Genomic DNA, 47,336 nt, shown 5'->3' with positions numbered 1-47,336 from the left:
GGCCTCCGCCCGCGCGTCGCTCCCGGGCTCGGCCCCGGCCGCGCCCACCGCGCCGCCGGCCCCGGTGGCGGCCAGCGCCGCCGCCGTCATGGCCAGCCCGGCCGCCGTCGCCCGACGCCTTCGCAGCAGCGCCCGGCGCAGCCGCTGCCCGGACTTGCGCACCCGCAGCGGATCGAACGGCGGCACCCCGCGCGGCTCCGGCGCGGGCACGGGAAGAGGAGTGGGAGGAGGGAGGAAGGGCGGGTCGTGCGGGAAAGGACGGGCCATGCGGACCACCACCTGACGTGAGGAATCGCTGCTTTCGCTCCTCACGATCCACGGTCCGCGACGATCCCGCCGGGGCCTGTGGATCAACTCCCGATTGTGGACAACTCCCTCACCCGCGCGAGTGGTTCAGGCCGGTGCCGGGGAAATTCCGCGGCCCCGGCGCATGGCTCGCCGGGGCCGGGGGCAACTCGAGATCAGGGCAGTTCGAGCCCGGTATCGATCCCGTCCAGCGCATGCGAGCACAGACAGTCCCGTGCCTCGCTCGGCTGCAACCCGCCCACCGCGTCGAACAGCACGGTGCGCAGCCGGTCGACATTGGAGGCGAAGACCTTGAGGACCTCCTCGTGGGAGACCCCCTCCCCGGTCTCCGCGCCCGCGTCCAGATCCGTCACGAGTGCCATGGAGGTGTAGCAGAGACCCAGTTCACGAGCGAGTACGGCCTCGGGGTGACCGGTCATCCCGACCACCGACCAGCCCATCGCCGCATGCCACCGGGACTCCGCCCGGGTGGAGAAGCGCGGCCCCTCGATCACCACCAGCGTTCCGCCGTCCACCGGCTCCCAGCCGTGCCCGCGTGCCGCGGCGAGGGTCGTGCTCCGCCCCTCGGGGCAGTACGGATCGGCGAGCGAGATGTGCACGACCTCGGAGGCGCTGCCGTCGGGCAGCGGCAGTCCGTCGTAGAAGGTCTGCGCCCGTGCTTTCGTGCGGTCCACCAGTTGATCGGGTACGAGCAGCGTGCCCGGCCCGTACTCGGGCCGCAGACCGCCCACGGCGCACGGTCCCAGGACCTGCTTCACGCCGACGGAGCGCAGTGCCCACAGATTGGCCCGGTAGTTGATGCGGTGCGGCGGAAGGCCGTGCGCGCGTCCATGCCGGGGCAGGAACGCCACACGACGACCGGCGATCTCGCCGAGGAAGAGGGAGTCACTGGGCGGCCCGTAGGGGGTCTCCACCCGGACCTCGGTCACCTCGTCGAGGAAGGAGTAGAAGCCCGAGCCACCGATCACACCGATCTCTGCGTTCGCCATCCGATCACAGTAGCCGCAGCCGCACGGGTCGCACGCGAAGGACCCCGACCGTGAAAACGGCGGGGTCCCGGCGGAGGCACAACTGGGATGCCAGAAGGATCAGGCGGCGGAAGAGCCGCCACTGGAGCCGCTCGACGATCCGGCGCTCGCGCTGGATCCGGAGCCCGACCCGGTGCTCGAACCACCCGAGGAGGAACTGGAGCCGGAGGACGAGGACGCGGCGGACGCGCCGGCCTTGGCCTCGGACGACGAGGACGGCTTGGTGGCCGAGGAGCTCGCCGTGGCGGGGGCGCTGCTCGACGACGAGCCGCGGCTGTCGTTGCGATAGAACCCGGAGCCCTTGAAGACAACACCGACCGCGGAGAACACCTTCTTCAGGCGTCCCTCGCAACTCGGGCACACGGTGAGGGCGTCATCGGTGAACTTCTGCACCGCTTCTAGGCCCTCGCCGCACTCGGTGCACTTGTACTGGTAGGTCGGCACTTGCTCCTCCTGGCACTCTCACTCAATGAGTGCTAACGACGCTCCATAGTGACGTATTCCGCGCGATCAGTCCACTGTCACCGGCACGCGGTGACTCATCCCACGTGCGGCGACCAGCCCCGAAGCCTTCGGGGAGAGCCGCGAACGCAGCGCCAGCAGGACGACCAGAGCCAGTGCGGTGCCCGCCAGCGGCACCACGAATCCGGCGCTCGCGCCGAAGGTGTCGGCCAGCTGCCCGGCGGCGGTGACCGCCGCGGCCTGGCCGAGCGCCACGGCGCCCGTCAGCCAGGTGAACGCCTCGGTACGGGCCGACGCGGGCACCAGCGAGTCGACCAGCGTGTAGCCCGTGATCAGCGCGGGCGCGATGCAGAGCCCCACCAGCAGGCCGAGGCCGGCGAGCAGGGGCACCGAGTGCACGGCCCAGAGAACGGAGGTGGCCAGGGTCAGCGCGACATAGCCGAACAGCAGCCTTTGCCGGGGCCCGATCTTCCAGGCGAGGGTGCCGCACACGATACCGGCGAGCATGTTGCCCGCCGCGAAGATCCCGTACAGCAGACCGTTCACGCCGGGGTTGCCCATCTCCTCGGCGAAGGCAGTGAGGGAGACCTGCATGCCACCGAAGACCGAACCGATTCCCAGGAAGGCCACCACGAGCACCTTCACCCCGGGCACGGACAGCGCGGACCCGCGCCGCTCGGCGGGGACGTCCGTACCGCCCTGGTGGCGGGGGCGGGGCAGGCCGCTCCGTTGCGCGGCGAAGAGGAGACCGCCGACCAGCGTCAGCGCGGCCTCGGCGAGCAGCCCCGCCGCCGGGTGCACCCCGGCACACAGCGCCGTCGCGAGCACCGGCCCGATGACGAAGGTGAACTCGTCCGTCACGGATTCGAAGGCCGCCGCCGTGGGGAGCAGTGATGACCGGTGGCCGGATCCGTCGCCCAGCACCGTCGCCCAGCGCGACCGGACCATGGGGCCGATCTGCGGGACGGAGGCACCCGTCGGTACGGCGGCGGCGAACAGCGCCCACAGCGGGGCACCGCCCAGCGCGAGCGCGACCAGGGTGCCCACGGACACCGTGTGCAGCAGCACGCCCGGTACCAGCACGGCGCGCTGCCCGAACCGGTCGGCGAGCCGGCCGCCCTGCGGGGCGCACAGCGCCATGGAGACGCCGGTGACCGCCGCGACCGCGCCCGCGCTGCCGTACGAGCCGGTGGTGTGCTGGACGAGGAGCACGATGCCGATCGTCAGCATCGCGAAGGGCTGTCTGGCGGCGAACCCGGGGAGCAGGAACGACCGGACGCCGGGGGTGCGCAGCAGCCGTCCGTATCCGGGGCGGGGCGCTTCCCGGGTGGGGTTCTGGTTGACGTCGGCCTTATCGGCCTTGCTGACCGTGTTGCGGGACACGGCCTTGCCTTTCCGCCGCCTGGTAGCGCGTCCCGGGGTTCCGGGCAGGGCCGAGAGCTGTCCTCTTGCGCGGAACTGCGGTAGATGCCGGGGTCCACTGAAGGGAGCGCCACGGCCGCCATACGGGTCGCGCCAGCACTGCGTCAGGCAGAGTTGGTTCGATCAAGTGCGCCTTTATCGTACAGGCACAGAAGCGCATCCGGCCTGGGAAAGAGCGAGCGTGGTGGACCCCCGCCTCCGATCAGGAGAGCTTTCCGCCGACGCCCACGCTCCGGCCCCTCCCTCTGCCCGTGCCGAGCCAGTCGGCCAGCTTGCCGCCCTGCGCCACCGCGCGCAGCCGCCGCTCGGCCGCGTCCCGTACCGGATCCGTCGCCACCACCAGCAGTTCGTCCCCGCGGCGCAGCACGGTCGCGGGCAGGGGGACGAAGCTCTTGTCGTCCCGTACGACCAGGGTCACGGCGGACCCCGCGGGAAGCCGCAGTTCCGCGACCTCCACGCCGTGCATCTTGGACCCTTCGGGGATGGCCACGGAGAGGAGATGCCCGCGCAGTCGTTCCAGCGGCGCCGACTCGATGCCCAGATCGGCGGCGTCGGAGGAGGAGCCGAGTTTCAGGGCCTTCGCCAGCCAGGGCAGGGTCGGCCCCTGGATCAGGGTGTAGACCACGACCAGGAGGAAGACGATATTGAAGATCCGCAGGCTGCCCTCGACCCCGGAGACCATCGGGATGGTCGCCAGGATGATGGGCACCGCGCCGCGCAGCCCGGCCCAGGACATCAGCGCCTGTTCCTGCCACGGGATACGGAACGGCAGCAGGCTGACCAGGACCGCCAGCGGCCTGGCCACCACGGTCAGGACGAGTCCGACGATCAGCGCGGGCAGGAAGTCGTCGCCCAGCTGATGCGGGGTCACCAGCAGTCCGAGCAGGACGAACATGCCGATCTGCGCGATCCAGCCCAGCCCTTCCGCGAACCCGCGGTTGGCCGGGGCGTGCGGCAGTTTGGAGTTCCCGAGGATCATCGAGGCGAGATAGACGGCGAGGAAGCCACTGCCGTGGGCGGTGGCGCCGATCGCGTACGCGGCGACGGCGATGGCCATCACCGCGATCGGATAGAGCCCGGAGGCGGGCAGGGCGACCCGGCGCAGTCCGAAGGCGCCCGCCCAGCCGACGGCGAGCCCGACGCAGGCGCCGATCGCCAGCTCCAGCGCGATCTCGCCGAGCAGCAGGTACCAGTGCTCGACCGGGCCGGACGCGGAGAGCGCGACCACCATGATCACCACGGGGGCGTCATTGAACCCGGACTCGGCCTCCAGCGCGCCGGTGACCCGGGACGGCAGCGGCACCTTGCGCAGAACGGAGAAGACCGCGGCGGCGTCCGTCGAGGAGACGACCGCACCGATGATCAGCGCCTGCCGCCAGTCCAGACCGATCAGATAGTGCGCGGCGGTGGCCGTCACGCCCACGCTCACCGCGACGCCGACCGTCGACAGCACGGCCGCCGCGGGCAGCGTCGGCCGCACTTCCTTCCACTTGGTGCCCAGACCGCCCTCGGCCAGGATCACCACCAGTGCGGCATAGCCGATGACCTGGGTGAGTTCGACGTTGTCGAACTTGACGTGGAAGAGACCGTCCTGCCCTATGACGACCCCGATACCGAGGTAGAGCAGCAGGCTGGGGAGGCCGCTGCGCGACGAGATCCGGACAGCGGCGACCGCGATCAGCAGGACGAGGGAGCTGATCAGCAGAAGTTCATTGAGATGGTGGACAGTCAGCGGCCGATCCTTCCCCTCGCGCGCGTCCCGGATCGCTTCTCCGGTAGCCGGTACTTCATTACCTTACCTAATCTTTAACGCTTCCTTGACGCTTTCGAGTGCCAGTACGAGACGAACTTCCGGCTGAACTGCGGCCCGAGCCACGACTTATGGGCGCTCTCCGGTGCGGAGGCGATGTGATTTCCGTCGCGATCAAGGTGCGAATCGGCCCATAAAGCCCGGTGTGATTCGCGATGTGATCGTCTGGTGAGTCGTACTGCATGACTCCGCGTCCGGCGCGGTGAAGTGCTGCGCCTATGGTTGCTCCAGCATTCCAGGACCACCCTGCCCCTCGAAGGACAGCGATGCCCGCCAATACAGCCCCCCCTTCCGGCAAAAAGAAGGGGCGACGCGCCCGTCTGATCGTGATCGTCCTGGTGCTGGCGCTCGTCGCGGGTGTCGGATACGGCGCGTACTGGGGCGTCAGCACCGTCCGCGCCTCCTTCCCCCAGACCACGGGGACGATCAAACTCGCGGGCCTGTCGGGCTCCGTGGAGGTCCGGCGCGACAGTTACGGAATCCCGCAGATCTACGCGGACACCGACCAGGACCTGTTCCGCGCCCAGGGCTTCGTCCAGGCGCAGGACCGCTTCTGGGAGATGGACGTCCGCCGCCATCTCACCGCCGGGCGTCTCTCCGAGATGTTCGGGAAGGGACAGGTCAAGACCGACACCTTCCTGCGCACCCTGGACTGGCGCGGAGTCGCGCAGAAGGAGTACGACACCCAGCTCTCGGCGGAGACCAAGAAGAACCTCCAGGCGTACGCGGACGGGGTGAACGCCTACCTCGACGGCCGTGACGGCAAGGACATCTCCGTCGAGTACGCCGCGCTGAAGCTCACGAACGACTACAAGCCCGAGAAGTGGAGCCCGGTCGACTCCGTGGCCTGGCTCAAGGCGATGGCCTGGGACCTGCGCGGCAACATGCAGGACGAGATCGACCGTTCGCTGATGACCAGCCGGCTCAGCCAGAAGCAGATCGACGAGCTGTATCCGTCGTATTCGTACAGCCGTAACCAGCCCATCGTCAGCGCGGGCGGGATAGACCCGGCCTCCGGCAAGTACGACCCGGCCGCGGAGCCCACCAGCGAGTTCCCGGGCGACACGAGCGGCGACACCGGCACGGGCGACACGACGGAGCAGGGCCAGGGCACGAACCCGAGCACGGACGTGGGCACAGGCGACGGAACAGGCACAGGCACAGGCACCGGTACGGGCCTCGGCACCGGAACGGGTACCGGCACCGGCACAGGCACCAACGTCGGTTACACGGCCTCCGAAGCCACCGAGGGGCTGGCCTCCCAGCTCACCGCTCTCACCAGCACCCTGGACGAGATGCCCGCCCTGCTCGGTCCGAGCGGCAGCGGCATCGGCTCCAACTCCTGGGTCGTAGCCGGCCGGTACACGACCACGGACAAGCCCCTCCTCGCCAACGACCCGCACCTCGCGCCCCAGCTGCCCTCGCTCTGGTACCAGATGGGCCTGCACTGCCGGACGGTCTCGGCGGCCTGCAAGTACGACGTCGCCGGCTACACCTTCTCCGGGATGCCCGGCGTGATCATCGGTCACAACCAGAACATCTCCTGGGGCTTCACCAACCTCGGCGCCGACGTGACCGACCTCTACCTGGAGAAGGTCAGCGGCGACACCTACCTGTACGGCGACAAGGAAGTGAAGTTCAAGACCCGCGAAGAGACCATCAAGGTCGCGGGCGGCGCCAGCCGGAAGATCACCGTCCGCTCCACCGGGCACGGCCCGGTGGTCTCCGACCGCGACAGCGAGCTGAAGAAGGTCGGCGAGAAGGCCCCGGTCGGCGATGTCGCCCCGGACCGCGGCGACGGTTACGCCGTATCGCTCCAGTGGACCGCGCTCGAACCCGGCAAGTCCATGGACGCCGTCTTCGAGATCAACAGGGCCGCGGACTTCGACCAGTTCCGCAAGGGCGCCGAGCACTTCGAGGTCCCCTCGCAGAACCTCATCTACGCCGACACCAAGGGCAACATCGGCTACCAGGCGCCCGGGAAGATCCCGGTCCGCTCCAAGGGCTTCGACGGCCGGACCCCGGCCCCCGGCTGGGACCCCGCGTACAAGTGGGACCGGTACATCCCCTTCGACGAGCTGCCGTACGAGTACAACCCGAAGCGCGGCTACATCGTCACCGCCAACCAGGCGGTCATCGACGCCAAGAAGTACCCGTACACGCTGACCGAGGACTGGGGCTACGGCGCCCGCAGCCAGCGGATCGTCGACCTGATCGATTCGAAGATCAAGGACGGCGGGAAGATCTCGACCGAGGACATGGGGTCCATGCAGATGGACAACAGCAGCCAGATCGCCAAGCTGCTGATGCCCTATCTGCTGAAGGCGGACATCACCGAGCCGTCCGTCCGCGAGGCCCAGAAGCTCCTCGAAGGCTGGGACTACACCCAGGAAGCCGATTCGGGCGCCGCCGCCTACTTCAACGCGGTCTGGCGCAACATCCTCATGCTGGCCTTCGGCGACAAGCTCCCCAAGGAGCTGCGGGTCAAGGGCGAGTGCCTCAACGTCCGGCCGGCCAACGGCTCAGGACCGGTGGACGACAACCAGAGGCTGGTGCGCGAATGCGGCCAGCGCGCCCCCGACCAGGCCCAGCCGGACGGCGGGGACCGCTGGATCCAGGTCGTGCAGAACATCATCAAGGACGAGAACAGCCCCTGGTGGAGCTCCCCGGCCACCCGCAAGGACGAAGCCACCAAGACCCGTGACCAGCTCTTCGCGCGCGCCATGCAGGACGCGCGCTGGGAGCTGACCGCCAAGCTCGGCAAGGACGTCTCCAGCTGGAGCTGGGGCCGCCTCCACCAGCTCCAGCTGGAGAACCAGACCCTCGGCACCAGCGGCCCCGGCATCCTCAAGCAGATGCTCAACCGCGGCCCGTGGAACCTGGGCGGCGGCGAGGCCACGGTCAACGCGACGGGCTGGAACGCGGCGGGCGGCTACCACGTCGTCTGGGTGCCGTCGATGCGGATGGTCGTCAACGTCGGCGACTGGGACAAGTCCCGCTGGATCAACCTCACCGGCGCCTCCGGACACGCCTACAGCGCGCACTACACCGACCAGACGGACAAGTGGGCCAATGGTGAGCTGCTCGACTGGTCCTTCGGCGACGCCGCGGTGAAACGCTCCACGACGGACACGCTGACGCTGACGAAGTAGCCCGCGGCAAGACCGCGGCAGACCGAAGCAAGCGCTACACGAAGCGCGTGACGCCCTCGGGTGTCACCACCGCCCGCACGGGGTGGTCGTGCGGTTCCTCCGGGACCCGCGCGACCACCTCGTTCGCGTACAGCAGCACCACCAGCGCCGGCGTCGCGCCCGCCGCCGACAGCCGCGCCAGGACGCGGTCGTACGAGCCGCCGCCGCGCCCCAGCCGCATCCCCCGCGCGTCGACCGCGAGACCGGGCAGCAGGACCGTACGCGCCGTCAGGACGGCGTCCGGGCCCTGCCGCGCCCCGGCGGGCTCCAGCAGGCCGCGTGCGGCGCGTACGAGCCGTTCGGCGCCCTCGTACTCCGCCCAGTCCAGGTCGTTGTCCGCGAGCAGCACCGGCAGCAGCACCCGCGTCCCCCGCGCGCGCAGCGCGTCGAGCAGCGCGCGCGTGCCCGGCTCCCGCCCGACCGACACATAGGCGGCGACCGTGGCGGCGCCGGCGAGCTCCGGCAGTTCCAGTGCCCGCCGGGTGAGAACCGATCCGGCGTTTCGCGCGTCTTCATCGGACAGCAGGGCTCTCGCCGCGAGGAGTTCACGGCGTATGGCAGCCTTGGCGGACGTGTCCTGGCTCACTTCACGGCCCACTTTCTGACTGGTCCTGGCTCAATTCAGGCTGACAGAGTGTCGCAAACCTCACACATGAGAGTTTATGAGCCGAAAGTTAACCGGAGTATCATCTTCCGCCCATTCCTGATGGATAGGGTTCGTCGTATGACTCACTCGCCCTCCAGGATCACCAAGGCTGTCATCCCCGCCGCAGGCCTCGGCACCCGGTTCCTGCCCGCCACCAAGGCCACTCCCAAAGAGATGCTGCCGGTCGTCGACAAGCCGGCGATCCAGTACGTGGTCGAGGAGGCGGTGGCCGCCGGTCTCTCCGACGTCCTCATGGTCACCGGCCGCAACAAGCGCCCTCTTGAGGACCACTTCGACCGGAACTACGAGCTGGAGCAGGCGCTCACGCTCAAGGGCGACACCGAACGGCTCGCCAAGGTCCAGGAGTCCAGTGACCTCGCCACCATGCACTACGTGCGTCAGGGCGACCCCCGGGGCCTCGGCCACGCCGTGCTGTGCGCCGCCCCGCACGTCGGACAGGAGCCCTTCGCGGTCCTGCTCGGTGACGACCTGATCGACCCGCGCGACCCGCTGCTGGCCCGTATGGTCGAGATCCAGGAGCGCGAGGGCGGCAGCGTCATCGCCCTCATGGAGGTCGACCCGGCGCAGATCCACCTCTACGGATGCGCCGCCGTCGAGCCCACCGCCGACGCGGACGTCGTCAAGGTCCACGACCTCGTCGAGAAGCCCGATCCCGCCGACGCGCCCAGCAACTACGCCATCATCGGCCGCTACGTGCTGGACCCCGCCGTCTTCGAGATACTGCGCAGGACCGAGCCCGGCCGCGGTGGCGAGATCCAGCTGACCGACGCGCTCCAGCAGCTCTCGGCGGACGAGAAGGTCGGCGGGCCCGTCCACGGCGTCATTTTCAAGGGCCGCCGCTATGACACCGGGGACCGCGGCGACTATCTGCGTGCCATTGTCAGACTCGCATGCGAACGTGAAGACCTGGGCCCGGACTTCCGGACCTGGCTCCGCGGTTACGTCAGCGAGGAGATGTAGCACTTGAGCAGCACGGCAGAACCGGCACCGGACCCGGCGGCAGCGGCACCGGCGGCGACAGTGGCAGCGGCGGCAGGGCCCGGCCGGCTCTGGACGGTGGACGAGCACCTGGCGGACATCCTCGCGGCCGTCCGCCCGCTCGACCCCATCGAGCTGCAACTGCCCGACGCCCAGGGCTGCGTCCTCGTCGAGGACGTCACGGTGCCGGTCGCCCTGCCGCCGTTCGACAACAGCTCCATGGACGGCTACGCGGTCAGGACGGCCGATCTCGCGGGCGCCACCGAGGAGTTCCCGGCCGTGCTGACCGTCATCGGCGATGTCGCGGCCGGCAGCGGCGCCCTGCCGGAGGTCGGCCCCGGGCAGGCGGCCCGCATCATGACCGGCGCGCCGCTCCCGCCCGGCGCCGAGGCCGTCGTCCCGGTGGAGTGGACCGACGGCGGCGCGGGCGGTGGCGCGGTCACCTCGATGCGCCCCGCGGGCCCCGGCCGGGACGGCTCCGACGGCGAGGTGCGGGTGTACCGCTCGGCGGAGCCCCGCGCCCATGTCCGCGCGAGCGGCAGCGACGTACGCGCCGGCGACCTGGCCCTGGCGGCCGGTACGGTCCTGGGCCCGCCCCAGATCGGTCTGCTGGCCGCCATCGGCCGCGACAGGGTGCGGGTCCACCCGCGCCCGCGCGTGGTCGTGCTCTCCACCGGCAGCGAGCTGGTCCAGCCCGGCGAGCCGCTGGGCGCCGGCCAGATCTACGACTCCAACAGCTTCGCCCTCACCGCCGCCGCCCGGGACGCCGGCGCCATCGCCTACCGCGTCGGCGCCGTCACCGACGACGCGGACACCCTCCGCGCCACCATCGAGGACCAGCTGATCCGCGCCGACATGGTCGTCACCACGGGCGGCGTCAGCGTCGGGGCGTACGACGTCGTCAAGGAGGCGCTCTCGTCCGTCGGGGACGAGGACGAGGCGGGCAGCGGCATCGACTTCCGTACGCTCGCGATGCAGCCCGGCAAGCCGCAGGGCTTTGGCTCGATCGGCCCCGAACACACCCCGCTGCTCGCGCTCCCGGGCAACCCGGTGTCGTCGTACGTCTCCTTCGAACTGTTCGTACGGCCCGCGATCCGGGCGCTGATGGGCCTGGAGGACGTGCACAGGCCCGTCGTCCGGGCCACCCTCGCGGCCGGCGGCCCGCTGTCGTCCCCGGCGGGCCGGCGGCAGTTCCTGCGCGGCGCGTACGACGCGGAGGCGGGCGCGATCACACCGGTCGGCGGCGCCGGCTCCCACCTGGTGGCCGCCCTCGCCCAGGCCGACGCGCTGATCGTCGTCCCGGAGGAGACCGTCTCCGTGGCGCCCGGCACGGAGGTCGACGTGGTCCTGATCGGCTGAGTACGGCCCGGTGGCGGTACCGTGTCTGCCCACACAGGCCCTGTCGGGCCCGGACCGGGAGCGCCAGCAGCGAATGACCGTGTTTTCCCGGGGGGAGACCCCCGGACCCCAGCAGCCCCCTGAGCCACCCGACGGGCGGGGCGGCGACCGTCTGACGCACCTCGACGGGTCGGGCGCGGCCCGTATGGTCGATGTCTCGGCCAAGGAGATCACCGCGCGCGTGGCGCGCGCGAGCGGCCGGGTGCTTGTCTCGGCCGCCGTCGTGGAGCTGCTCAGGGGCGGGGGAGTGCCCAAGGGGGACGCCCTCGCCACGGCCCGGATCGCGGGCATCATGGGCGCCAAGCGGACCCCCGAACTGATCCCGCTCTGCCACCCGCTGGCGGTATCCGGCGTGACGGTCGACCTCCGGGTCGCGGACGACGCCGTCGAGATCCTGGCGACGGTGAAGACCACCGACCGTACGGGCGTCGAGATGGAGGCGCTGACCGCCGTGTCGGTCGCCGCGCTGACGGTCGTCGACATGGTGAAGGCGGTCGACAAGGGCGCGGTCATCACGGACGTACGGGTCGAGGAGAAGACCGGCGGCAAGTCCGGCACGTGGACGCGCCCGGAGACGGCGGGGGACACGGCGGGGGGCGCGGCATGAGCACGCCACCCGCGAGGGACGGCGCCGGCCACAGACCGCCGGCCACCGGTACGAGCGCCGGGCCCGGCGCGGGCGCCGCGCCGGCTCCGCACCGCCGCGCCCTGGTGATCACCGCGTCCCAGCGCGCCGCGGCCGGCGTCTACGCCGACACCGGCGGCCCGATCCTCGCCGCCGGCCTGGCCGCGCTCGGCTTCGCGGTCGACGGGCCGACGGTCGTCCCCGACGGCGATCCGGTCGAACGGGCGCTGCGCGAGGGCGTGGCAGCCGCGTACGACGTGATCCTGACCACCGGCGGCACCGGCCTCTCGCCCACGGACCGCACCCCCGAGGCCACCCGGCGCGTGCTCGACCAGGAGATCCCGGGCATCCCCGAGGCGATCCGCGCGCAGGGCACCGCCAAGGTCCCCACCGCCGCGCTCTCCCGGGGCCTGGCCGGCGTGGCAGGACGGACGCTGATCGTGAACCTGCCGGGCTCGGCCGGCGGCGTACGCGACGGCCTCGCCGTCCTCGGCCGGCTGCTCGTGCACGCCGTGGACCAGATCCACGGCGGCGATCACCCGCGTACCGACGGATGACCCCCGCCTGGCCCGCGACCCTGACGTACGGCGATGTCGTCCTGCGCCCGATAAAACTGCGCGACCAGCGCGTCTGGCGCGAGGTGAACCGGCGCAACCGCGACTGGCTGCGCCCGTGGGAAGCGACGATTCCGCCCCCGCCGCCGGGCTCACCGGGCGCGCAGCGCCCCACGTACCGTCAGATGGTCCGGCATCTGCGCGCCGAGGCGCACGCGGGCCGGATGCTGCCGTTCGTCATCGAGTACCAGGGGCGGCTGGTCGGCCAGTTGACGGTCGCAGGGATCACCTGGGGCTCGATGTGCTCGGGGCATGTCGGGTACTGGGTGGACCGCGAGGTGGCGGGGCGCGGGGTCGTGCCGACGGCCGTCGCGCTCGCCGTCGACCACTGCTTCCGGATGGTGGGGCTGCACCGTATCGAGGTCTGCATCCGGCCGGAGAACGGGCCCAGCCGCCGGGTCGTCGACAAGCTCGGCTTCCGTGAGGAGGGGCTGCGCCCGCGCTATCTCCATATCGACGGGGCCTGGCGGGACCATCTCGTCTATGTGCTCACGGCCGAGGAGGTCCCGGAGGGACTGCTCCACCGCTGGCAGCGGACGCGGCCCGGGAACAACCAGAAAATGAAATAAGTGTTCGATATTGGATTCGATATGGTCATAAACTGATCCGAAAGATCATAAAAAAAGTCCGTGATATCAGCTAGATCGTGCGACACACCGGCCCAATTGGCGTATGCCGTCGTGCGAACCCCTCTACGGTGTGAACCGTGAGCAGCAGCGGCCTCATCTACGCAGTCATCGTCGGGGCTTGGGCCGCCTACTTGGTGCCGATGTGGCTCCGCAGGCAGGACGAGCTGAATGAGGCGCGTCCGACGGAACGCTTCAGCACCGCCATCCGGCTGCTGTCCGGAAGGGCGGCCATGGAGCGCCGTTACGCCAGGGAGCTTCAGGGGCGCGCCGAGGAGGCGGGGACCGACGCGGAGCCGGACCGTCACGCGGAGTCGATCAGCTCCGTCGACGTCCGGGCCTTCTCCGCGCCTCGGGAGCACACAGAGGTACGGATGGAGATCCCCGTGGCCCCGGCCCCGCGCCCCGCGGCGCCCCGCGCCGAACCCAAACCCGAACCCGAGCGGCGTGAGACGCGCGAGGCGCGTCAGCGTAGTGAGCGGCGCGACCGGCGTGACCGGCGCGAGCGCCGTGAGCGCCCCACCGGCGCATCGGCGGAACGCGCCCGGCGCGCGCAGCGCTCGCAGGTCCTGGCGCGCCGCCGCCGTACCACCGTGGTCCTCTTCCTCGCCTTCACGCTCGGCGCCGTCGTCGCCGCGGTCGGCGGCCTCGGCTTCCTCTGGGCGCCCGCGGTGCCGGCCGTCCTGCTGAGCACGTACATCGTGCATCTGCGCGGCCAGGAGCGGCGCCGCTTCGCGTTCACCATGGACCGGCGCAGGGCCGAGGCCGCGGCCCAGCGCCTGCGCGAGAACCGCCCCCGCCGCCACCAGCCCGCCGCGTCGGCGGCGGCCGGCGAGCCCGCAGAGGAACCCGACCCCGTCCCGGGCCCCGCGCCCGAGCCCGTCGCCACGGTCTCCCCGCAGGAGGCCGGCCGCCGGGCCCTGGTCGAGCAGACCGACCACGCGGAGTGGGTCGACCAGCAGCGCGAACGCGGCCCGGCCCGCGGCGACAGCTGGGAACCCGTCCCGGTCCCCCTCCCCACCTACGTCACGGCCCCGGTCGCCCCCCGCGCCACCGGCGGCGTGGACGTCACCGACCCGGAGACCTGGAGCGCGGCCCGCTCCTCCACGGCGGAACCCGCCCCGGAACCGGCTCCCCCGGCCGCGGCCCCCCCGCCCCCGCGCCGCCACCGCGACCGCGGCCGTACCCCCCTCTTCGACCAGTACGACGACACCACCCGCCCCCGCGCCGCCAACGAATGACCCCGCCCCCGCCCGGAGGCCCCACCCCGCCCGTGACCAGCGCCCAACGGATTTCCGAGCACGGCCCCGAGGGTGCTAAAGTTTCACTCGTTGCAAGGGCCTGTGGCGCAGACTGGTAGCGCACCTCGTTCGCATCGAGGGGGTCAGGGGTTCAAATCCCCTCAGGTCCACAACAGCAACAAAACAAAGTCCCGCCCGGTCATTTGATCGGGCGGGACTTTGTCGTTTCCGGCTCACGGCTCACCGGATGCCGCGGGCGCGTCGGAAGGCGCGGCTGACGGCGACGGCCGGGCCGTGTGCGGTGCCCGGTGTCCTTGCTGGTCGGCGGCGTGTCGCCATACGTGTTGACGGTGCGGGGCGCGCCGAATCCGAACAGAGCCCCCCGGGGATAGTCAGATGTCGGGGCTGGTCAAGTCGACTGAGGTGCAGGGGGAGTTGAGGGCGGTACGCAGTTCCCTCAGGGCCGTCACCGGCAGGCCCCGCGCCGTGCCCTCGGTGATCCACGCGTCGAGCATGTCCCGGGTCTGCCCGCCCACCTTGGTGAAGTGCGTCCGCAGGTAGCGGGGCAGGTCGAACGGGGCCAGTACGGGCAGGACCCGCAGGACCAGTCCCGCGGCCAGGGCCGGGACGTGCGGGCGCGGGCGTGGGCGGTGGAGGAGCGCGGCGGTCACGGTGACCGCCTCGCGGGTGGCCGCGGCCGGTGTGGTCAGGTGGGCGCGGAGCGCGGGCAGGGACCAGTCCGCGGCTTCCAGGGCGGCGATGTACGGGATCATCCGCGCGGCGCCCAGTTCGGCCGCGCCGGGGCGCCGGGCGCGCCGTACCCGTACGCCCGCCGCTCGCAGCGCCGTGATGACGGGGCGGACGCGGTCGTCCGTGCCGTGGACCGTGTGCGCGGTGCCGGGCGGCAGCCAGTACGCGATGCCCGCCGGTGTCCGGTGGGCGAGGACGGACGGGACCAGCTGGACGATCCGCTCGGCCGGCCAGATCTCGGTGAGGGCGGGCAGATCGCGCGGGTCCTGGCCGATGGTGACGATGGTCGCGGTGCCGGTGCCGGTGCCGGTGCTTGCGCCTGTGTCGATGCGGTCGCGGAGGGCGCGTACCCACGGCTCGTGCAGGGCGGGGGAGGGCACGCACAGCCACACCGCGTCCCAGGCGCCGTCCGCCGGTCCGTCCGCCGGGCCGGCCGGACGCAGTTGTCCGGGCACCGGGCGGCCGAACCTCCGCAGCCGGAACAGCGTCCTGGCGTCCCCGCTGTCCCTGCCCTGTCTCCCCTCGTACGTCACGGACGCGCCGCCCTCGGTGAGCCAGAGGCCGAAGACCTGCCCCAGGGCTCCGGCGCCGACCATCAGAATTCTCATGTGAGCATCTTATATTCATTACGGAAAAGGGGGTTGGATTCATAAAGGGGCGAAGTCGCCTTGGTGGTAACCCGGTCGGGTGAACGGGGCTCACGGATATACGGCGCGGGCCAGTACTGTGCCGAAGTATGACCACTACCAACACCGCGTCGAACAGCGCCCAGTACATCTCTCAATTGGGCACTCTCTCGGTGATTCCCTGGACCAGTGACCCCACCGACAGCGAACGCAACTCGCCTTATCTGCTCGCCTATTCGCTCGGTGACGGCCGCGGCGGCCCCGGGATCGTCGAGGAGACCATGCGCGCGGTCCTCGGCGAGGTCGGACTGCGGCCCGGCGAGGTGGTCGATCTCACGGAGTCGCCCGGCGGTGTCTCGGTCAAGCTGCTCGTGGAGGCGGGCCGGGCCGTGCTGACCATGCCGTATCTGAACGCGCAGTGCGCCGTACCCCCGGAGTGGGAGCAGGACGCCCGCGAGACCGGGAAGGTCTACTTCGTGGTCGCCACCCGGCCGTGGGCCGAGGGGGTCCCGGGCCGCCCGGTCGACGAGGAGCGGCTGCGGGCCTTCGCCGGTGACCCGGAGATGCTCGCCGCCGCCGCGCACTGCCTGGTGCCCGTACGCAGCCTCCGCGGCTGAGGCGGGCGCGGGCGCGGTAGCAGGACCGGGACGGACGACGGGACGGGACGGGAACAGGACATGGCAACCACCCTGACGCAGGACGCGACGGCTCAGGACGGCGCCGGCGGCGCCGATGGCGGCGGAGTACGCGGCGACAGCCGGGCGCTGGCGCTGCTGCTGGTGATCACGGGCGCGGCGGGGGCGCTGGCGGCGTGGGTCATCACCATCGACAAGTTCAAACTGCTGGAGGACCCGGGGTTCACGCCGGGGTGCAGTCTGAATCCGGTGGTCTCGTGCGGCAACATCATGAAGAGCGAGCAGGCGTCGGTCTTCGGCTTCCCGAACCCGATGCTGGGGCTCGTCACGTACGCGGTGGTGATCTGCGCCGGGATGGGGCTGCTGGCCGGGGCGCGTTACCGGCCGTGGTTCTGGCTGGGGTTGAACGCCGGAATGCTGTTCGGGGTCGTGTTCTGCACCTGGCTCCAGTACCAGTCGCTGTACCGCATCAGCTCGCTCTGTCTCTGGTGCAGTCTGGCCTGGGCCGGGACCATCGTCATGTTCTGGTACGTCACTTCGCGCAACGTACGGGCCGGGCTGCTGCCCGCGCCGGCCGCCGTGCGCGGTCTCCTCGGGGAGTTCACCTGGGTGCTGCCGGTGCTGCACATCGGCATCATCGGGATGCTCATCCTGACCCGGTGGTGGGACTTCTGGACCGGCTGACCGGTCCGTCCCGTCGGGGTCTACGCCCTCTCCGCCCCTCTCGGCTCTCTCCTCGGCCGTGAGGGGCGGCGGCTGTTCCGGGCGCGGTGCGGGCGCGGTGCGGGTGTGGTGCGGTCGCGGTACGGGCAGGCGCTACTTCCCGAGCGGCATGCCGCCGAGGAGCTTGCCGCCGCCGCTGCCGCCCTGCCGGGGCTTGTTGAGCTCCTTCGTCACCTGGTTCACCGCGTGCAGGACGGAGCCCGGCCGCTCGGTGTCCAGCGCGTTGCTGTGCAGCGGGTTGGGGTCGCGCAGGCCCTCGGCCAGGATCTCCTCGACGCCGCCGTTCAGGCTGAGCGAGGTCGTGGGAGCCGGCCCTGCGGCGGGCGCGGGGGCGGCGGCCAGGGCCGGGGTGGCGGCTCCGGCCAGCGCCAGTACGGAACCGGCGGCGGCGACAACAGTGGCGGTGATCTTGGTGGGCTTCATTCCCGAATCCTTCTCTGGTGATTCCGCGATCCCCGTACGGCGCAACTCACTTCTCGCGCAGGGGCTTTAGGGGCGCCCGTCCTTTTTCGGTGGGCGGCCCCGCTATCGTTAACGACTTTTCGGCGCGGCGGAAACGGTCAATGAGGGGGTCGAGGGGGCAGTGAAGCGGTCTGTGAAGCGGTCGGTACGCGGAAGAGCCGCCCTGCCCGGAAGGGAAGGACGGCTCCTCGGTACGACAATCGGCTTGCGAAGTCGTCAGTTGCTGAGTGGTCAGCTGTTGACGCAGGTGTTCCCGAACGCCGGGTTCAGGATGCCGATGACGTCGATCGTGTTGCCGCACAGGTTGATCGGGACGTGCAGCGGGATCTGGATGACGTTGCCGGAGAGGACGCCCGGGGAGCCGACGGCCGCGGCCTGCGCGTCGGAGTCGGCGAAGGCGGCGCCGGAGGCACCGGCAACGGCGGCGGCGGCCGCGGCGGAGAGAACGACGGCCTTGGCGATACGCGACATGGGGAAAGGCTCCTCGGTCGTATGAAGATGACGTAAGCGCCGGGCGCGATTGCCCGACTCATGCATCAACGCCGAGGACCCCCGGAGGTTGCGGGCCCGAACGGGTGAATCGATGTTCGGTGCACTGCTCGTGGGGGTTGGCTGGGGGCCGCGGGGTTCGCCGGGGCGGGATTCTCCGGTCACCCCTTCATATACGTGCAACTGTACGTTCAGCAGCTTTCAGCGCGTCTGGCGTGATTTTCAGTCCGCGCTCTGTAATGGTGCGTTCTGGTTTCGGACTTGGAGGCGGAGCGCCCGTATGCGGAATTCTGCGGTTCTTGTTGTGAAGCGTGGAGTGCTGTGCGGTCTGGCCGTACTCGCGCTGTCCGCGGCGGTGTATCCACCGGCATACCCATCGGCGGCCGATCCATACGTCGCTCCGCGCGCCGATGCGAAGGAAGAGCCCCGAATTCCGTTCGCCGCCCGCTGGTACGCCGTACAGCACGGCGGGATCGTACGGACAGCCAATGCGGCCATCAGCTGCCGGGCCGGGGAAAGCGCCCGCGCGTCGGCCTGTGCGACCGCGCGGGCCGGCGGGAACGCGGCCAATCAGCAATTCGACATGTTCTATTCGGATGTCGACAACGATCCCAACACCTACAACTCGACCCGCGCCGAACTGCGGCTGCCCGACCGCGCCCGGGTCGGCTACGCGCGGCTCTACTGGGGCGGCAATCTGCTGGTCGGCGAGCAGAAGCCGGCCGCGGACAACGGCCGGGTGCTGATCGCCGAGCCGGGCGGTCAGTACAAGGAGGTGCTGGCCGACACCGTGATCGGCCACCGGATCGCCGGCGGGGCCGACGCCTACCAGGCGTCCGCGGACGTGACGGCGCTCGTCAAGGACAGCGGTCCCGGGATGTACACGGTGGCGCAGCTCAATGTCGCCATGGGGCGTTCCGAGGCGGGTGCCTGGGGCGGCTGGACGCTGGTCGTCGCCTACAAGAAGGACGACGATCCGCTGCGGCACCTGGCGATCTGGGACGGTTTCGAGCTGCTCGACGCGCACCACGAGGAAGAGCGCGTCGACCTGGGCGAACTGCCCGTTCCCGAACGCGCCTCCGGGCGGCTGGGAGTTGTCGCGTACGACGGCGACCGCGGCGTCACCGGGGACACGCTCGCCGTGGAGACGGGGAAGGGGAAAGGCGTTCTTCTCGGCAATAAAGATAACCCTTCCGATGATGTGATGAATTCCAGTATCACGGACTTCGATTCACCTGTGATGAAGCGCGAGCCCGACTACGCGAACACCCTTGGGTATGACTCCGACGTTTTCGACCTGCGTGGTGCGCTGGCATCCGGCGCCGACCGGCTTAGCGTTCGATTCGGCACCGAGCGTGACTCCTTCTGGATCGGTGCGTTTTTCGTAGAGGCCGACGCGCAGTTCTGAGCGCTCCTGGCGCACGGTGCGCTCCGCGCCTCGATTTCCGTTGTCCACGAGTGGAAAGAGTTGCGCGTGCAGCCAGAACGGCACCGGCCAGGGACCGGCTTCACCGCGCTCCATCTCGTCCAGCCGGTCGACGGCGGAGTCGCCCAAGTGGTCCTGGATCTGGTCGCGGCACAAGTCGCCGCAGGGGTACAGGCGGTCGTCGGCTGCCCGGCCGAAGGCCCGCTCGCCGCCGCCGCGGCACGCCGGGGCGCCGAGGTCCACGTCTGGCGGGCGACGCGCGCCCCGGGGCCCGCGCTGGTGCGGGAGGTCGCGGACGCGGCACGGCTCGTCCGGCTCGTACGGCCCGATCTGGTCCACGCCCACAGCGCGAAGGCCGGACTCGCCGGCCGGCTGGCCGTGAGGGGCCGCGTCCCGACCGTCTTCCAGCCGCACGCCTGGTCGTTCGAGGCGGTCGGCGGGGTGACCGCGCGGCTCGCCGGGCGCTGGGAGCGGTGGGCGGTCCGGTGGACCGACCGGATCGTGTGCGTCAGCGACGCCGAGCGGCGCACCGGCGAGCGGGCGGGCATCGAGGCCGCGTGGTCCGTCGTCCGCAACGGCGTCGAGGTCGAGCGGTTCGGTGCCGGGGGAGGGACCGGAGAAGGCGCCGTTCCGGCCGCTCTGCCGCCGCTCACCGGCATCGAGCCCGACGCCCCCCTCGTCGTCTGCGTCGGCAGGCTCTGCCGCCAGAAGGGCCAGGACGTCCTGCTCCGCGCCTGGCCGTCGGTCGTACGGCGGTTCCCGCGCGCCCGCCTGGTCCTCGTCGGCGACGGGCCCGACGCCGGCGCCCTGCGCGCCGCCGCACCGCCCTCGGTGCTCTTCACCGGCGCCGTACCGGACACCGCGGCCTGGTACCGGGCGGCCGATCTGGTCGTCCTGCCCTCCCGTTGGGAGGGGATGGCGGTGGCACCCCTGGAGGCCATGGCGAGCGGCCGGGCCGTCGTCCTCACCGATGTGGACGGCGCGCGCGAGTCCCTGCCGCCCGGCCGCGAAGCCCTCTGCCTCACCCCGCCCGAGGATCCGGCCGCGCTCGCGGCGGCCATCAGCACGCTGCTCGACGACGGGCCGCTGCGCGAGGCCATCGGCCGCCAGGGGCAGCAGCACGTACTCGACACCCACGACGTGCGGCAGACCGCGCGGGCCATCGCGGACGTGTACCGCGCGGTGGCCGCCGTGCCGCGCCCCGAGCGCAGGGAGCCGATTCCCCAGTGACCACGGAAAGCACCAGCGTTCCTCCGCCGTCCGGGCGTGAGCGGACCGCGACGACCGCACGGCGGCCGGACGGGCCCGCGTCCGCCGGCCGGCAGACCGCCCTGAGCCAGGCGGTACGCGGGCGGACCGCCCCGGGGCGCGTCCCGATCGCACCGCCCCGCGACACCCGTGGCGCCCGCGAACTCCCCGACCGCCTCGCGCCACCGGCCCGCCGCCGGCCGTCGCGCTCCGCGTTCCGCTTCGCCCTGCCGCTGCTCGCGGCGGACGCGCTCGCGGCGCTGCTCTCCACCGCCGTCCTCACCGACGAGCAGCGCGACGCCGTACTGCTGCTCCAGCTCCTCGCCTGCGTGACCGTCCTGAACGCGCTCGCCGGGCTCTACCGGCCCGGTGTCGTCCTCTCGGGCCTCGACCAACTGCCCGCGCTGGCCGCGCGGATCGCGGTCGCCTGGTGCGCGGCGGCCACGGTGTTCGCCGCGCTGTTCCCGGCCAACGCCCTCGGTTTCACCGCCCTGTTGGCCGCCGGCGCCGTACAGCTCGCCGCCGCCTGCACCGGCCGTTCGCTCATCCACACGCGCCGACGCGCGGCGGCCCGCGACCGGCTGCGCTCCGCCCTCGTCGTCGGCACGGGACCGGCCGCGCGGCGGATCACCGCGCTGCTCGCCCAGCACCCGGAGTACGGTCTGCGGCCCGTCGGCGTCGCCTCGCCCGCGGCCCCCGCCCCGGCGGACCCCGCGAAGGACGGCGCCGACACCGCCAAAGAGGGGACGCGTGACAGCGGCGGTGGTGGCGGCGCGGAGGCTCTCGCGCTGCCCGTCCTCACCACCCCCGAGGACATCCACCGCGCCATCATCCAGAACGGCGTCCAGGAAGCCCTGTTCACCGACGGCGGCGACCCCGTCGCCCGGGCCGGCCTGGTCACGCTCTTCCACACGTACGGCTGCGCCACCTGGTTCGTCGGCGCGGGCCCCTGGGACCTCGCCGCCCCGCCCCCCGCCATGGAACGGCACCTGTGGGGGTTCGGCTACCACCGCGTCGAGCCGCCCGCCACCACCCGGCGCCGCCGGGGCGCCCGCGCCAAACGGCTGCTCGACCTGCTGCTCACCGCGCCGGTCCTGGTGGCCGTCTCGCCGCTGCTGCTGCTCTGCGCGCTCGCGGTCAGGCTCGGCGACGGCCCAGGGGTGCTCTTCCGCCAGGAGCGCGTCGGGCAGCACGGCCGCTCGTTCACCCTGCTGAAGTTCCGTACGCTGCGCCCCTCCGACGACCAGGAGTCGGCCACCCGCTGGAACATCGCCAACGACCGCCGTATGAGCCCGGTCGGCAACCTGCTGCGCCGGACCTCCCTGGACGAGCTGCCGCAGCTGTGGAACGTCCTGCGCGGTGACATGAGCCTGGTCGGCCCCCGGCCCGAACGCCCCTACTTCGTCGCCAACTTCAGCAAGACGCACCCCGGCTACGCGGCCCGCCACCGGATGCCCGTCGGTATCACCGGACTGGCGCAGGTCCACGGGCTGCGCGGGGACACCTCCATCGAGGAGCGGTCCCGGTTCGACAACCACTACATCGACCACTGGTCGCTCTGGCAGGACGTGTGCATCATCGTGCGGACCGCCGTGTCCCTCGTCCGGCCGGCGGGCAGCTGATGGCTACGGCTACGGCCACGGATGCGACGGCGACTGCGGCTGCGGTACGCGCGTGGCAGCCCGTGCCCGTACGGACGGTTCCGTGGCGCCGGGCCCTGCCCCTGCTGCCCGCGCTCGCCGTCGTCGTGCTGCTCGCCGTACCGGCCGCGCCCGCGGGGGACGGTACGGCCGGCTCCGGCAGTCCGGCGGACGTGGCGTCCGCGCTGCTCGTCCTGTACTGCCTCGTCCGCGTACTGCGCGACCGGGCCCGCCCGTTGACCCGTACGGCGGCCCTCGTCCTCGGACTCCCGGTGCTCGGTGTGACCGTCGCGGCCCTCACCTCCCAGGACCCGGCGGCGAGCCTGCCCGGGCTGGCGCGCTACCTCCAGATCTTCGTGCTGGTGCCCGCCGCGCTGCTGCTGCTCCTGCGGGACCGCTGGGACTTCCGGCTGCTGGCCGGGTCCGTGGTCGCCGTCGCGCTCGCCCAGGGCGCGGTCGGCGTCGGCCAGTACCTGACCGGCACGGGCGCCTCGTACAAGGGCGAGGACATCCGCGCGGTCGGCACCTTCGGCCCGACCGATGTGATGGGGATGGCCACCGTCGTCGCGTACGGGCTGGTCATCGCGGTCGGCTTCGCAGTCAGCGGGAAGGGAGACGCCGTTGAGGGGACCGGGCGGCGGCCGGGGGCGCGCCTCGCCGCCCTCGGCTGCGCCGGGCTGCTGACCGTCCCGCTCGTCCTCTCCTTCAGCCGCGGCGCCTGGATCGCCACGGCGGTCGCGGTCGCCTGCCAGCTCCTGCTGTCGGGGCCGCGCCGCGCCGCCGTGGCCCTGCTCGCCGCCGGGGCGCTCGGCACCGTGCTCGTCGGCGGGCTCGGCATCGGCTCGCAGCTCGTCACCGAGCGCGTGGACTCCATCGCGCGCGTGGCCGACGCGCCCGACCAGTCCGTCACCGACCGGTACACCATGTGGGCCGCCGCCGCCGACATGTGGCGTACGCGACCGGTCACCGGCGTCGGGCTGAAGGGCTTCCCCGACCACCGCGACAGCCACGCCTCGCTGGCCCTCTCCTCCGGCAGCGACACATCGGGCGCCGGGGCCGCCTTCCAGCGTCAGCCGCTGCTCTCCCCGCACAACATGTATCTGCTGGTGCTCAGCGAACAGGGGCTGCTGGGCGTCCTGGCGCTGGTGGGCAGCTGGGCCGCGCTGCTCCTGCTGGCGCTGCGGCGGCTGCGGCGGCTGCGGCGTTCCCGTACCGGCGGCCGGGCGAAGGGCGGTTGCGGGTTTGCCGTCATGGGGCTGCTGGTCTGGCAGTTGGTGGACTTCGGGTACGCGGACATCGGCGGGCCCTCGACCGTACTGACCGCCGTGATGCTCGGCCTCGCGGCCTGGTGGGCGCTCGGGGCCACGTCGGATCAGGTCACGTCGGACGGGGCCACGCAGGACCAGGTCACACCGGACCAGGTCACATCGGACGGGGTCGCGCGGGACCGGGTCGCATCGGACGGGGCCGCCCGCGTATGACCGATACCCGGCGGTCCGCCCTCCCGGCGCCACCCGTCACCGTCCCCCCTCAGACCCCGCCGCCGGTGGCCGAGAGCGGCACCGGCTCGCTCGTCTCCGGCGCCTCCGGGCGCTTCCTCGCGCGCGCCGCCCTCGTCACCGCCCTGCTGACGGCGGCCGGTGCGGTCCTCGGCCTGGTCAGGGACCAGACCATCGCGCATCTGTACGGTGCCGGGCCCGGCACCGACGCCTTCCTCGTCGCCTGGACCGTCCCCGAGGTCTCCGCCACGCTGCTCATCGAGGACGCCATGGCGCTCATCCTCGTACCGGCGTTCAGCTTCGCCCTCGCCCGCAGGGCCGCCGCCCCGGCCGGGACGGCCGCCGATCCCGTACGGCTGCTCACCCGGTCGACGCTGCCCCGGCTGTTCCTCGCGCTCAGCGCCACCGCCGCGCTGCTCGCGGTGGCCGCGCCCTGGGTGGTGGCGCTGCTGGCGCCGGGACTGCCGGAAACCCAACTCGCCGTCGACTGCACCCGGTTGACGGCCACCTCGGTCTTCACGTACGGGCTCGCCGGGTACTGCAGCGCGGTGCTGCGGGCGCACGGCAGCTTCGTGGCGCCCGCCGCGATCTATGTGGCGTCCAACGTCGGGATCATCGGCACGATGCTGGTCGTACGGGACCGGTGGGGCGTCGAGGTGGCCGCCGGCGGGGTCGCGGTCGGCGGCGTGCTGATGGTGCTGGTCCAACTGCCGTGTCTGTGGCGGCGGCTGGCGGAGGGCCGGCCCGCGTCCGGTGCGGGGGCGAAGGCCGATCCCGCTCAGAGTGCCCCCGCGACAGCGACAGCCCCCGCCACCGCGCCCGTCGCCCTCGGCCTCCTCGCGCCCGTCATCGTCTTCGCACTCAGCCGCCAGTCGCAGGTCCTCATCGAGCGCTTCCTCGCCGCGCCGCTGCCCGCCGGGGCCATCTCGCATCTCAACTACGCGCAGAAGGTCGCGCAGATCCCGATGACGCTCTCCCTGATGCTCTGCACCGTCACCTTCCCCGTGGTCGCCCGCGCCATGGCGGCGGGGGAGACCGACCGGGCGCGGCGGCGTGTCGAGCGGGATCTCGCGCTGGCCGGGGCGATCGTGCTGGTGGGGGCCGCCACGATCATCGCCTGCGCGCCACAGTTCATCGAAGTCCTCTTCCAGCGCGGCGAGTTCACCGCCACCGACACGGCAGCGACCGCCGCCGTGATGCGCGTGTACGCGCTCGGCCTGCTCGGCCACACGCTGGTCGGGGCGCTCGTACGCTGCTACTTCTCGGCCGCGCGCCCGCTGTGGTTCCCGGCGGTGGCCATGATCGCCGGGCTCGCGCTGACCACCGTCGCGGGCTCCCTGCTCGTACAGGGCTGGGGGGTGCGCGGCATCGCCGCCGCCAACGCCCTCGGCATCACCCTCACCGCCGCCCTCATGCTGACCGGCCTCGCCCGCCACAGCGTGCCCCTCGACACCCGGTTCATGGCCGGCGGCCTTGTCAAACTCAGCGCCGCCGCCGCGGCGGCGACCGGTGCTGGCTGGCTCTGCGGAGCCCTCGTCGTCTCCCCCGCACTGGGCGCGGCCAGCGCCTGCGCGGTCATCGCCGCGGTGTTCCTCGTCATCGCCCGCGCCCTGCGGGCGCCCGAGATCGAGAGCCTCCTCGACCCCGTACTCCGCCTACTCCGTCCCCTCCTCCACCCCGTCTCACGAAAGCCGCCGCAAGATGTCCGCTGACACGGTCTCCCCGCCCGACGCCGCTCGCCCGGGTCCCCTGTGGGCCTTCATGTACCACTCGGTCGCCGAGATCACCGGCCCGGCCGACGACCCCTACCAGGTGACCGTCACTCCGGGCCGGCTCGAACGGCAGCTGCGCTGGCTCCGCCGCCGGGGCCTGACCGGCGTCTCCATGGACGAACTGCTGCGCGCCCGCGCCGCCGGCCGGGGCGCCAGGCTCGTCGGGCTCACCTTCGACGACGGCTACGCCGACTTCGTGGAGCACGCCGTACCGCTGCTGCGGCGCCACGGATGCACCGCGACCCTCTTCGTCCTGCCGGGCCGGCTCGGCGGTACGAACGAATGGGACCCGCTCGGCCCCCGTAAACCCCTCCTCACGGAGGACGGCATCCGCGCCGCCGCCGACGCCGGCATGGAGATCGGCTCGCACGGACTGCTCCACACCGACCTCACCACCGCCGACAACGAGCACCTCGCGCAGGACACCGCGCACAGCCGCGCACTCCTGCGCGCCATGACCGGCCGCGAGGTGGCGGGCTACTGCTACCCGTACGGGACGGTCGACGCGCGCGCCGTCGCGGCCGTCCGCGCCGCCGGTTACGGATACGCCTGCGCCATCAGCCCCGGCCCGCTCACCGGGGTGCTCGCCCTGCCCCGCATCCACGTCGGCGAGGGGGACACCGGGGCGCGCCTGCTCCTGAAGCAGCTGCTGCACCGGCGGCGCCGCGAGCCCGTACCGGAGACCGCGTACGCGGAGTACGCCGCGTATGTCGCGGAGCGGGGCACGGCGGCTCCGGACACGGCTGCTCCGGACACGGCCGCTCCGGACACGGCGGTCCCGTCATGAAGGTGCTGCACATCATCACCGGCCTCGGCATCGGCGGCGCCGAACAGCAACTCCGCCTCCTGCTACGTGAGTTGCCCACCGACGGTGATGTCATCACGCTCACCAACCCGGGCGCCGTCGCCGACGGCATCGTCGCCGACGGCGGCTCCGTCAGAAACCTCGCCATGACCGGCAACCGCGACCTCGGCGCACTGCCCAGGCTCAGCAGGCTGGTCAGGCAGGGCCGGTACGACCTGGTGCACACGCACCTCTACCGCGCCTGCCTGTACGGGCGGTTCGCGGCCCGGATGGCGGGTGTGCGGACCATTGTCGCCACCGAACACTCCCTCGGCGAAGCCCAGATCGAGGGCCGGCCGCTGACCCCCGGCGCCCGCGCCCTCTACCTCGCGGGCGAGCGCGTCGGCTCGGCGACGGTCGCCGTCTCCGCCACGGTCGCGCGGCGGCTGGAGCGCTGGGGGGTACGGCGTGACCGTATCCACGTCGTCCCCAACGGCATCGAGGCCGGGCGCTTCGCCTTTGATCCGGCCGCCCGCCGGGCCGCCCGCGCGCACCTGGGACTGCCGGCGGACGCCTTCGTGGCCGGCGGAGTGGGACGGCTGACCGCCGGCAAGCGCTTCGACCGGCTGGTCCGCGCCGTCGCGCGGCTGCCCGAGGCGCGCCTCCTGCTGGTCGGGGAGGGCCCGGAGCGCGCGCGGCTCCTGCGGCTCGCGGAGGAGCTGGGCGCGGCGGACCGGGTGCTGCTGTACGGCGCGTGCGAGGACCCGCCCCGTAAGGATCCCCGCGGGGATTCCCGCAAGGCCGGCGCCGTCGGGCTGCCCGCGCTCCTCGCGGCCATGGACGTCGCCGTCTCCACCTCCCACGACGAGGCGTTCGGGCTCGCGGCCGTCGAGGCGCTCGCCGCCGGACTGCCGGTGCTGTACGTCACCTGCCCCGCCCTCCAGGACCTGCCGCCCGAATCCGCGCCGGGGGCCCGCCGGATCAGCGGCTCCGTACCCGGACTCGCCGACGAGCTGCGGCGGCTCCAGGAGACGGCCCGGGAAGCGGACCGGGAAGCGGCCCGGCTGACGGCCCGGGAGGCGGACTTCGACGTGGCCCGGTCGGCCGTACCCCCCGCCGCACTCCACTACGACATCTCCCGAAGCGCCGCCCAGCTGATGGCCGTCTACGAGCACGCCGCCCGAGGCCGGTCGGCCTCCCTCCGAGAAGTGAGTTGCCCATGACCCCGCAGAACCGGATCCGAACCCGAGCCCGAGCCCCGAGGATCCTCCCGAAGTCCCGCGTCAAGGCCCTGCCCGTCCGCTGGATCGTGCCGCTGGCCGTCACGGCGGGCGCGCTGGCGGGCGGCGCGTACGGGACCCTCCGCACCCCCGAGTACGCGGCGACCAGCTATGTCGTCGTCGTCCCGCTGGACACCACGGAACCGGCCGCCGCGCAGGGGTTCGCGACGGCCTTCGGCCGCGTCGCGCCCCAGCTGGCGCTGGTCGGTGACGCGCCGACCTGGGCCGGGGTGCCCGCCGCCACGCTCAAGCGCGATGTGCGGACCGCGACCTCGCCCGACGCCCCGATGATCTCCGTGACGGCGACCTCGGCCAAGGCGTCGACTGCGGTGGACATGGCGAACGGGGTCGCGCGCTCCCTGGTCGTCAGCGGCACCCAGTTGCAGGGCAGTACGAACGTACGGGTGCTCCAGTTCTCCCGGGCGATCGCGCCGACCGCCCCGGTCACCCCGTCGGCCGGGCTGTCGGCCCTCGTCGGCGGCAGCGCGGGCGGGCTGCTGGGCGGGCTCGGGCTGCTCGTACGCCCGAAGCGCCGCCGGGAGGACGCGCCCGCCGGATCCGCGTCCGTCCCGGGTCCCGCGTCCGGCTCGGGCGCCGCTGCCTCCGCCACCGCCTCCGCATCCGTATCCGCCTCTGCCGCCTCCTCCGCCGCGCAACCGCACCCGGAAACGGTCTGATGGGATCCCCCACACGGTCGCGGACCGCCCCGGCCCTCCGCACGCCCGTCTCCTCCGTACCGGCGGCGGCCCTGCTCACCGTCTCCCGGTCCGGCGCGGCCTTCACGACGGAGATCTGCGCGGACACCGCGCGGTTCGGCGCGATCGCCCCGGAGTGGGACACCCTCTACCGCGCCTCCCGTACGGCCACCCCGTTCCAGAGCCACGCCTGGCTGCACTCCTGGTGGCTGTCGTACGGGACGGGACGCGGCGGCGGCAGGCTCAGGGTCGTCCTGGTCCGCCGGGGCGGCGAACTCGTCGCCGCCGCACCGCTGATGCTGGTGCTGCGGCCCCTCCCCGTCCTCGTACCGCTCGGCGGCACCATCTCCGACTTCTCCGACGTCCTGCTCGACGAGACCCGCACCGAGGACGAGACGGACGCCGCCGTCGCCGCGCTGGCGAGGGCCTTCGCCGAACTGGCCCGCACAGCCGTGATCGACCTGCGCGAGGTACGCCCCGGAGCCGCCGCCGAACGCGTCTACGCCCGCTGGACGGGACCGCGCCGCCGGCTCGCGGACTCGCCCTGTCTCGAACTGCCCGCCGTCCCCGTCGAAGGGCTGCTCGCCCGGCTCCCCGCGTCGCGCGCCCAGCGCGTGCGCGCGAAGCTCCGCAAGCTGGACGCGCTCGGCATCGAGGAGCGCGAGGTCCCGGCGGACGGGGTGCCCCTCGCGGTCGGCCGCCTGCTCGAACTGCACCGGCTCCAGTGGGCGGGACGCGGCGTCACGCCAGAGCACCTCAGCGCCCGCTTCGCCGAGCATCTGACCAGGGCCGCGCGGTCCATGGTCGCGAGCGGCGACGCCCGGCTGACCGAGTTCCGGCTCGCGGGGGCGGTGGTCGCGGCCGATCTCACCCTGATGTCCGGCGCGCTGGCGGGCGGTTATCTGTACGGGGCCGATCCCGTGCTGCGCGCGCGGAAGGCGGATGTGGCCACGATGCTGCTGCGCGCCGGGGCCAGGGACAGCGGCGCGAACGGCCGCGCGACGCTGAGCATGCTGCGCGGCGACGAACCGTACAAGCACCACTGGCGCCCCGAGACCGTCCGCAACCAGCGGCTGCTGCTGGCCAGGAACCACCTCGCGCCGTCCCTGTGGCTGCTGCTCGCGCGGGCGGCGGGGCGGGAGCGGGCGGCGACGCTGGTCAAGCGGGCGCGGAAGACGGAGGACGGCGGCGACAAGGGATGACACCGGTTATGACCTCGCGGCCGCCGTCCTCGGGGCGCACGGCCCCGCGTCACTTCCGCAGGCGCTGCCACCAGTCGAGGCGCAGACAGAGCTTGCCGCCGAGCCACTTCTCGACCAGCGGGCCGAGGTTCAGCGGGGCGCAGTTCTGCGGACGGGTGGGCGGGGGCGTGGTGGGCGGGGGAGTGGGATCGGGGGTCGGCTTCGGTGTGGTGTCGGGTGTGGGTGTCGGATCCGGCGGCGTGGGCGCGGGCGGCGGTGTCGGGTCCGGGGTTGGAACCGGGGTCGGTGTCGGGGTCGGCGTGGGCGTCGGTACGGGCTCCGGTTCGCGCGCGGACAGCATCGACCGGAACACCTTCGACGACTCCGGATTCTTCTCGCACTGCCAGACGCCGTGCGGACAGTAATCCGTGACCGTGTTGTACAGCGGCTTGTACGTGTCGATCCACTGGAGCATGCGCCGCATGTATTCGGGGTTGTCTCCGTTGCGGAAGAGGCCCCACTCCGGATAGGAGATAACCTTTCCGTGTGCAGCGGCGAAGTCCACGTGTTCCTGAAGCCCGAAGGGCTCATTCACCTGTTCGTCAAAAGTCCGGCCGGGCGGCTGATCGTACGAATCCATCCCGATGACATCCACGACATCGTCACCGGGATAGCACGCGGTCCACGGAACGGCGTCCCGTCCGCGATTCGGCGCGAAGTCGAAACGGAACTTCTGCCCGGGAACGGCACGCATGGCGGTGACAATGCGGTTCCAGTATCTCTTCCACGCCTGTGGGTCGGGCCCGCAACGATGGGTGTACGTCGTGCCGTTCATCTCCCAGCCGAGCACGATCACCGTGTCGGGAACGCCGAGGTCCACCAGCCGCCGCGCCAGCGTCGTGAAGTGGCCGTCGTACTGTCCGTACGCGCCTTTGCGCAGCTCACGGCGGACGAGCCGGTCGGGGACCCGCCCCTCGGTGCGTTCCAGCATCGGTACGTTGAGGACGAACAGCCGGTCGTCCTTGGCCTTGCGCCAGGCCGCCCAGTCCGACAGGAAACCCGGGCTTCCCTCGATGTTGGACCACACATCCCCGGGGAGATAGGTGTGGCCGACGCGCAGCTCCGTACCGCCGAGCCATTTCTCCATACCGGCGATGCGCTGCACACCGGCGGGGCCGAAATCCAGATACGCGCCGAGCGCGGGCGCGTCGGCCCGGGGCGGTTTCCGCTTCTCCGCGCCGGCGGTGCCCGTACCGCTCGGAGTTCCCGTACCGCTCGGAGTGCTCGGAGTGGGAAGTGCCGCGCCGGAGACAAGGAGACCGGCCGTGACCGCCCCCAGGCAGGTGGTCGTCAGCCGTCGACGTCTCGATGACATGTCAGCTCCTCGTGATTCGAACCCGTTTCCGCGGTCGCGACCCGGAGTCGTGCAGCCACGTTGAGCGTAAAAGTATTTCTAATAAGCCGATCGGGAACCCGGCCCGGCGATCCAGTAGTCCATCCGTGCATTTCATCCCCCGCATGGGGTATCGATCTGAAGGACCCCACCGTGCCGACCGTGTTGCCGAGCTTTGACACCCGCGTCCCCGCCGTCCTGCTGCGGCTCGACCGGAACCCGTTCCACCACGGCACGCTGGGCGCCGTCAGATCCCTGGGCCGGGCCGGGATCGAGGTGCACGCGGTCATCGAGTCCGCGCGCAGCCCCGTCGGACGCTCCCGCTATCTGCACCGGGCCCATCTACGGCCGGGCCGGGAACCGGATCTGACACCCGCTCCGGATCCGACCCCGGCTCCGGCTCCGACACCCGCTCCGGATTTCGACGGGACCGCTCGGCTGCTGCTCGGCATCGCGGACGGGCTCTCCGGTCCGGCCGTACTCGTACCGATGGACGACCTCAGCGCGATCGCCGTGGCCCGGCTGCGCGGGCGGCTCGCCGGGCGCTATCTGCTGCCTGAACAGCCGTCAGGGCTGCCCGAGCGGGTCGCGGACAAGGCGGAGCTGGCGGGCATCTGCCGCGAGCTGGACATCCCCCACCCCCGCACGGTGGTGCCCGGCTGCGCGGCGGAGGCGGCTGCCGCGGCCTGGTCGCTCGGGCTGCCGGTGGTGGCGAAGTGGAGCAGGCCCTGGCTGCTGCCCGAGGACACGGGACTGCGCAGTACGCAGCTGGTCCGCTCGCCGCAGGAGGCGCGCGAGCTGTACGGGCGGGCGGCGGAGGCGGGCAGCGGGCTGCTGCTCCAGGAGTTCCTGGCGCCGGGGCCAGGACTGGACTGGTTCTTCCACGGCTACAGCGGCGGCCCCGACCGCCGCTTCGTGGGCGCCGCCGGGCGCAAGGACCGGGCGTGGCCGGTGGGGGCCGGGCTGACGGCGGTGGGCCGGTGGCTGCCCAATCCGGAGGTCGAGCGGACGGCGCGTCAGCTCGTCGCGGCGCTCGGCTACCGGGGCATCCTCGATCTCGACTTCCGGCGCGACGCCGCCTCCGGCGCCTACCACCTGCTCGACTTCAACCCCCGGCCCGGAGCGCAGTTCCGACTCTTCACCGACAGGGCGGGCGTCGATGTCGTCCGCGCGCTCCATCTGGACCTCACCGGCCGGACCGTACCGGCGCAGGAGGCGGCGCACGGGCGGACGTTCGTCGTGGAGAACTACGCGCTGCTCTCCGTCCTCGCCTCGGCACGCCCGGCCGCCCCGAGGCCGTCCCCGTCCGGGGCGCGGGCCGTGGCGGAGACCGAGACCGCGTGGTGTGCGCTGGACGACCCGTGGCCCGCCGGCGCGATGGCCGTGGCCTGGGCGCTGCACGCCGTACGCCGCGGCTGGCGCCGGCTCCGGCGCGCGCTGCCGTTGCGGCGGCGGCCGGGCGGCGGCGGGCGGTCGCGTACGCCCCCGGTACGGCAGCGGCGCGGCAGCCAGGACCGTACGGCGCCGGGCGCGCCCGTACCGAGGCGGACCCGATGAGCTGCACCGGCGACACGGACTCCGCGCCCCTCGGCACGACGACGACCACGACCACGTACCGCACACCTCACGTACGCCCCACACCTCACGTACGCCCCACACCTCCGGAACAGAGAGCGGGACACACACGATGCACGACCTGGTAGTGGTGGGCGCCGGCCCCTACGGACTCTCCATCGCGGCCCACGCCGCCGCGGCCGGCCTCGACCTGCGGGTGTTCGGCCGGCCGATGGCCTCGTGGCGGGACCACATGCCGCCCGGGATGTTCCTCAAGTCCGAGCCCTGGGCCTCGAACCTCTCCGACCCGAAGGGCGCCTTCGGCCTCGCCGCCTACGCCGCCACGCGCGGGGCCGAGGCCCGGCACGGGGTGCCGCTGCCGGTGGGCTTCTTCGCCTCGTACGGGCTCTGGTTCGCGGAGCGGGCCGCGCCGCCGGTCGACGAGCGGACGATCACCTCCGTACGGCCCTGTCCGGGCGGATTCCGGCTCACCACGGAGGACGGCGCGACCGTCCTCGCCCGTACGGTGGCGCTCGCGGTCGGGGTGATGCCGTTCATCGACATCCCCGCCCCGCTGCGCGGACTGGCGCCCGAGCAGGCGACGCACAGCAGCCACCACGCGGATCTGACGCGTTTCACCGGCCGGGACGTGACCGTCATCGGCGCGGGTCAGGCGGCGCTGGAGACGGCCGCGCTCCTCGCCGAACAGGGCACCACCGTACGGGTGGTGGCCCGGTCGGGCCGGCTGAACTGGAACACCCTGCCGCCGCCCCGGCAGCGCCCCCTCGGCCAGTCGGCGCGCGCCCCGCACACCGGTCTCGGCTGCGGCTGGAAGAACTGGCTGTACGCGGAGACCCCCGGCCTCTTCCGCCGGCTGCAGGAGGAGACCCGGGCCCGGGTCTTCACCTCGGCGCTCGGCCCGGCGGGCGCGTGGTGGCTGCGGGAGCGCTTCGAGCCGGCCGTGGAGGTACGGCTCGGCGAGAGCGTGGCGGCGGCGGTCCCGGCGAACGGGCGGCTGCGGCTGGAGCTGATCGCGAACACCGGCCGGGTGGAGACCGTGGAGACCGACCATGTCATCGCCGCCACCGGCTTCACGCCAGGACTCGAACGGCTGGGCCTGCTCGACGGTGAACTCACGGGCGCTCTGCGGACGGTGGGGTCCACCAGCGCGCCCGAGGCGAGCGCGGTCTTCGAGTCGTCGCACCCCGGGCTGTTCCTCGCGGGGCTGCTGAGCGCTCCGTCGTTCGGCCCGTCGATGCGCTTCGTGTACGGCGCCTCGTACACGGCGGAGCGGCTGGTACGCGGGGTACGGCGGCGGCTCGGCGCGGGCGGCGGCGGGAGCGGGGCGCGGGTGACGGTCCGGCAGCGGCGGGGGGAGGGGGAGGCCGTGCCGACGCCGACGGTGTCCTGAGCGTCGTTGAACGTCATCGGAGCTGATGGGCGCAGCCGGGAGGATCCCCCGTGGTCTCTCCCGGCCGGGTCCGGCGTCAGACGCGCGCGGCGGGCCTGTTCCTGCGGTAGAGGACGCCGCCCGCGATCAGCAGTCCGGCGCTGAGCGCACCGGCGGTGAGCAGGTGGGAGCCGGCGCCGGTGGCGGCCAGCTGGGCGGTGTGCGCGGGCGCCGCGGCGACCGGCTTGACGACGGGCGTGGTGGCCTCGGCCGGGGTCACCGGGGTGCTGGGGGTGTGGGGCGTGTTCGGGGTGTGGGGGGTCCGCGGGGGGACGGAGGTCGACGGCGGGGTGCCGGTCCTGCCGTCGGTCGGGGTCGAGACCTCGGGCTCCTCCCGCTCCTCGTCGGGGGTGTCGGGGGTCTCGGGCTTCAGCGGGGGCCTGCCGGGCACGGCCGGCGTCCCGTTCACGCAGGTGTTGCCGAAGGCCGGGTTGAGGAGACCGACCACGTCGATCGAGTCGCCGCAGACGTTGAGCGGGACGTCGACGGGCACTTCGAGGCCGTTGCCCGCGCCGACGCCCGGCGAACCGGTGACGACGGCGGTGGAGCTGGCGCCCTCGCTGTGACCGCGCCCGGGTCCGTACCCGTCGTGCGATCCGTACGCGTCGGTGGATCCGTAACCGCTGTGCGAGCCGTAACCGCTGTGGTGCGCCTTCGGGGTGCCCGACGCGTTGACGCAGGTGTTGCCGAAGACGGGGTTGAGCAGCCCGATGACGTCGATGGTGTTGCCACAGAGGTTGACGGGGATGTCGACGGGCACCTGGACGCCGTTGCCCGAGAGGACACCGGGCGATCCGGCGACTACGGCGTCGGCGTCGGCCGCCTGGGCGGATCCGCCGCTCAGGGACAGCACGCTCGACGCGGCGGCGGCGGTGAGCAGTCCCTTGCTGATGAGGTCTCGCACGTGGTTCTCCTGATTGATCGCGACGACGGCCGAGGCCGGTTCCGGAGCGCGGAGGGGCCGCGCTCCGGAACCGGCCCGGGACACCGTGTCAGCTGTTGATGCAGGTGTTGCCGAAGGTGGGGTTGAGCAGCCCGATGATGTTGATGCTGTTGCCGCAGAGGTTGATCGGGATGTGGACGGGCACCTGGATGACGTTGCCCGAGAGGACACCGGGCGAACCGACGGCGACGCCGTCGGCGTGTGCGTCGGCCATGGCCGGGGCTGCGGCACCCAGCGACAGGACCATTCCCGCGGCAACCGCCGCGGCCTTCATGCTCTTCATGGTGTAGCCCTTCCGCAGCGGCGAATACGTCCGCACGACGGTCGTGGCACGCGAGCATCCGCTTTCTCGGCTCTTCACGTCCGCTGCGAAAAGTCCAACGAATGCGACGTTACGAGGAAACTGCCCCGAATTGGGTGGTGCGTCCGGTTCACTCGTTTGACGCAGTGGCCGGAAAAGGCGGAACGGCCCGGTGCGTCATTGCGCCGGGCCGGTCCGTCGGCCGGGGAGTCCCGGTCAGCCGTTGGCCACACCGTTGCCCGAGAGCACCGGGATGTTGTTGACGAGGTGCGACAGCGGCTCGTCCTGCTTGGCCTGCGTGGAGTTGTCCGCGCACTGCTGGTTCTGCGGGCTGGAGAGGACCTGGACGTCCTGGACGGTGACCGGAACGAGGACGCCGACCAGCGAACCGACGTTGACCTTGGCCGGGACGCCGAGGCAGAGCTTGTTCAGCGAGCCCTGGATCAGGTCGGCCTGGGGGCTCATGTCGCCCTTGGTCGTCGCGTTGCCGAACGCGCTCTCGGAGCCGTTCCCGCTGGCGGAGATCGGGCCGTCGTCGTTGCCGATGGCGAGGGCGGGGGCCGCGGCGGCAGCGGAAACGCCGACTACGGAGACGGCCACGGCCGCGCCGGCCATAATCTTCTTGATCACGGTGTGTTCCTTTGATGGTGAAGAAAAGCAGATGCAGCGATGAGCTGTGCAGCGACCTGAACAACCTGCCATCCGCGCTTTGGTTCCGGTGCTTCACCCGAACGGCTTGCGGGTTGGCGTGACATTGCCGCGCGGTAATCACCGGTAATAGGCCATTGGAGTGAAGAGGCGGGTCTCATCAGAACCAAAGGGGTGCGCGGGGAGTTGCTCAGAGGGCTCCGGGAACTTAGGGGCATCCGTCAGAAGGGGACTCAGATCGTGATCAAGAAGGTTATGGCCGGCGCGGCCGTCGCCGCCTCCGTAGTCGGCGTCTCCGCCGCCGCGGCGGCCCCGGCGCTCGCCATCGGCAACGACGGTGGACCCACGTCCGCGAGCGGCAACTTCGCCACCCAGCAGTACGGGAACATGTCGACGTACGGCGACATGAGCCCGCAGATCGCCCTCATCCAGGGCTCTTTCAACAAGCCCTGCATCGCGCTGCCGGCCAAGGCGAACCTCGGTTCCCTCATCGGTCTCGTGCCGATCTCGCTCCAGGACATCAACGTCCTGTCGTCGCCGCAGAACCAGCAGTGTGTCGAGAACTCGACGCAGACCAAGGGCGACGAGGCGCTGTCGCACATCCTGGACAACATCCCGATCCTGTCCGGGAACGGTGCGGCCAACCGCTGAGGCGTCGGCTGAACCGGGCCGGCCCGCCGCTGAATTCCGCGGCGGGCCGGCCTTTTTCTCGAAATGCGTGTTACTCCATTCGGGGGAACGCCCGAAACTAATCCGGCTGCCGATGAGTTGAGCAGTTCGGATTCCACCGGTGGAATCCGACTTTCTGGAAAGGCATTAAAATGAAGAAGCTGTGGGCAACCGCTGCTGTAGCGGCGTCCATCGTCGGCGCCACGGCCGCCGCGGCGTCGCCGGCGCTCGCCATCGGTAACGACGACGGCCCGATCTCCCTCAGCGGCAACGGTGCCAAGCAGTCCTTCGGCAACCAGTCGACCAAGGGCGACATGAGCCCCCAGCTGAGCCTGGTCCAGGGTTCGCTGAACAAGCCCTGCATCGGTCTGCCGCTGAAGGCGAACGTCGGCTCGCTGATCGGCCTCGTGCCGATCACCGTTCAGGACATCAACGTCCTGTCGTCGCCGCAGAACCAGCAGTGTGTCGAGAACTCGACGCAGGCCAAGGGTGACGAGGCGCTGTCGCACATCCTGGACAACATCCCGATCCTGTCCGGGAACGGCGCGGGCAACCACTGATCCCCCCCAGAGGCCCGGCCCCGCGTTCCGTACGCGGCGGCCGGGCCTCTTGGCGTGCCCGGCTCCGTACGGCGCTATGTGCCGGGAAGGTCCGACGGCTGCGGGGGACATGACGCAGAACTTCCCGGCACCACCATGATCCGGCGCCGCCCCACCGCGCGCATAGGGCCGAACAGCCCCCCTCCCCGGCCAACCGGCCCTATCGCCCTCCCGTCCCCCTCCCATCTCCGTTCCCCCGGGCGGGAGATGAGCAGGTCGGAGCGCTGTCGTAGGCTGCCGAGGGGGAGACCGGACCGGGGAGCACGCGTTGGTCAAGACGACGGACAGTTCGGGACGTTCGGGCGATTCACCGGACGGCTGTCCGCACCGGCCGGCCGGCAGTCCGGAGCGGATGCGCGAGCTGCTGGACGCCGTGATGAACCTCGGCCACGGGCTCGAACTGCCCGAAGTGCTCCGGCGCATGGTCAAGGCGGCGGTCACCCTCACCGACGCGCGGTACGGAGCGCTCGGAGTCGTCGGCGACGGCCAGACGCTCTCGCAGTTCATCTCGGTGGGCATCAGCGAGGGCGTCAAGGAGCAGATCGGCCCCACCCCGTGCGGCCGGGGACTCCTCGGCGAACTGATGCGCCACCCGGTGCCGCTGCGCCTCACCGACCTCACCACCCACCCCAGCCGCTACGGCTTCCCCGCGCACCACCCCGCGATGCACACGTTCCTGGGCGTGCCCGTCCGGGTGCGCGACGAGGTCTTCGGCAACCTCTACCTCACCGAGAAGCGCGGCGGCGGAGACTTCGACGCGGACGACGAGGCGGTGCTGACCACCCTGTCCATCGCCGCCGGGGTCGCCATCGAGAACGCCCGGCTGTACGAGGAGAGCCGCCGCCGCGAGCGGCGCCTCGAAGCGCTGGGCGAGATCACGCGCTCGCTGCTGTCAGGCACGGACGCGGGCGAGGTACTGCATCTGATCGCGGAACGGGCGATGGAGGTGGCGGGCGCGGACAGCGCCGCCGTCCTGCTGCCGAAGCCGGTTGTTCCCGGCGACGACGAGGACCCGGACGGGGAAGGGCGCGAGGACGCGGGCGCCGCGCCCGCGGACCTGCTGACGGTCGAGGTGGCGCACGGCCAGGGGGCCGACCGGGTGCGGGGCGTCTCCGTACCGGCCGCCGGCTCGCTCGCCGGTCTTGCCGCCCGTACCGGAACTCCCGTGGCCAGCACCGACGTACGGACCGATCCGCGGGCCCATCCGCTCGGCGACGGCATGGAGGGCAGCCTGGGGCCCGTCGTCGCCGTGCCGCTCCAGATCGACACCGGGGCGCTCGGCGCGTTGCGGCTCGGACGGCCGGCAGGAAGCCCGCCGTTCGACGACACGGAGATCGAGCTGGTCTCCGGCTTCGCGGACCAGGCCGCGATCGCCCTCGAACTGGCCCGGCGGCGCGCCGAGTCGGAGGAGCTGGCCGTCCTGCACGACCGCGACCGGATAGCCCGCGACCTGCACGATGTCGCGATCCAGCGGCTCTTCGCGACCGGGATGACCCTCCAGAGCACGACCCGGTCCATCGCGGACCGGCCGGCCGCGGCGGAACGGGTCAGCCGGGCCGTGGACGATCTGGACACCACCATCCGCATCATCCGGTCCACGATCTTCGACCTGCGGACGGCCGACCGGCCGGGCAGGTCAGGGCTGCGCCGCCGGATGGCGGAGACCGCGCAGACGGCCGCCCGCGCGCTGGGCTTCCGGCCGGCGCTGCGGATCGAGGGGGCGGTGGACACCAACATCCCGGACGAGCTGGCCGAACAGGTCCTGGCGGTGGCCGCCGAGGCGCTCTCCAACGCGGCCAGGCACGCGCGGGCCCGCCGGATCGAGGTCGCGCTGACGGTGGCCGACGACGACACGGTGACCCTGACGGTCACGGACGACGGCGTGGGGATGGCCGGCTCGGGTGCGGGGGAGTCCCCGCACACCGGGGGCCTGGCGAACATGCGCACCCGGGCCCGTCTGAACGGCGGCGCCCTCACCCTGGAGACCCCCGAGGGCGGCGGCACGCGGGTGCGGTGGCGGGTGCCGCTGCCGCCGGGGTGACCGTTCGTACGGGGAGGGTTACGGGCGGGGTCTACGGGCGGGGCCTACGGACGGGGGCGGTCCGTGCCGTAGCCGGGTGCGGCCTCCCGGGCCCGTACCCGGCCGGCTATCACCGCGGCCTGCACCCGGCGGCCCACGCCGAGTTTGGCGAGGATCGAGGAGATGCGGTTCTTGACGGTCTTCTCCGCCAGGCACAGCCGGTCGGCGATCTCGCGGTTGGTCAGGCCCTCACCGATCAGGTCCAGGATCTGACGCTCCCTCGGCGCGAGCGCGTCCAGCTCGGACGGCGCCGGTTTCCGCGTGGCCACCGGGCCGCCGTGCGCGCCGGTACGCGGTCCGCGCAGCCGCGCCATGACCCGTGAGGTGGTGCGCGGGTCGAGCATCGAGGTGCCCGACGCGACGGTGTGGACGGCGGCCACGAGGTCGGCGCCGTTGATCTGCTTCAGCACATAGCCGGCCGCGCCAGCCATGATGGCGTCGAAGAGCGCCTCGTCGTCGTCGAACGACGTCAGCATCAGACAGGCCAGCTCCGGCATCGCGGCACGCAGTTCACGGCAGACCTCGATGCCGGCGTGGTCACCGCCCCGGTCGTCACCGAGCCGTACGTCCAGCACCGCCACATCGGGCCGGGCGGCGGGCACCCGGGCCAGCGCCTCGCGCGCGTCGGCCGCCTCGCCGACGACCTCGATGCCGTCCTCGGCCTCCAGCAGATCGCGCACTCCGCGGCGGACGACCTCGTGGTCGTCCAGGATGAAGACGCGGACGGTCGCGGGGACGGCGGTCAAGGGGGCGGTCGCTGGCGCGACGACGGGGGGCACGGGGACTCCTTCGTGTTCACGCGACGCTCGCGCGCCGGAGAGTGGGGGCGGGGGTCGGGGTGGCTCAGTATCCCCGGCGAGCCACCGGCGCGGAAAGTGACGAAGTTCATGGGGGCCGGAAGAAGTGCGCGTCGAGCAGCGGCTACATTGTCGTTGCTTGTAGGAGAGTTGAGGAGATCCACACCTGTGCATGGCCGCCGACTGCCCTCGTGGGCCTGGGTTACCGCGCTGACCGCTGGCGCTCTCGTGGCCGTCACCTTTCTGGCCATGGAGGCCGAGAACGGGCCACGGCCCACCGTCGCCGTACCCACCGCACAGGGGAAACCGGCCGCGAGCCCGAGCCCCAAGGCGGCGTCGTCCCCCGCGCCCGGCGCGGACGTGAAGCACGAGGTGCCGACGGCGTCCGGCGAGGGCCGGCGGATCGTGTACTCGCTCGGTGAGCAGCGGGTGTGGCTGGTCGATCCCAACAACAACTACGACGATTCCTTCGCCGTGTGGCCGGGCACGATCAGTCCGGAGAAGGGCGCGTACGCGGTCTCCTTCCGGCGGGACGACGGGGTCGGCTCGGACGGGGTGTCCATCGAGCACATCGTCTACTTCGCGGTGAAGGAAGGCATGTCCATAGCGTTCTCGAACGCGGTGGACGGGGCGGCACCGAGCCCCGCCCCCGGGGTGAGCACGGGCGGGATCCGGGTCGCCACGACGGCGGGTGACGCGATATGGAAGTTCGGCGCGCTGGGCACGAAGATATCCGTGGTCGATTGATCCCTGGCCGATCGGGACCTGTTTCCCGGATCGGTCAGGCGTCCTCGGTGTCGATCAGCTTGGCCGCCAGGACCAGGGCGGCGCCGGCCAGTCCCACCGCGCACAGCCAGAACCGCCAGCCGAATTGGTCCTGGACGATGCTCAGCGTGACGTAGACGAGCAACAGGGCGCAGAACAGCGGTGTCTGCCATCCGGCCCGCGACCACCACACCTGCGGGCCGGACTGCTCGGCCAACTGGAGCGCGTACACCTCGACCGGTCCGAACTCCTCGGCGGGCGAGCCGCCGGTGGCGGCCAGATGGCCGCGGGCCTCGGCGACCAGCTCGCGGGAGCGGCGGCCCGGGACCTTGTGGCGGCCGGTCAGCAGTCCGCCGAGCCGGCGCAGCCACGCTTCGGGGTCGGAGGGGCCGGAGGGGTCGCTGGAGTCCTCCGTACCGGTATCGGTGGCGCCCGCCCGGCGGTTGAGCAGCCACAGCAGTCCGAGCGGTGCCAGCGCCGCCAGGGCGAGGACCAGTGTGGGGAGTTGGCCCAGCGATCCGTCCGGCAGCAGGGCGAAGGCGGCGAAGATCCCCGCGACCAGGACGGCGATTCCGGCGGCGGCGAGGGCGGTGGCCCGGATCCGGCCGTCAGCGTACAGCCCCATGGCCATCCACGTCGCCTGCACGACCGCCGCCATCAGCAGGATCGCGGCCAGCCCCGCCGCGGTGACGTGGAACCAGAGACCGTCGTGAATGAGGACGTTGACGGTGCGGATGCCCAGCAGCGTGGCGAGGGTGGTCAGCCCCGCCTTCCAGAAGTCGGCGGGCAGCCGGTCGGACCGGTCCCGCCGGGCCCGTTCGGCGACCGGGACCCGCTCCCGCGCCGCCTGCGCCGCGAACTCGTCCGCCGGGCCGAAGGCCTCCTCGGGGCGCTGGCCGGTCTCGGCGCAGTGCGCGGTGACCTCGGCGACGACGTCCTCCGTCACCTCACGGGTCATGCCCGGGGCGAGGGCCAGCCGTAGCCTCAGCCGGTCCAGCCATTCCTGGTTCTTCTGGCTCGTCCCGTTCGTGGGCGTGGGCGTCTTCGTCATCTTTCCCCCTGGTCAGCCATGTCTCTCGGGGCGGCGTCCAGCAGCCCCGTCATCAGCACCGAGAAGCGGTCCCACTGCCCCCGCTGCTCCGCGAACCGCTCCCGGCCCGCCGCCGTGAGGGCGTAGACCTTGCGTCCAGGGCCGCCCTCGCCGGGCTCCCAGGTCGCGGTCACCGTTCCGTCCCGTTCCATCCGGCCGAGCACCGGATAGAGCGCGGCCCCCCGGACCTTCCCGAATCCCCGCTCGTCGAGCCGCCGCGCCAGCGCGTATCCGTGCCCGGCGCCGTCGGTGAGGACTGCGGCCAGCGCGAGTTCGAGCACGCCGCGCAGCCAGCCGGTCTGCCAGTCCGCCGGTGTCTCCGCCATCCGCCCTCCCTCAGTCGTCCAACCCTTGAGTAGCCAGACTATCCGACTAGTTTGGATTCTGACTAGTGGGCGGGAGGGGGTCATGTCCGCCCGGTACTGTGCCGGGATGCTCACCGTGACAAGCGTGAATGTGAATGGACTCCGCGCCGCCGCGAAGAAGGGGTTCGTGGAGTGGCTCGCCGGTACCTCCGCCGATGTGGTCTGCCTCCAGGAGGTGCGCGCCGAGCCCCATCAGCTCCCCGACGAGGTCCGCGCGCCCGAGGGCTGGCACGTACTGCACGCGCCGGCGACGGCGAAGGGGCGGGCCGGGGTGTCCGTCTACGCGCGGCGGGAGCCGGAGCGTACGCAGGTGGGATTCGGGAGCGCGGAGTTCGACGCGAGCGGGCGGTACGCGGAGATCGACCTGCCCGGGGTCACGGTCGCCAGCCTCTATCTGCCCTCGGGCGAGGTCGGCACCGAGCGCCAGGACGAGAAGATCCGCTTCATGGACGAGTTCCTCCCGTACCTGGAGCGGCTGAAGGCGAGCGCGGCGGCCGACGGCCGGGAGGTCGTGGTCTGCGGCGACTGGAACATCGCCCACCGGGAGGCCGACCTCAAGAACTGGAAGGCCAACCGCACGTCCTCCGGCTTCCTCCCCGAGGAGCGCGCCTGGCTGAGCCGCGTCTTCGACGAGGCCGGTTACGTCGATGTCGTACGTGCCCAGCACCCGGAGCAGGACGGGCCGTACTCCTGGTGGTCGTACCGCGGCCGTGCCTTCGACAACGACGCGGGCTGGCGCATCGACTACCTCGTCAGCTCGCCGGGTCTGGCGGACCGCGCGGTCAAGGCGTATGTGGAGCGCGCGGCCACGCACGCGGAACGGTGGAGCGACCACGCGCCCGTGACGGCGGTGTTCGACCAGTAGGCAGGGGCAGCGGGAAGCCCCGAACGGCACGGGACCGAACGGGGCGGGGTCTATGTGGCCAGTCCGATGATGACCGCCACTACGGCGACCGAGCACGTGATGATCGTCAGCCCGGTGACCATCAGCGCGACCATCACGCGCTTCTACCCGTCGTCGTGGTCGTGCTCGCTCATTCGGTGCGGACCGCCGGCACGACGCCGAGCGCGATGAGGCCCCAGCAGATCGCCACGCCGAGTCCCCAAGTGATCCTGCCGACCCGCTGCCTCGCCGCACGGTTCACTCGGCGCGCCTCACGTCGTCCGGCGGCGCCAGCCACTCGGCGCCCCCGCCCACGGGCCACAGAAACGCCGTCGGACGCTTACGGCGCTGGCCAGGGGGCTCGGCAGGGTCCTCATAGTCGGGGATCACGTCGCGCAGGATGCCGGCACGGCCCGCAGCGTCTTCCACCCGAGTGCCGATGTCCGCCCGCGCGATCACCCGTGTCCCTCCGGGTGCCGCCGCATGTAGACGTTGCAGTCGGACACGGTGGTCATGTCGCCCCCGGTACGGGCGCGGTCCCGCACGTTCGCGAGTTCGGTGCAGCCCGGACACCCCTCCACCGGGGTCGGCTCCAACTCCATACGTAACGGCAGCTCGACCGGCATGGTCTGGTAACGCGTTGGTTCGGTCATGTGCCGAGCGTTCCGTTGAACGGTACGGAGTTACAGGGACGGAACGTCCTACTTTCCGTAGCTAGTTGGTGACTCCCAGGAACTCGGCCAACTTGCGCAACCCCGGAGGCCGCGTCGGGCCGTGCCACAGATCGCCGACGATCGCGACAGCCAACGTGTGATGCCTCATCCATGCCGGGGCAACCCTGCGCAGCGATTCCAGCGCGCGGACAGCTCCGGCGGAGTCCCCGACGTCGGCATGGGCACGGGCCACGTCGAGCAACAGCCACGTTCGCCATGAGGGCGGGATATCCCGGCTGAGGCGCATACCGCGCGCCAATGTCAACGCTTCGTCCGGGCGACCGTGCTGGACGGCCAGACGCACCCGCTCAATCCGTACAGAGGACCGGCTGAAGACTGACACCAGCTTGCTGTCCGCCGGGGGCGGAAGTGTCGCCAAACGGCCTGTAGCGGCTTCAGCGGTCACCATCATGTCGTTGGCTGTGCCGTAGTCACCATTCCGGGCGTAGGACGTTGCTGCGGACATGAGCAAGCCGCCCCACACGCGGACGCCCTCCGCCGTGTCGGTGTGCTGCCGCTCAACTCCGTCAGCGACGTACACCGCCAGGCGTTGCGCGTCATCCAACCTGTTCTGCCGCTGATACGCCCACGCCACGGAGTTGGAGACCATGGCGGACAGCAAGGGATCGGAAGACTTCTCCGCTGCCCCTATGGCTCGTTCCAGAGCGGACAGCGCAAGATCCGACTTCCCGAGCCGGATGGCCAGATGACCGCCCAGTTGTAACGCCTTGCCCAATGCCGCCTGCCCGGCCGCGCGCTCATCGTCGCTGCCCACGGCAGCTACCAGGCGAGCGTCCGCGATGATCCCCGGAAGAACGTCCATGAGCCGTCCGAACTCCGCGTCGTGGTAGAGCGTCCACGCGGCGGCAAGTTCAGCCCGCAGAAGGGGCAGTGAAAGCCGTTCGACGCCCGACGGCTCGGGAGGCGGGGCGAAGAGCGGCGGCATGAGTGCGCGCCGGACAGCGACCAGGGAAGGGGAATCAGGCTCGCCGTTCGATGACACGCCGGGTGGGTCGCCGAGTAGCGCCGTGAGTTCGACGCCAAGCCCTTTGGACACGGCGTGGAGGGTGGGCAGCCGCGCACTGTGCTTGCGTTTCTGCTCCAACTTCCGAATCACGTCCACGGATACGCCGGAACGCTCGGACAGCCCCTCTTGGGTGAGGTCGGCAAGGCGGCGCAGTCTCGCGATGCGATCACCCAAATGCTCAGTAACCATGCTTCCGAAGCTACGCCAGAGAGCATGTTCCCCGGAAACGCGCTCTGTTTCGGTGCGCGTACAGAGCGCTTGAACGGAAACGACCGCCCACCCAGTCGGCGAACGGTCTCTCGGGTCGGTGTCGGATCACTCCGTGTCGGCAAGTGCCACAGCCGCGTTCCTGTCATGTCCCCGCCCGGCCATTTTGAGACGGGCGTCTCGGAATTTGGTCAATCATGGCCGGAAATGCTCCCATGTATGTACCATTCCTCCGTTACAGACCTGGCTGCGACGGTGCGCCGGATCGAATCGTCGTCCCCGCACGGACCGGAGCTGGCCTCGTATGTCTTCACCGCAGACCTCACCGCAGGGCTCACCGCAGATCGAGCACGACGTCTGGCAGGCCGCGCGGCGGGACGCCGTGGTGGCGGAGACCGGGAATCTGGCGCTGGTCGAGACGCGCTGGCTGCCGCCCCGGGTGGACGCCGAGGTGGCGTGGAAGCAGGCGCGGGCCGAAGCCGAGGCCGAGGCCGGCGCGGGGGTGACGGTGACCACCGTACGGCGGACGAATCTGCACACCGGGGAGCCCGAGCACGGGCTGCGGTTCTGGGACGCGGACGCTCCGGCCGTACGGAGTTTTGAGCGGATCGACACGTTCCCCTACCGGGCGGACTGGGTGTTCGAGGCGGGCTTCACGCCGGTCGAGGGCGGCCGGCGTGTGCCGTTCGAGCACATCAGGGACAGCGGCGGCAGCCGGGAGCTGGTCGTGCCGGGGGACATCCGGGTGACGATCGCCGGCGTCGAGTACGTCCTGTCGGCGTTCGACGACGACGGAACGCTTCTGCTGGTCTTCGGCGACCCGACCAACGGGGTGGACACCTACGGGGCCGGGCGGTTTCTCTTCGTGCCGCACGAGGCCGGCAGCTCGACCGTCGTCCTCGACTTCAACCGCGCCTTCGTGCCGCCGTGCGGTTTCTCCGCTCAGTACAACTGTCCGTTGCCGCCGCGGCAGAACCGGATCCATGTGCCCGTCGAGGCGGGCGAGAAGGCTCCGGTTTTCCGCGGCGGCTACGCGGTTCACTGAGTTGTTCGAGCGACTGAGCACCCCGTCCCGGCCTACAGCAGGAGAAACAACGTCATGAGATCCACGTCCGCACGGCTTCTCGGCGGCGGCGCCCTCGCCGTCAGCCTCTCCCTCGCCCTCTCCGCCTGCGGTGGCGGCGGCGGGAGCAAGTCCTCCTCGGGCGGCTCCGGTTCGTACGACAAGAACGCGACCATCGGCATCGGTTCGCTCTACGAGCCGCAGAACCTCGACAACACCGGGGGCGGCGGCCAGGGCGTGACCGAGGCGCTCAACGGGAACGTCTACGAGGGCCTGTTCAAGCTCACGGACGACGGCAAGGTCGAGAACCTGCTGGCCACCGACTACAAGGTCAGCCCCGACGGCCTCACCTACACCTTCACCCTGCGCAAGGGCGTGAAGTTCCACTCCGGCAAGACCCTCACCTCCGCCGATGTGAAGTACAGCATCGAGAAGGTCAGGGCCAAGGACTCCCAGTCGGCGCGCAAGAGCAGCTTCGACGTGGTGAAGTCGATCGAGACCCCGGACGCCGACACCGTCAAGATCGCGCTGTCGTCGAAGTCGATCTCGTTCGTCTACAACCTCAGCTACGTCTGGATCATCAACGCCGACGCCAAGAACCTCAAGACGTCGGAGGACGGCACCGGCCCGTACAAGCTCGACAAGTGGACCCGCGGCTCCGCGCTCAGCCTCGTCCGCTTCCCGGGCTACTGGGGGAAGGCCGCCACCAACGAGAAGGTCGTCTTCCACTACTACAAGGACGCGACCGCGCTCAACAACGCGCTGCTCACCAACGCCGTCGACGTGGTGACCAGCGAGCAGAGCCCCGACGCCCTAGACCAGTTCAAGAACAACACGAACTACAAGGTCAACGACGGCAAGTCGACCACCAAGCTGCTGCTGGCCTTCAACGACCGGGTCAAGCCCTTCAACAACGTCGAGGTGCGCAAGGCCGTCACCTCGGCCATCGACAACAAGAAGCTCCTCCAGTCGGTCTGGGGCGACCACGGCACACTGATCGGCTCGATGGTCCCGCCCACCGACCCCTGGTACGAGGACCTGACCAAGGTCAACCCGTACGACGTGGCGCTCGCCAAGAAGGAACTGGCCAAGGCCGGCTACGCCAAGGGCTTCAGCTTCACGCTCGACACGCCGAACTACGACCCGCACCCCACCGCCGCCACCTTCATCAAGTCGGAGCTGGCCAAGGTCGGTATCGACGTCAAGATCAA

Annotated in this window: 45 protein-coding genes, 1 tRNA gene and 1 pseudogene (1 of these 47 cut by a window edge); 28 read left to right on the top strand and 19 right to left on the bottom strand. The window is 71.7% G+C overall.

Annotation, left to right across the window (positions count from 1 at the left end):
- The 5 genes and pseudogenes from AB0389_RS18745 to AB0389_RS18725 all read right to left on the bottom strand — a co-directional run.
- Positions 1–267: pseudogene (locus AB0389_RS18745) on the bottom strand (hypothetical protein); the annotation flags it as partial.
- 194 nt (positions 268–461) lie between these two features.
- Positions 462–1,295, bottom strand: coding sequence for an S-methyl-5'-thioadenosine phosphorylase (locus AB0389_RS18740; protein WP_366396510.1), 834 nt, complete (start codon positions 1,293–1,295; stop codon positions 462–464).
- A 99-nt stretch (positions 1,296–1,394) separates the two neighbouring features.
- A complete protein-coding gene (locus tag AB0389_RS18735; RefSeq protein WP_366396509.1) occupies positions 1,395–1,778 on the bottom strand; it encodes an FmdB family zinc ribbon protein in 384 nt (127 codons plus the stop codon).
- Positions 1,779–1,844: 66 nt separating this feature from the next.
- Positions 1,845–3,092 (bottom strand): MFS transporter, encoded by a 1,248-nt coding sequence (locus AB0389_RS18730; protein ID WP_366396524.1) that lies wholly within the window; start codon positions 3,090–3,092, stop codon positions 1,845–1,847.
- Positions 3,093–3,420: 328 nt separating this feature from the next.
- Entirely contained in the window at positions 3,421–4,983 is a 1,563-nt protein-coding gene (locus AB0389_RS18725; protein WP_366396523.1) for a potassium/proton antiporter, read from the bottom strand.
- A gap of 311 nt (positions 4,984–5,294) precedes the next feature.
- Here AB0389_RS18725 and AB0389_RS18720 point away from each other — a divergent pair, with 311 nt between their 5' ends.
- Positions 5,295–8,180, top strand: a complete 2,886-nt coding sequence (locus tag AB0389_RS18720; RefSeq protein ID WP_366396508.1) for a penicillin acylase family protein — start codon at positions 5,295–5,297, stop codon at positions 8,178–8,180.
- Positions 8,181–8,214: 34 nt separating this feature from the next.
- Here AB0389_RS18720 and AB0389_RS18715 read toward each other — a convergent pair whose 3' ends face one another.
- Positions 8,215–8,805, bottom strand: coding sequence for a 5-formyltetrahydrofolate cyclo-ligase (locus tag AB0389_RS18715; protein WP_366396507.1), 591 nt, complete (start codon positions 8,803–8,805; stop codon positions 8,215–8,217).
- Positions 8,806–8,943: 138 nt separating this feature from the next.
- Between AB0389_RS18715 and galU the strand changes: the two genes are divergently transcribed.
- The 7 genes from galU to AB0389_RS18680 all read left to right on the top strand — a co-directional run bounded on the left by galU (position 8,944) and on the right by AB0389_RS18680 (position 14,538).
- The gene (gene galU / locus AB0389_RS18710; protein WP_366396506.1) at positions 8,944–9,846 is read left to right on the top strand and encodes a UTP--glucose-1-phosphate uridylyltransferase GalU; all 903 of its coding nucleotides are present in this window, start codon (positions 8,944–8,946) and stop codon (positions 9,844–9,846) included.
- A gap of 60 nt (positions 9,847–9,906) precedes the next feature.
- Positions 9,907–11,223, top strand: coding sequence for a gephyrin-like molybdotransferase Glp (gene glp, locus AB0389_RS18705; protein WP_366396522.1), 1,317 nt, complete (start codon positions 9,907–9,909; stop codon positions 11,221–11,223).
- A gap of 73 nt (positions 11,224–11,296) precedes the next feature.
- The gene (gene moaC, locus AB0389_RS18700) at positions 11,297–11,869 is read left to right on the top strand and encodes a cyclic pyranopterin monophosphate synthase MoaC (protein WP_366396505.1); all 573 of its coding nucleotides are present in this window, start codon (positions 11,297–11,299) and stop codon (positions 11,867–11,869) included.
- On the top strand, positions 11,866–12,444 hold the full coding sequence (locus AB0389_RS18695; protein WP_366396504.1) for a MogA/MoaB family molybdenum cofactor biosynthesis protein: 579 nt from the start codon (positions 11,866–11,868) through the stop codon (positions 12,442–12,444). Before moaC ends, AB0389_RS18695 begins: the two co-directional genes overlap by 4 nt.
- Entirely contained in the window at positions 12,441–13,070 is a 630-nt protein-coding gene (locus AB0389_RS18690; protein ID WP_366396503.1) for a GNAT family protein, read from the top strand. Before AB0389_RS18695 ends, AB0389_RS18690 begins: the two co-directional genes overlap by 4 nt.
- A gap of 137 nt (positions 13,071–13,207) precedes the next feature.
- On the top strand, positions 13,208–14,368 hold the full coding sequence (gene glpR, locus AB0389_RS18685) for a gephyrin-like molybdotransferase receptor GlpR (protein WP_366396502.1): 1,161 nt from the start codon (positions 13,208–13,210) through the stop codon (positions 14,366–14,368).
- A gap of 96 nt (positions 14,369–14,464) precedes the next feature.
- Positions 14,465–14,538 (top strand) — tRNA-Ala (locus AB0389_RS18680).
- Between the two features lie 222 nt (positions 14,539–14,760).
- Here the strand turns inward: AB0389_RS18680 and AB0389_RS18675 are convergent.
- Positions 14,761–15,726: a hypothetical protein gene (locus tag AB0389_RS18675; RefSeq protein WP_366396501.1), complete on the bottom strand. Its 966-nt coding sequence runs from the start codon at positions 15,724–15,726 to the stop codon at positions 14,761–14,763.
- A gap of 128 nt (positions 15,727–15,854) precedes the next feature.
- On the opposite strand from AB0389_RS18675, the gene AB0389_RS18670 reads away from it, so the two are divergent.
- Together AB0389_RS18670 and AB0389_RS18665 are read left to right on the top strand one after the other, a co-directional pair.
- Positions 15,855–16,361 (top strand): DUF5949 family protein, encoded by a 507-nt coding sequence (locus AB0389_RS18670; protein WP_366396500.1) that lies wholly within the window; start codon positions 15,855–15,857, stop codon positions 16,359–16,361.
- Positions 16,362–16,421: 60 nt separating this feature from the next.
- Complete coding sequence (locus AB0389_RS18665; protein ID WP_366396499.1) at positions 16,422–17,063, top strand: vitamin K epoxide reductase family protein; 642 nt, start codon at positions 16,422–16,424, stop codon at positions 17,061–17,063.
- 132 nt (positions 17,064–17,195) lie between these two features.
- On the opposite strand, the gene AB0389_RS18660 is transcribed toward AB0389_RS18665, so the two are convergent.
- Both AB0389_RS18660 and AB0389_RS18655 read right to left on the bottom strand, forming a co-directional pair.
- Positions 17,196–17,525 carry a hypothetical protein gene (locus tag AB0389_RS18660; RefSeq protein WP_366396498.1) on the bottom strand — a complete coding sequence of 110 codons (330 nt, stop codon included), beginning with the start codon at positions 17,523–17,525 and terminating at the stop codon, positions 17,196–17,198.
- A gap of 270 nt (positions 17,526–17,795) precedes the next feature.
- Positions 17,796–18,035 carry a chaplin gene (locus tag AB0389_RS18655; protein ID WP_366396497.1) on the bottom strand — a complete coding sequence of 80 codons (240 nt, stop codon included), beginning with the start codon at positions 18,033–18,035 and terminating at the stop codon, positions 17,796–17,798.
- Positions 18,036–18,333: 298 nt separating this feature from the next.
- Between AB0389_RS18655 and AB0389_RS18650 the strand changes: the two genes are divergently transcribed.
- From AB0389_RS18650 to AB0389_RS18610, 9 genes are all read left to right on the top strand, one after another.
- Complete coding sequence (locus AB0389_RS18650) at positions 18,334–19,461, top strand: DUF3344 domain-containing protein (protein ID WP_366396496.1); 1,128 nt, start codon at positions 18,334–18,336, stop codon at positions 19,459–19,461.
- A 66-nt stretch (positions 19,462–19,527) separates the two neighbouring features.
- Positions 19,528–20,709: a glycosyltransferase gene (locus tag AB0389_RS18645; RefSeq protein WP_366396495.1), complete on the top strand. Its 1,182-nt coding sequence runs from the start codon at positions 19,528–19,530 to the stop codon at positions 20,707–20,709.
- The gene (locus tag AB0389_RS18640; RefSeq protein ID WP_366396494.1) at positions 20,706–22,349 is read left to right on the top strand and encodes an exopolysaccharide biosynthesis polyprenyl glycosylphosphotransferase; all 1,644 of its coding nucleotides are present in this window, start codon (positions 20,706–20,708) and stop codon (positions 22,347–22,349) included. The genes AB0389_RS18645 and AB0389_RS18640 overlap by 4 nt, the downstream gene beginning before the upstream one ends.
- Positions 22,349–23,848: an O-antigen ligase family protein gene (locus AB0389_RS18635; protein ID WP_366396493.1), complete on the top strand. Its 1,500-nt coding sequence runs from the start codon at positions 22,349–22,351 to the stop codon at positions 23,846–23,848. The genes AB0389_RS18640 and AB0389_RS18635 overlap by 1 nt, the downstream gene beginning before the upstream one ends.
- Positions 23,845–25,578, top strand: coding sequence for a lipid II flippase MurJ (locus AB0389_RS18630; protein WP_366396492.1), 1,734 nt, complete (start codon positions 23,845–23,847; stop codon positions 25,576–25,578). The genes AB0389_RS18635 and AB0389_RS18630 overlap by 4 nt, the downstream gene beginning before the upstream one ends.
- Positions 25,568–26,425, top strand: a complete 858-nt coding sequence (locus AB0389_RS18625) for a polysaccharide deacetylase family protein (protein ID WP_366396491.1) — start codon at positions 25,568–25,570, stop codon at positions 26,423–26,425. The genes AB0389_RS18630 and AB0389_RS18625 overlap by 11 nt, the downstream gene beginning before the upstream one ends.
- Positions 26,422–27,645: a glycosyltransferase gene (locus tag AB0389_RS18620; RefSeq protein ID WP_366396490.1), complete on the top strand. Its 1,224-nt coding sequence runs from the start codon at positions 26,422–26,424 to the stop codon at positions 27,643–27,645. Before AB0389_RS18625 ends, AB0389_RS18620 begins: the two co-directional genes overlap by 4 nt.
- Positions 27,642–28,379, top strand: a complete 738-nt coding sequence (locus AB0389_RS18615; protein ID WP_366396489.1) for a lipopolysaccharide biosynthesis protein — start codon at positions 27,642–27,644, stop codon at positions 28,377–28,379. Before AB0389_RS18620 ends, AB0389_RS18615 begins: the two co-directional genes overlap by 4 nt.
- The gene (locus AB0389_RS18610) at positions 28,379–29,599 is read left to right on the top strand and encodes a GNAT family N-acetyltransferase (protein WP_366396488.1); all 1,221 of its coding nucleotides are present in this window, start codon (positions 28,379–28,381) and stop codon (positions 29,597–29,599) included. Before AB0389_RS18615 ends, AB0389_RS18610 begins: the two co-directional genes overlap by 1 nt.
- A gap of 49 nt (positions 29,600–29,648) precedes the next feature.
- On the opposite strand, the gene AB0389_RS18605 is transcribed toward AB0389_RS18610, so the two are convergent.
- The gene (locus AB0389_RS18605; protein WP_366396487.1) at positions 29,649–30,953 is read right to left on the bottom strand and encodes a glycosyl hydrolase; all 1,305 of its coding nucleotides are present in this window, start codon (positions 30,951–30,953) and stop codon (positions 29,649–29,651) included.
- A 171-nt stretch (positions 30,954–31,124) separates the two neighbouring features.
- Between AB0389_RS18605 and AB0389_RS18600 the strand changes: the two genes are divergently transcribed.
- On the top strand, positions 31,125–32,528 hold the full coding sequence (locus AB0389_RS18600) for an ATP-grasp domain-containing protein (RefSeq protein WP_366396486.1): 1,404 nt from the start codon (positions 31,125–31,127) through the stop codon (positions 32,526–32,528).
- A gap of 130 nt (positions 32,529–32,658) precedes the next feature.
- Positions 32,659–33,936, top strand: coding sequence for an NAD(P)-binding domain-containing protein (locus tag AB0389_RS18595; protein WP_366396485.1), 1,278 nt, complete (start codon positions 32,659–32,661; stop codon positions 33,934–33,936).
- 76 nt (positions 33,937–34,012) lie between these two features.
- On the opposite strand, the gene AB0389_RS18590 is transcribed toward AB0389_RS18595, so the two are convergent.
- The 3 genes from AB0389_RS18590 to AB0389_RS18580 form a co-directional block, all read right to left on the bottom strand.
- Positions 34,013–34,879, bottom strand: coding sequence for a chaplin family protein (locus tag AB0389_RS18590; RefSeq protein ID WP_366396484.1), 867 nt, complete (start codon positions 34,877–34,879; stop codon positions 34,013–34,015).
- 88 nt (positions 34,880–34,967) lie between these two features.
- Entirely contained in the window at positions 34,968–35,201 is a 234-nt protein-coding gene (locus AB0389_RS18585; RefSeq protein WP_366396483.1) for a chaplin, read from the bottom strand.
- Positions 35,202–35,435: 234 nt separating this feature from the next.
- Entirely contained in the window at positions 35,436–35,846 is a 411-nt protein-coding gene (locus AB0389_RS18580; RefSeq protein ID WP_366396521.1) for a rodlin, read from the bottom strand.
- 261 nt (positions 35,847–36,107) lie between these two features.
- On the opposite strand from AB0389_RS18580, the gene AB0389_RS18575 reads away from it, so the two are divergent.
- The 3 genes from AB0389_RS18575 (at position 36,108) to AB0389_RS18565 (ending at position 39,176) form a co-directional block, all read left to right on the top strand.
- The gene (locus tag AB0389_RS18575; protein ID WP_366396482.1) at positions 36,108–36,518 is read left to right on the top strand and encodes a rodlin; all 411 of its coding nucleotides are present in this window, start codon (positions 36,108–36,110) and stop codon (positions 36,516–36,518) included.
- A gap of 170 nt (positions 36,519–36,688) precedes the next feature.
- Positions 36,689–37,096 carry a rodlin gene (locus AB0389_RS18570; RefSeq protein WP_366396481.1) on the top strand — a complete coding sequence of 136 codons (408 nt, stop codon included), beginning with the start codon at positions 36,689–36,691 and terminating at the stop codon, positions 37,094–37,096.
- A 391-nt stretch (positions 37,097–37,487) separates the two neighbouring features.
- Positions 37,488–39,176, top strand: coding sequence for a GAF domain-containing protein (locus AB0389_RS18565; protein WP_366396520.1), 1,689 nt, complete (start codon positions 37,488–37,490; stop codon positions 39,174–39,176).
- Positions 39,177–39,220: 44 nt separating this feature from the next.
- Here AB0389_RS18565 and AB0389_RS18560 read toward each other — a convergent pair whose 3' ends face one another.
- Positions 39,221–39,994 (bottom strand): response regulator transcription factor, encoded by a 774-nt coding sequence (locus AB0389_RS18560; protein WP_366396480.1) that lies wholly within the window; start codon positions 39,992–39,994, stop codon positions 39,221–39,223.
- A 186-nt stretch (positions 39,995–40,180) separates the two neighbouring features.
- On the opposite strand from AB0389_RS18560, the gene AB0389_RS18555 reads away from it, so the two are divergent.
- Positions 40,181–40,759: a hypothetical protein gene (locus AB0389_RS18555; protein WP_366396479.1), complete on the top strand. Its 579-nt coding sequence runs from the start codon at positions 40,181–40,183 to the stop codon at positions 40,757–40,759.
- Between the two features lie 34 nt (positions 40,760–40,793).
- On the opposite strand, the gene AB0389_RS18550 is transcribed toward AB0389_RS18555, so the two are convergent.
- Entirely contained in the window at positions 40,794–41,828 is a 1,035-nt protein-coding gene (locus tag AB0389_RS18550) for a hypothetical protein (protein WP_366396478.1), read from the bottom strand.
- Positions 41,825–42,193, bottom strand: coding sequence for a PadR family transcriptional regulator (locus AB0389_RS18545; RefSeq protein WP_366396477.1), 369 nt, complete (start codon positions 42,191–42,193; stop codon positions 41,825–41,827). Before AB0389_RS18545 ends, AB0389_RS18550 begins: the two co-directional genes overlap by 4 nt.
- Positions 42,194–42,299: 106 nt before the next feature.
- On the opposite strand from AB0389_RS18545, the gene AB0389_RS18540 reads away from it, so the two are divergent.
- Positions 42,300–43,097 (top strand): exodeoxyribonuclease III, encoded by a 798-nt coding sequence (locus AB0389_RS18540; protein WP_366396476.1) that lies wholly within the window; start codon positions 42,300–42,302, stop codon positions 43,095–43,097.
- 276 nt (positions 43,098–43,373) lie between these two features.
- On the opposite strand, the gene AB0389_RS18535 is transcribed toward AB0389_RS18540, so the two are convergent.
- From AB0389_RS18535 to AB0389_RS18525, 3 genes are all read right to left on the bottom strand, one after another.
- Complete coding sequence (locus AB0389_RS18535; protein WP_366396475.1) at positions 43,374–43,544, bottom strand: hypothetical protein; 171 nt, start codon at positions 43,542–43,544, stop codon at positions 43,374–43,376.
- A 26-nt stretch (positions 43,545–43,570) separates the two neighbouring features.
- Positions 43,571–43,768, bottom strand: a complete 198-nt coding sequence (locus AB0389_RS18530; RefSeq protein WP_114660140.1) for a hypothetical protein — start codon at positions 43,766–43,768, stop codon at positions 43,571–43,573.
- Between the two features lie 61 nt (positions 43,769–43,829).
- On the bottom strand, positions 43,830–45,044 hold the full coding sequence (locus AB0389_RS18525) for a helix-turn-helix transcriptional regulator (protein ID WP_366396474.1): 1,215 nt from the start codon (positions 45,042–45,044) through the stop codon (positions 43,830–43,832).
- 322 nt (positions 45,045–45,366) lie between these two features.
- Between AB0389_RS18525 and AB0389_RS18520 the strand changes: the two genes are divergently transcribed.
- Both AB0389_RS18520 and AB0389_RS18515 read left to right on the top strand, forming a co-directional pair.
- A complete protein-coding gene (locus AB0389_RS18520; protein WP_366396473.1) occupies positions 45,367–46,107 on the top strand; it encodes a DUF1684 domain-containing protein in 741 nt (246 codons plus the stop codon).
- A gap of 54 nt (positions 46,108–46,161) precedes the next feature.
- Positions 46,162–47,336, top strand: partial view of an ABC transporter substrate-binding protein gene (locus tag AB0389_RS18515; protein WP_366396472.1) — the 5' portion only. The gene runs 352 nt beyond the window's last position; the window shows 1,175 of its 1,527 coding nt (coding positions 1–1,175); the start codon lies at positions 46,162–46,164; its stop codon lies beyond the right edge, outside the window.

The organism is Streptomyces sp. NPDC093109, from assembly GCF_040701725.1.
Classification (GTDB): Bacteria; Actinomycetota; Actinomycetes; order Streptomycetales; family Streptomycetaceae; genus Streptomyces.
Note: the sequence above shows the minus strand (reverse complement) of the source record. Positions and strands in the feature narration are given on the sequence as shown.

Coding starts and splice junctions, on each gene's coding strand:
- AB0389_RS18740 (WP_366396510.1), bottom strand. CDS start 1,295: ATGGCGAACGCAGAGATCGGTGTGATCGGTGGCTCGGGCTTCTACTCC.
- AB0389_RS18720 (WP_366396508.1), top strand. CDS start 5,295: ATGCCCGCCAATACAGCCCCCCCTTCCGGCAAAAAGAAGGGGCGACGC.
- galU (WP_366396506.1), top strand. CDS start 8,944: ATGACTCACTCGCCCTCCAGGATCACCAAGGCTGTCATCCCCGCCGCA.
- moaC (WP_366396505.1), top strand. CDS start 11,297: ATGACCGTGTTTTCCCGGGGGGAGACCCCCGGACCCCAGCAGCCCCCT.
- AB0389_RS18695 (WP_366396504.1), top strand. CDS start 11,866: ATGAGCACGCCACCCGCGAGGGACGGCGCCGGCCACAGACCGCCGGCC.
- AB0389_RS18690 (WP_366396503.1), top strand. CDS start 12,441: ATGACCCCCGCCTGGCCCGCGACCCTGACGTACGGCGATGTCGTCCTG.
- AB0389_RS18675 (WP_366396501.1), bottom strand. CDS start 15,726: ATGAGAATTCTGATGGTCGGCGCCGGAGCCCTGGGGCAGGTCTTCGGC.
- AB0389_RS18670 (WP_366396500.1), top strand. CDS start 15,855: ATGACCACTACCAACACCGCGTCGAACAGCGCCCAGTACATCTCTCAA.
- AB0389_RS18665 (WP_366396499.1), top strand. CDS start 16,422: ATGGCAACCACCCTGACGCAGGACGCGACGGCTCAGGACGGCGCCGGC.
- AB0389_RS18660 (WP_366396498.1), bottom strand. CDS start 17,525: ATGAAGCCCACCAAGATCACCGCCACTGTTGTCGCCGCCGCCGGTTCC.
- AB0389_RS18655 (WP_366396497.1), bottom strand. CDS start 18,035: ATGTCGCGTATCGCCAAGGCCGTCGTTCTCTCCGCCGCGGCCGCCGCC.
- AB0389_RS18650 (WP_366396496.1), top strand. CDS start 18,334: ATGCGGAATTCTGCGGTTCTTGTTGTGAAGCGTGGAGTGCTGTGCGGT.
- AB0389_RS18635 (WP_366396493.1), top strand. CDS start 22,349: ATGGCTACGGCTACGGCCACGGATGCGACGGCGACTGCGGCTGCGGTA.
- AB0389_RS18630 (WP_366396492.1), top strand. CDS start 23,845: ATGACCGATACCCGGCGGTCCGCCCTCCCGGCGCCACCCGTCACCGTC.
- AB0389_RS18625 (WP_366396491.1), top strand. CDS start 25,568: ATGTCCGCTGACACGGTCTCCCCGCCCGACGCCGCTCGCCCGGGTCCC.
- AB0389_RS18620 (WP_366396490.1), top strand. CDS start 26,422: ATGAAGGTGCTGCACATCATCACCGGCCTCGGCATCGGCGGCGCCGAA.
- AB0389_RS18615 (WP_366396489.1), top strand. CDS start 27,642: ATGACCCCGCAGAACCGGATCCGAACCCGAGCCCGAGCCCCGAGGATC.
- AB0389_RS18610 (WP_366396488.1), top strand. CDS start 28,379: ATGGGATCCCCCACACGGTCGCGGACCGCCCCGGCCCTCCGCACGCCC.
- AB0389_RS18605 (WP_366396487.1), bottom strand. CDS start 30,953: ATGTCATCGAGACGTCGACGGCTGACGACCACCTGCCTGGGGGCGGTC.
- AB0389_RS18595 (WP_366396485.1), top strand. CDS start 32,659: ATGCACGACCTGGTAGTGGTGGGCGCCGGCCCCTACGGACTCTCCATC.
- AB0389_RS18585 (WP_366396483.1), bottom strand. CDS start 35,201: ATGAAGAGCATGAAGGCCGCGGCGGTTGCCGCGGGAATGGTCCTGTCG.
- AB0389_RS18570 (WP_366396481.1), top strand. CDS start 36,689: ATGAAGAAGCTGTGGGCAACCGCTGCTGTAGCGGCGTCCATCGTCGGC.
- AB0389_RS18565 (WP_366396520.1), top strand. CDS start 37,488: ATGCGCGAGCTGCTGGACGCCGTGATGAACCTCGGCCACGGGCTCGAA.
- AB0389_RS18550 (WP_366396478.1), bottom strand. CDS start 41,828: ATGACGAAGACGCCCACGCCCACGAACGGGACGAGCCAGAAGAACCAG.
- AB0389_RS18545 (WP_366396477.1), bottom strand. CDS start 42,193: ATGGCGGAGACACCGGCGGACTGGCAGACCGGCTGGCTGCGCGGCGTG.
- AB0389_RS18540 (WP_366396476.1), top strand. CDS start 42,300: ATGCTCACCGTGACAAGCGTGAATGTGAATGGACTCCGCGCCGCCGCG.
- AB0389_RS18530 (WP_114660140.1), bottom strand. CDS start 43,768: ATGACCGAACCAACGCGTTACCAGACCATGCCGGTCGAGCTGCCGTTA.
- AB0389_RS18525 (WP_366396474.1), bottom strand. CDS start 45,044: ATGGTTACTGAGCATTTGGGTGATCGCATCGCGAGACTGCGCCGCCTT.
- AB0389_RS18520 (WP_366396473.1), top strand. CDS start 45,367: ATGTCTTCACCGCAGACCTCACCGCAGGGCTCACCGCAGATCGAGCAC.